At 70.9% G+C, this 57671-nt stretch carries 42 protein-coding genes and 1 pseudogene (1 of these 43 running past the window's edge); 20 read left to right on the top strand and 23 right to left on the bottom strand.

What is annotated here, in order from left to right; all coding sequences use genetic code 11:
• The 4 genes from H1D24_RS33280 to H1D24_RS33265 all read left to right on the top strand — a co-directional run.
• Window positions 1–1443, top strand: the 3' portion of a protein-coding gene (locus tag H1D24_RS33280; RefSeq protein WP_374064458.1) for an amidohydrolase. Its footprint begins 444 nt before the window's first position; 1443 of the gene's 1887 nt are visible here — the last part of the coding sequence; its start codon lies off the left edge, out of view; its stop codon occupies window positions 1441–1443.
• Between the two features lie 133 nt (window positions 1444–1576).
• Window positions 1577–2239 carry a hydrolase gene (locus tag H1D24_RS33275; protein ID WP_181661457.1) on the top strand — a complete coding sequence of 221 codons (663 nt, stop codon included), beginning with the start codon at window positions 1577–1579 and terminating at the stop codon, window positions 2237–2239.
• 49 nt (window positions 2240–2288) lie between these two features.
• A complete protein-coding gene (locus tag H1D24_RS33270; protein WP_181661456.1) occupies window positions 2289–2813 on the top strand; it encodes a DoxX family protein in 525 nt (174 codons plus the stop codon).
• On the top strand, window positions 2794–3531 hold the full coding sequence (locus H1D24_RS33265; protein WP_181661455.1) for a YoaK family protein: 738 nt from the start codon (window positions 2794–2796) through the stop codon (window positions 3529–3531). Before H1D24_RS33270 ends, H1D24_RS33265 begins: the two co-directional genes overlap by 20 nt.
• A 157-nt stretch (window positions 3532–3688) precedes the next feature.
• Here H1D24_RS33265 and H1D24_RS33260 read toward each other — a convergent pair whose 3' ends face one another.
• The 9 genes and pseudogenes from H1D24_RS33260 to H1D24_RS43775 all read right to left on the bottom strand — a co-directional run bounded on the left by H1D24_RS33260 (window position 3689) and on the right by H1D24_RS43775 (window position 13866).
• Window positions 3689–4834 carry a helix-turn-helix transcriptional regulator gene (locus H1D24_RS33260; protein ID WP_181661454.1) on the bottom strand — a complete coding sequence of 382 codons (1146 nt, stop codon included), beginning with the start codon at window positions 4832–4834 and terminating at the stop codon, window positions 3689–3691.
• Between the two features lie 664 nt (window positions 4835–5498).
• Window positions 5499–5702 (bottom strand): annotated as a pseudogene (locus H1D24_RS44200) (hypothetical protein); the annotation flags it as partial.
• 12 nt (window positions 5703–5714) lie between these two features.
• Window positions 5715–5993, bottom strand: a complete 279-nt coding sequence (locus H1D24_RS33250) for a hypothetical protein (RefSeq protein WP_258564503.1) — start codon at window positions 5991–5993, stop codon at window positions 5715–5717.
• A gap of 132 nt (window positions 5994–6125) precedes the next feature.
• Window positions 6126–6521, bottom strand: coding sequence for an SsgA family sporulation/cell division regulator (locus tag H1D24_RS33245; RefSeq protein ID WP_258564502.1), 396 nt, complete (start codon window positions 6519–6521; stop codon window positions 6126–6128).
• 152 nt (window positions 6522–6673) lie between these two features.
• Window positions 6674–7699, bottom strand: a complete 1026-nt coding sequence (locus H1D24_RS33240) for an AraC-like ligand-binding domain-containing protein (protein WP_181661452.1) — start codon at window positions 7697–7699, stop codon at window positions 6674–6676.
• Window positions 7700–7964: 265 nt separating this feature from the next.
• Window positions 7965–9176, bottom strand: coding sequence for a sugar ABC transporter substrate-binding protein (locus H1D24_RS33235; RefSeq protein WP_258564501.1), 1212 nt, complete (start codon window positions 9174–9176; stop codon window positions 7965–7967).
• Between the two features lie 278 nt (window positions 9177–9454).
• Window positions 9455–10222 (bottom strand): alpha/beta hydrolase, encoded by a 768-nt coding sequence (locus H1D24_RS33230; RefSeq protein ID WP_220137526.1) that lies wholly within the window; start codon window positions 10220–10222, stop codon window positions 9455–9457.
• 105 nt (window positions 10223–10327) lie between these two features.
• Complete coding sequence (locus tag H1D24_RS33225) at window positions 10328–13075, bottom strand: helix-turn-helix transcriptional regulator (protein ID WP_181661450.1); 2748 nt, start codon at window positions 13073–13075, stop codon at window positions 10328–10330.
• A gap of 278 nt (window positions 13076–13353) precedes the next feature.
• Window positions 13354–13866 (bottom strand): helix-turn-helix domain-containing protein, encoded by a 513-nt coding sequence (locus H1D24_RS43775; protein ID WP_309484529.1) that lies wholly within the window; start codon window positions 13864–13866, stop codon window positions 13354–13356.
• Window positions 13867–13924: 58 nt separating this feature from the next.
• Here H1D24_RS43775 and H1D24_RS33215 point away from each other — a divergent pair, with 58 nt between their 5' ends.
• From H1D24_RS33215 to H1D24_RS33205, 3 genes are all read left to right on the top strand, one after another.
• Window positions 13925–14227, top strand: a complete 303-nt coding sequence (locus tag H1D24_RS33215) for a LuxR C-terminal-related transcriptional regulator (RefSeq protein ID WP_181661449.1) — start codon at window positions 13925–13927, stop codon at window positions 14225–14227.
• Window positions 14228–14411: 184 nt separating this feature from the next.
• Window positions 14412–15392 (top strand): pirin family protein, encoded by a 981-nt coding sequence (locus H1D24_RS33210; protein WP_181661448.1) that lies wholly within the window; start codon window positions 14412–14414, stop codon window positions 15390–15392.
• A 10-nt stretch (window positions 15393–15402) separates the two neighbouring features.
• Entirely contained in the window at window positions 15403–15744 is a 342-nt protein-coding gene (locus tag H1D24_RS33205; RefSeq protein ID WP_181661447.1) for a GNAT family N-acetyltransferase, read from the top strand.
• A 138-nt stretch (window positions 15745–15882) separates the two neighbouring features.
• Here H1D24_RS33205 and H1D24_RS33200 read toward each other — a convergent pair whose 3' ends face one another.
• From H1D24_RS33200 to H1D24_RS33180, 5 genes are all read right to left on the bottom strand, one after another.
• Window positions 15883–16878 (bottom strand): alpha/beta hydrolase, encoded by a 996-nt coding sequence (locus tag H1D24_RS33200; RefSeq protein WP_309484528.1) that lies wholly within the window; start codon window positions 16876–16878, stop codon window positions 15883–15885.
• Window positions 16879–17133: 255 nt separating this feature from the next.
• A complete protein-coding gene (locus H1D24_RS33195; RefSeq protein WP_181661445.1) occupies window positions 17134–18156 on the bottom strand; it encodes an AraC-like ligand-binding domain-containing protein in 1023 nt (340 codons plus the stop codon).
• 526 nt (window positions 18157–18682) lie between these two features.
• Window positions 18683–19132 carry a DUF4232 domain-containing protein gene (locus H1D24_RS33190; protein WP_258564506.1) on the bottom strand — a complete coding sequence of 150 codons (450 nt, stop codon included), beginning with the start codon at window positions 19130–19132 and terminating at the stop codon, window positions 18683–18685.
• A 335-nt stretch (window positions 19133–19467) separates the two neighbouring features.
• A complete protein-coding gene (locus H1D24_RS33185) occupies window positions 19468–20340 on the bottom strand; it encodes an alpha/beta fold hydrolase (RefSeq protein ID WP_181661443.1) in 873 nt (290 codons plus the stop codon).
• 305 nt (window positions 20341–20645) lie between these two features.
• Entirely contained in the window at window positions 20646–21371 is a 726-nt protein-coding gene (locus tag H1D24_RS33180) for an alpha/beta fold hydrolase (protein ID WP_181661442.1), read from the bottom strand.
• 618 nt (window positions 21372–21989) lie between these two features.
• On the opposite strand from H1D24_RS33180, the gene H1D24_RS33175 reads away from it, so the two are divergent.
• Window positions 21990–22826: an alpha/beta fold hydrolase gene (locus H1D24_RS33175; protein ID WP_181661441.1), complete on the top strand. Its 837-nt coding sequence runs from the start codon at window positions 21990–21992 to the stop codon at window positions 22824–22826.
• Between the two features lie 396 nt (window positions 22827–23222).
• Complete coding sequence (locus H1D24_RS33170) at window positions 23223–25610, top strand: helix-turn-helix domain-containing protein (RefSeq protein WP_309484527.1); 2388 nt, start codon at window positions 23223–23225, stop codon at window positions 25608–25610.
• Between the two features lie 473 nt (window positions 25611–26083).
• On the opposite strand, the gene H1D24_RS33165 is transcribed toward H1D24_RS33170, so the two are convergent.
• The gene (locus tag H1D24_RS33165) at window positions 26084–27079 is read right to left on the bottom strand and encodes an alpha/beta hydrolase (protein ID WP_309484526.1); all 996 of its coding nucleotides are present in this window, start codon (window positions 27077–27079) and stop codon (window positions 26084–26086) included.
• Window positions 27080–27236: 157 nt separating this feature from the next.
• Window positions 27237–28307 carry an AraC-like ligand-binding domain-containing protein gene (locus H1D24_RS33160; protein ID WP_181661438.1) on the bottom strand — a complete coding sequence of 357 codons (1071 nt, stop codon included), beginning with the start codon at window positions 28305–28307 and terminating at the stop codon, window positions 27237–27239.
• An 802-nt stretch (window positions 28308–29109) separates the two neighbouring features.
• Between H1D24_RS33160 and H1D24_RS33155 the strand changes: the two genes are divergently transcribed.
• The 3 genes from H1D24_RS33155 (at window position 29110) to H1D24_RS33145 (ending at window position 33450) form a co-directional block, all read left to right on the top strand.
• Window positions 29110–29829: a GPR1/FUN34/YaaH family transporter gene (locus tag H1D24_RS33155; RefSeq protein ID WP_181661437.1), complete on the top strand. Its 720-nt coding sequence runs from the start codon at window positions 29110–29112 to the stop codon at window positions 29827–29829.
• 439 nt (window positions 29830–30268) lie between these two features.
• A complete protein-coding gene (gene rsgA / locus H1D24_RS33150) occupies window positions 30269–31357 on the top strand; it encodes a ribosome small subunit-dependent GTPase A (protein ID WP_220137525.1) in 1089 nt (362 codons plus the stop codon).
• Between the two features lie 302 nt (window positions 31358–31659).
• Window positions 31660–33450: an AlkA N-terminal domain-containing protein gene (locus H1D24_RS33145; protein ID WP_181661435.1), complete on the top strand. Its 1791-nt coding sequence runs from the start codon at window positions 31660–31662 to the stop codon at window positions 33448–33450.
• Window positions 33451–33577: 127 nt separating this feature from the next.
• Here the strand turns inward: H1D24_RS33145 and H1D24_RS33140 are convergent, their stop codons facing one another.
• From H1D24_RS33140 to H1D24_RS33130, 3 genes are all read right to left on the bottom strand, one after another.
• A complete protein-coding gene (locus H1D24_RS33140) occupies window positions 33578–35974 on the bottom strand; it encodes a glycosyl hydrolase family 95 catalytic domain-containing protein (protein WP_374064459.1) in 2397 nt (798 codons plus the stop codon).
• Window positions 35975–36239: 265 nt separating this feature from the next.
• The gene (locus tag H1D24_RS33135) at window positions 36240–36722 is read right to left on the bottom strand and encodes a DUF456 domain-containing protein (protein ID WP_181661433.1); all 483 of its coding nucleotides are present in this window, start codon (window positions 36720–36722) and stop codon (window positions 36240–36242) included.
• Between the two features lie 271 nt (window positions 36723–36993).
• Entirely contained in the window at window positions 36994–37995 is a 1002-nt protein-coding gene (locus H1D24_RS33130) for a helix-turn-helix transcriptional regulator (RefSeq protein ID WP_181661432.1), read from the bottom strand.
• A 200-nt stretch (window positions 37996–38195) separates the two neighbouring features.
• Here H1D24_RS33130 and H1D24_RS33125 point away from each other — a divergent pair, with 200 nt between their 5' ends.
• The 4 genes from H1D24_RS33125 (at window position 38196) to H1D24_RS33110 (ending at window position 46583) form a co-directional block, all read left to right on the top strand.
• Window positions 38196–41963: a S8 family peptidase gene (locus tag H1D24_RS33125; RefSeq protein WP_181661431.1), complete on the top strand. Its 3768-nt coding sequence runs from the start codon at window positions 38196–38198 to the stop codon at window positions 41961–41963.
• A gap of 135 nt (window positions 41964–42098) precedes the next feature.
• On the top strand, window positions 42099–44111 hold the full coding sequence (locus tag H1D24_RS41835; protein ID WP_220137524.1) for a protein phosphatase 2C domain-containing protein: 2013 nt from the start codon (window positions 42099–42101) through the stop codon (window positions 44109–44111).
• A 72-nt stretch (window positions 44112–44183) separates the two neighbouring features.
• The gene (locus H1D24_RS33115; protein ID WP_181661430.1) at window positions 44184–45926 is read left to right on the top strand and encodes a pyruvate dehydrogenase; all 1743 of its coding nucleotides are present in this window, start codon (window positions 44184–44186) and stop codon (window positions 45924–45926) included.
• 228 nt (window positions 45927–46154) lie between these two features.
• Window positions 46155–46583, top strand: a complete 429-nt coding sequence (locus H1D24_RS33110) for an ATP-binding protein (protein WP_258564500.1) — start codon at window positions 46155–46157, stop codon at window positions 46581–46583.
• Between the two features lie 26 nt (window positions 46584–46609).
• Here the strand turns inward: H1D24_RS33110 and H1D24_RS33105 are convergent, their stop codons facing one another.
• On the bottom strand, window positions 46610–47683 hold the full coding sequence (locus H1D24_RS33105) for a DUF2637 domain-containing protein (RefSeq protein WP_181661428.1): 1074 nt from the start codon (window positions 47681–47683) through the stop codon (window positions 46610–46612).
• A gap of 234 nt (window positions 47684–47917) precedes the next feature.
• Entirely contained in the window at window positions 47918–48802 is an 885-nt protein-coding gene (locus tag H1D24_RS33100) for a (2Fe-2S)-binding protein (RefSeq protein ID WP_181661427.1), read from the bottom strand.
• Window positions 48803–49241: 439 nt separating this feature from the next.
• On the opposite strand from H1D24_RS33100, the gene H1D24_RS33095 reads away from it, so the two are divergent.
• Window positions 49242–50024 (top strand): GntR family transcriptional regulator, encoded by a 783-nt coding sequence (locus H1D24_RS33095; RefSeq protein ID WP_181661482.1) that lies wholly within the window; start codon window positions 49242–49244, stop codon window positions 50022–50024.
• A gap of 307 nt (window positions 50025–50331) precedes the next feature.
• On the opposite strand, the gene H1D24_RS33090 is transcribed toward H1D24_RS33095, so the two are convergent.
• Entirely contained in the window at window positions 50332–51114 is a 783-nt protein-coding gene (locus H1D24_RS33090) for a hypothetical protein (RefSeq protein ID WP_181661426.1), read from the bottom strand.
• A gap of 241 nt (window positions 51115–51355) precedes the next feature.
• Complete coding sequence (locus tag H1D24_RS33085) at window positions 51356–53086, bottom strand: PucR family transcriptional regulator (RefSeq protein WP_181661425.1); 1731 nt, start codon at window positions 53084–53086, stop codon at window positions 51356–51358.
• Between the two features lie 246 nt (window positions 53087–53332).
• On the opposite strand from H1D24_RS33085, the gene H1D24_RS33080 reads away from it, so the two are divergent.
• From H1D24_RS33080 to pucD, 3 genes are read left to right on the top strand one after another with little or no spacing between them, the layout of a single operon-like run.
• Window positions 53333–54223, top strand: a complete 891-nt coding sequence (locus H1D24_RS33080; protein ID WP_181661424.1) for an FAD binding domain-containing protein — start codon at window positions 53333–53335, stop codon at window positions 54221–54223.
• On the top strand, window positions 54223–54840 hold the full coding sequence (locus H1D24_RS33075) for a (2Fe-2S)-binding protein (protein WP_181661423.1): 618 nt from the start codon (window positions 54223–54225) through the stop codon (window positions 54838–54840). Before H1D24_RS33080 ends, H1D24_RS33075 begins: the two co-directional genes overlap by 1 nt.
• A 2-nt stretch (window positions 54841–54842) precedes the next feature.
• Window positions 54843–57227, top strand: a complete 2385-nt coding sequence (pucD, locus tag H1D24_RS33070) for a xanthine dehydrogenase subunit D (protein WP_181661422.1) — start codon at window positions 54843–54845, stop codon at window positions 57225–57227.
• The last annotated feature ends 444 nt before the right edge of the window (window positions 57228–57671 follow it).

Here is a 57671-nt window from a genome sequence, read left to right as displayed (position 1 = left end):
GCCGCGCCGGACACCCCGGTGTTCGTCCTGCATCTGTACCAGTCGGCGGTCCTGAACCGGGCGGCGCTCAAGGCCGCCGGATACACCAAGGACACCCCCGACCCCAAGGGCGGCCAGATAGTACAAGGCAGGGACGGCGAGCCCACGGGCATGCTGCTGGCCGCCCCCAGCGCCCTGATCCTCTACTCGACGCTGGCCAAGGCCCCGATGCTGGAGGGCGAGGACAAGAAGACCTCCACCCGTCATTTCCTGCGGGAACTGAACAGGTTCGGCCTTACGTCGGCGATCGACGCTGCCGGGGGATTCCAGAACTTCCCCGACAACTACAGCACGGTCGTCGAACTGGCCAAGGCCGGCCAACTGTCGCTGCGTATCGCCTATCACCTCTTCCCGCAGACCGCCGGCCAGGAAATCGACGACCTCGCCCGCTGGATCGAAATGGCCCGCCCCGAGGACGGGGACGAATGGCTGCGCCTCAACGGGGCGGGCGAGAACCTCACCTGGGCCGCGGCCGACTTTGAGAACTTTGCTGAACCGCGCCCGGCACTCGCCGAATATGAGTCAGAATTCGAGAAGGCCGTACGGCTCCTCATGGAGAACGGCTGGGGATTCCGGCTGCACGCCACGTATGACGAGACCATCCGCCGGGACCTCGCGGTCTTCGAGAAACTCGCCGCGGAAGGACTGTTCCCGGCCGGGAACCGGTGGCTGTTCGACCACGCCGAGACAGTGTCGGCCGACAGCCTGGACCGTATCGCCGCGCTCGGCGGCGCCATGTCCGTGCAGAACCGGCTGTCCTTCCAGGGCGAGGCGTTCGTACGCCGTTACGGCCCCGGCGCGGCCGCGGACGCCCCGCCGATACGGGCCATGCTGGAGCGCGGTCTGACCGTCGGCGCCGGCACCGACGCTACCCGGGTCTCCACCTACAACCCGTGGATCGCCCTGCACTGGCTGGTCTCCGGCCGGACCGTCGGCGACCTGGTCGTCCGCCCGCCGCACAACCGCGTCGACCGGCAGACGGCGCTGGCGATGTTCACCGAGGCCGGTGCCGCGCTGACCGGCGAGGCCGAGGTCAAGGGCGTGCTCAAGCCGGGCTGTTACGGCGATCTGACGGTGCTGTCCGAGGACTACTTCGCGGTGCCTGAGCCGAACATCGCGCACATCGAGTCCCTGCTGACGGTCGTCGGCGGCAGGATCGTCTACGCCGCCGCCGAGTACCAGGGCCTCGACGAGGAGCTGCCGCCGGTCAGCCCGGCCTGGAGCCCGGTCGCGCACTTCGGCGGCTACCAGGCCACGCCTCGTACCGGCCTGTCGGGCGCCCGCCAGGCCGAGTTGCTCGGCCAGGCCGTCGCCGAGTCGGACCAGCACCGCCAGTGGCGGGCCCGACGCGGCCTCGCCCCGGAAACCGAGAGCACGGTCTTCGACCCCTGCTTCTCGCTCTGATCTCCCGGGAGGGGCCCGGTCACGAGCCGCCCCTCCCGGGACACCACCCCCCACCTCGCGCCGTCGAACGGACGGTTGCTCTCAGCCGCGGACGCCCGTCCGCGATCACATCACTCAATGAAAAGGCTCTCTCATGGTCAACATCTCCGACGTCACCGCGGCCCCCAGCCCCGACCTGCTGACCCCCGACAACTGCGCGGTGCTGTTCGTGGACCACCAGCCGCAGATGTTCTTCGGCACCGGCAGCGGCGACCGCACGGCGATCATCAACTCGACCGTGGGCCTGGCGAAGGCCGCCAAGGTCTTCGACGTGCCGGTCGTGCTGAGCACCGTGGCCGCCGAGTCCTTCTCGGGCCCGATCATGCCCCAGCTCGCCGATGTCTTCCCCGACCAGAAGATCATCGACCGCACCACGATGAACGCCTGGGAGGACATCGACTTCGTCGAGGCCGTCAAGGCCACCGGCCGCAAGAAGCTCGTCATCGCCGGTCTGTGGACCGAGGTCTGCGTCGTCCTGCCCACGCTGTCCGCCATCTCCCAGGGCTACGAGGTCTACGTGGTCACCGACGCGTCCGGCGGTGTCAGCCCGCAGGCGCACGAGCACGCCGTCCAGCGCATGGTCCAGGGCGGTGCGATTCCGGTGACCTGGGTTCAGGTGCTCCTTGAGCTCCAGCGTGACTGGGCGCGGGGAGAGACGTACGTCCCCGTCACGGAGGTGGTGAAGGAGCACGGCGGCGCCTACGGCCTCGGGCTCGTCTACGCGCAGGCGGTCATCGGCGCCCACGCGGCCGGCTGACCTCTTCAAACGGTCATCAACGGAACGTCAGGAACAGGCAGGGAACTCAATGGACACCGGACTGTTGGTCCTTCGGCTGGTGGCGGGTCTCCTCATCGCCGGGCACGGAGTGCAGAAGGTCAGTTTCCGGCTCGGGGGCCACGGACTGGCGGGCGGCACCGAGGAGTTCCGCCACGACGGCTTCCGCGGCGGCCGGCTCACCGCGCTCGCCGCGGGCGGCAGCCAGATCGGCGCCGGTCTGTTCCTGGCGGTCGGACTGCTCACTCCCATGGCGGCCATGGCCGCCATGGGAGTGATGACGGTCGCCGGCACCGTCAAGTGGCGCAACGGGCTCTGGGTGCAGAACGACGGCTACGAGTACCCGATGGTCCTCGTCGTCGTGTCCGCGGCCCTGGCCCTCACCGGCCCCGGCGGGTGGTCGGCCGACCACGCCCTCGGGCTGACACCCTGGCCCCTGTGGATCTGCCTCGCGGCCATCGTGATCGGACCGGCCAGCGGACTGCTCACCCGAGTGGTACTGCACCGTCCGCCCGCTCCCGGCAAGGGGACTGCGCATGTACAAGCTGCTGACTGACGCGGCCCGCACGTTGGCCCCGCGGAGGGGGGACCGGCACGGCCCGCTGCCGCCGTTGATGTTGACGCTGACCGTGGTGACCGGCCTGGTCGACGCCGTGAGTTACCTGTCGCTCGGGCACGTCTTCGTCGCCAACATGACCGGCAACGTCGTCTTCCTCGGCTTCGCGCTGGCAGGCGCCGAGGGCCTGTCCGCGCTCGCCTCCGTGGTCTCGATGGCAGCATTCCTCGCCGGCGCGTGGGCGGGAGGCCGGTTCGGCACCCGGTTCGCGGCACACCGCGGGCGGCTGCTGACCACCACCACGGCACTGGAGGCCGTGCTGGTCGCAGCGGCCGTCATCACGGCCGCGGCCTCGCACGGCGAGGTGAACACCACGGTCCAGTACACCCTGATCGTGCTCCTCGGCCTCGCCATGGGGCTGCAGAACGCGGTCGCCCGGCGCCTCGGGGTCCCCGACCTCACCACGACCGTGCTGACCCTGACCCTGACGGGACTGGCCGCGGACTCCACCCCGGCCGGCGGGGCGGCACCCCGGCCAGGGCGGCGGATCCTGTCCGTGCTCGCCATGTTCCTGGGAGCCCTCGCCGGTGCCGCGCTCCTGCTGCACGCCGAACTCGCCCTCACTCTGGGCCTTGCGCTGGTGTTGATCGCGGTGACCTCCGTGACCACCCATCGCCTCTCGGCCTCCGACGCCGCCTGGATCAGGCCGCAGTCGTGAACGCGGCGTCGGCCCCTCATCCGAATCGCGGGTGAGGGGCCGACGCCTTCCACCGTCCGCGAGGCCGCGCACCCCGGCCGTGTCCCGGCTGACGGAGTCCTCCTGGGGGCACCCTCCGACAGCGAGGCGCGCTTGCGGACAACCGAGCCTCCGGGCCTCAGCCACCTGACCGGTGCTCAGGCCCCAGCCACCCCCGTTCAGCCGCCCGCAGCGCGATCTGGAAGCGGGTCTTCGCGCCCAGCGCGTTGCCCGCGTCGGTGACGTGCTTCTGCACAGTGCGACGGCTCACCTTCAGCACCCGGGCGATGGAGTCGTCCTTCAGGCCGGTGGCCATCAGCCGGAGGATCTCACGTGTCCGCTCGTCGACCCGGGGCACGTCCGGACCGTCCGGACCGTCCGGGCCGCTCGGGCCGCTCGGGCCGCTCGGGCCGCTCGGGCCGCTCGGGCCGTTCGGGTCGCTCGGGTCGCTCGGGTCGTCCGAACCATCCGCGCCACCGGGGCGATTCGCCCCGCCGGGCACCGGCCAGTCGTCCCGGCTCTCCAACGAGACCGGCGTAGCCCCCGCCCACACGCTCTCGAACAGCGCCGCCAGCGCCTCCACCAGCGCGGGGGAGTGGACCACCAGCGACCCCGCCTCCGGCCGGTCGCTGCGCACCGGCAGCAGCGCCGCCGTCCGGTCGAAGACCACCAGCTTCACCGGCAGCCGCGAGGCCAGGCGCAGTTCCCCGCCCTCCGCCGTACCCCGCAGCGCCGTCTCCAGCGAGACCGCGTCGGTGAACCCGTCCGTCTCGTACACCGAACGCAGCCGCACCCCCGCCACCACGTCCAGTTCGCCCGAGGACACCTCGGCGCCCGTCACGTACGGCGGCTTCGCCAGGTGCAGCACCTCCACCGAACTCTGCTTCAGGAGCTGGGTGTAGCGCGCGGACACCTCCTCCTCGTGCTCCAGCACCTCCATCAGGTGCGCCGCCGGAGGGCCCGACATCGCCTCGTACGCCTCCTGGAGCCGCTCCAGGATCCCCTCGGCTGCGGCCAGTCCGGCCCGGCGGCGGGCCAGCATCGCGCCGAGCGACGAGCGCGGCGGACTCGCGGCCCAGCGCACCGGCCGCCCGTCGAGCCGTATCACCAGCAGGGCGCCCTCCAGCCGCCGCAGCGCCTCCTCGGCCTCGAGCGGCGAGATCCCGGCGGCTTCCGCGACCGTGGCCGCGTCCGCCGACGGCGCGCTCACCAGGTGCTCAAGCACCCGCCCGCTGATCGCGTCCAGACCGGCTGCCGCCCATGGGCTGTCCGGGATGACGTCCATACGGCCTGACACTCCTGTGCGCGGGGCCGGGGCGAGGCCGGTCCGAACCGATGCTGAAGCTCAACGGGTTCCGCTGGTAAGTCCGTTGGGACGACTCAGCACATGTGGGCAATTGCGCGAACGCGCGCGCCGGCGGTCTTGTTCCGGCCACTACGTCCCGCGAGATTGATCACGCAACCTGCACGCCACCCGCACGCCCCACCAGTCCCGAAGACGAGGCTGGGCCTCCCCGCGTTCTTCTTCCCGCGAGGGCCAACTTCGAGTCGACCTCCCGCCGAGGGCTCCACCTCGACCCCGAGACCCGCACGGTGTACCTCGTCAGTCCGTGGGCGAACGGGTTGCAGCGGCTGAGGTACTGACAGCACAGCACGACACCGTACAAGCACGGACGGCGCCGCACCCCTTGTAAGGGTGCGGCGCCGTCTTGCGCCCGGGCGCGGGATCGGCACACGGGCGCGGATCAGGGGGTCGAGGATCAGCCGTCCGCTCTCAGCCTGACGTTCTCCGTGATCACCCGGTCGGCCCGCGCCACGACTCCGCGGGTGACCGTGTCGTACCCGGATGCGCCGACGGTCAGGGTGTGCCGGCCCGGGTCGGCCAGGAAGAGCGTGTAGAACCCGTCACCGACGGCCGGGTCGGTGGCGTATTCCGGTTTCCGGAGGGTTCAGCCCTTGTGGGTCTTGATCTCCTCGGTGAGCCGCGGGACGACGTCGAAGAGGTCGCCGACCACGCCGTAGTCGACCAGGTCGAAGATCGGGGCCTCGAGGTCCTTGTTCACGGTCACGATGGGCCTTCGGTCGTATGTCGTCGGGTCGAATGCCGGCAGGTCGAATCGGGCCGGGCCGGGCCTGTGCCGGACCCAGCCCGACGGGTGCGGCGGTCAGACCCCCGCCGTGGCACATGCGCTCGTGCCGGTGGTGGCCTCGTCGCGCCGCCGATCCCTCGGCACCTTCAGGAAGGCCGGCATCACGGCGCACACCACGAGGCAGGCGATCGGGAAGTACAGGCCGACGGTCACGCGTCGTCGGTGGCGTTCTACCCCGATGATGTACGGGCTGAAGAAACCGCCCAGCGCGGCAATGGAGTTGATGTCGGCCAGGCCCACCGCGGTCTGCTCGCGCGGCAGCGCCTGGGCGGCCAGTGCCCAGTACGGCGCCATGTACGTCGGGGTGTCGACACTCGCTGGAGGACCGGCCGGGGACGGGATCGACGGCGTCCGACGACGCCAAGGCCTGCCCCGCCGGGTGACAAGCCGTAGGGTTGCCCGGCATTCCGCCCGGTCGAGTGCGTCTCAGTCCCGCCTGCCTGTGAGCTCGGCGAGGGCACGGTCCATGTAGACGTGAAGGCTCTCCGCTCCCGGGGGCACGAGCGAGTCCGTCCGCCGCAGGAACGCGGCGACCGCGGACGCCGCGATGTCGACCAGCGCCGCGCCGGCGGCGGACCTCAGGACGATGCGCACCGAGTTCGGACGGCAGCGGTGCCGGGGAATCACCAGTACGTCCCCGGTACCGGTGGGCCGGTGCAGGCCCTCCATGAGCAGCGATCGGGCGAACACCCAGTCCACGGGTCTGGCCGCGGGTGCGCCGATGGAAAGCCGGACGGCGTAGGGGTCGGTCATGTCGTAGTGCAGCTCCGCGGGCAGCGGGGCCGGCAGCTCGTCCGGGACGCTGACGTGCACTGTCACCATGCACATGACCGAGGGAAGAGGCTGGATCATTTCATCCCTCAACAATGGCTGCAAGAGCGGACTTTCTCTCAAATGACCCTAGAACCCCGCTGTGGCTGCACTTTGTCGAGGAACGCATGGAATGTGTGCCGAGAACGAACTGAGCACCGGTTTCAGGCATCGACGAGCTTAGTTGCTGACGGGGTGTACGACGTCAAGTCTTGGGTGTTGCGCCATTCACGGGGGGACATACCGTAGGCGGTCCGGAACACCCGGCTGAAATGCGCGGCACTGGTGAAACCGCATCGGTGCGCCACCGCGGCGATCGTGGGGCCATTCGCGCGCGCGAGTTCGCGCCGGCACTTCTCCAGGCGACGCCGCTGGATCCACCGGCCGACAGTGGCGTCTTCGCTCTCGAACAGTTGGTGGAGATAGCGCAGGGATATGTGGTGGGCACGGGCGATCGCCTGCGGTGTCAGGCCGGGGTCCGCGAGGTGACGGTCGATGAACGCCTGGATCCGCAGCAGCAGCGCCCGGTTCCCGCCGGGCGTGTCCGCGCTCGTCCGGCCGAGCCGCTCGTCGGTCATCACGCCGAGCAGGTCCACGACGTTCCGGGCCATCAGCTCGCTGGTGCGTGGCGGGTAGGTTCCCGCGTTGTCCACGAGCCCGGCAAGGAAGGGCGACAGCAGCCCACCCACGGGTGTGTCGCGGCCGAGCGGGGAGGCCGTGACGTGAACCACGTCGGACTCGCTCAGGCCCAGAACATCTCTCGGCACGCGGAGGGACTTCGTCCGAAACGACTGGGAAAGGTTCAGCCGGACGGGGCGCGCCAAGTCGTAGATGAAGATGTCCCCCGGCCCAAGGAGCGCTTCGCGGCCGTCCTGCTCCAGCCGGGCGGCTCCTCTGTCCAACAGTTTGACGACCACGTACTCGTCTGCGTTGCTCTGTGCGACGAGTCGACGAGTTCGCAGGGCGGAAAGACAGTCGCCCTCCACGGTGACGGCCTGGAGCCGGCCGAGCGGCGTCGTACGGATCGTGCCCGAGTACACCTCTTCGGGCACAGTCATGTTCACGGCACCGAACGTCCGGGACAGTGCTTCGCGCCAGTGCGCCCGTCTGTGGTGGACGGGCAGCGATTCGGTGGTGTAGAGGGTGCCCGGGAGCTGTCCGGGCTCCGGCCTCGAGGAATCCGGGGACATGTTCTCCGCCCTTCACTCGGTGTGCTTTCCGAACACCGTGCCAGCGGTCCTGGGTCAACACATCGCGTGAATCCGCTAGATCGGGGTGCAGGACTGAGATGGGGAACGTGTCGAGCTGGAAGAACAGATCCCACGACAGGGACCTTTGAGTACTCGCGGAGCCCACGAACGGCGCGGCACCGGTGTTGAACGTCGTGTCGTGTACTGCTGGAAGCTCATCGTGCCGTCTTCCTGCCCGATGCTGATCCGGCGGGCCGGGGACAGGTCAAGGGCTGGTCGCGATCTCCTGCGCGCGCTTGAGTGCTTCCTCCGGTGTCTGCTCGCCCGTGAGCGCGGACTGGATCGCGGTGTATATCCCGGTTGCTGCTTTGGGCCACTTGACGCCGAGTTCGCCGGTACGGGCCCGGGCCGCTTCAACGCTCTTGACGAAGGCAGCCATCGATGGGACCTGCTCGGCGTACTGGGAGGCCACCGTTGAGCGGGAGGGCACGGTGAAGCGCTGCTTGGCCAGGGTGAGCATGTTGGTGGAGTCGTTCAGGCAGGCGAGCACCTGGGCGGCCTTGTCCTGCCTGGCCTTGGAAGCGCTCTGCGGGACCGTCCACACCTCGCCGCCGAGCGGCGTGACAGGGGTCTGTCCCCTCTGTGGGACGGGGATGGGGGCGACTCCCCAATGCAGGTTCTCGGCTTTGTTCATGGCGGGTATCCGCCAGGGGCCGTTGATCATCATGGCTGTCCTGCCGGCGACGAACTGATCGTGTACGTCGGCCTGCGTCCAGTTCAGCACCGACTTCGACATGGATCCGCTCTTCACCAGGTCGACCCACAGCTGGAGTGCCTGCGCGGCCTGCGGGGTGTCCAACTGCTTCTCGTTCCCGCCGTTGGACCACAGGAAGGGCAGGAACTGCCAGGTGCCCTCAAAAGTGGGGTTTGCGTCGACGGCCATGCCGTAGCGCCCCTGGCGGGTCAGCTTGGCCGCCGCGGCCTTCAGCTCGTCCCAGGTCCTCGGCACGGCGACACCGGCCTCGGAGAGCATGTCCTTGTTGTAGAAGAGGGCGATCGTGCTGACATTCGGCGCCAGTCCGTACACCTCTCCCTTGTAGGTGCCCGCCGACAGGATGCCCTTGGCGAAGCCGCTGGAGTCGATGCCGTACTGGTCCAGCGGAGTCAGCGCGCCGGACTGTGCGATCTGCTGCATGTCGGGGTTGTCCAGCATCAACAGATCGGGAAGGGTCCGCGACGACGCTCGCCGAAGGACCGTGGGCATGAGTGACGCCCCCGGAACGCTTGTGTGCTTGACCGTTACGCCGGCCTTCTTGCCGCAGGCGGTGAGCAGTTCGCCCCATTGGGTGTGTTCAGGTTCGTCGGTGTAGTAGTCGAGTGCGGTGATGGAGCTGACCTTGCCTTCGGCTCGTCCAGCGCCGGTTTCGCCACCGCACCCGGTGGCAGCCAGTACCAGGGCGACGGTCCCGGTCCTCAAGAAGGTGGCTGTCCGCCGCGCGGGCGGTCTGGCTGGTGAGATCATGATGATGCCTTTACCGAGTGACGTCTGTGTCCGGAGCGTCGGCGTGGGAAGGTGAAGTCGGAATCCAAGACCTTCCGTGGCGACTTGATCATGGTAAGGCTGCGGGCGAAAGGGCCGGGCGTCCCGGAGGGCGCCAATGAGGCAGCCATACCGGCGTCTTCCAATTCAGAACGGATGCAATCGGACCTGGTAGCCACTGGTGTTGAGCATTCGGAGAACCGGCCGTCACCTGCTCAGAAGGTGCGCCGAAGCCCGTTGCCGTCGCCGCGGCCAGTGCGCTGTTCGGCGGCTTCCCGGATCATCGCCACCACGGCCCCCGGCTGTGACAGCACGACGGCGTGTGAACCGTCCAGCAAGTATTCGGTGGCCGCCATGCGCTGTGCCATGAAGCGCTGAGCGGTGGGGTTGAGCACATGGTCGGCGGTCGCGATGGCGTACCAGGACGGCTTGGACGCCCATGCCGGCGGGCCCGATCTCCCGGTCAGCGCTCTCCGGGCGATCGGGCGTTGCGAGACGGACAGCACATCGCCGGTGCGGGGCGGCAGGTCGGCGGCGTACACCTGCTGGAAGCGTTCCTTGCGGATGTACAGCTCGGTTCCCGGGCCGCCGGGTAACTGGGCGGGGAGGTCGGCGGTACGGGTCGCATCGGCGAACGGCATCGGGGCGAAGCGGCTTGTGATGTCCAGGACGCATTCGCAGGTGTCGAGGCCGAACGCCGCGACGTAGCACAGCGCCATGACGTTGGCGGCGTCGGTGGCGGCGTGGGTGATCACCGCGCCACCGTAGCCGTGGCCGACCAGCACAACGGGGGCATCGATGTCGCACACCACGCTCCTGATGTAGGCGGCGTCCTGCGCCAGGCCGCGCAGCGGGTTCGCGGGGGCGCGCACGTTCAATCCGGCGGCCTGAAGGAGGCTGATGACCCTCGCCCAGGATGAGGCATCGGTGAACGCCCCGTGCACAAGCACGATGGTCGGCGGCACGGCGGTGGGTTCATGCATGTCGGTGACCTCCGGCTGATCTTGGGTTCCTCAGCCAAGCGCGTTCGGATGTGGCGGGGCATCGCGTGAACGTACTAATAGGCGCGAACGCGCCCATAGGTCCGCTCAGTTGTCGGACAAGGCCATGACCAGGTTCGCCAGCTGAACCCTGGAGTTGACCGACAGCTTGCGGAAGGCGGAGGTCAGGTGAGTGTTGACCGTGTGCGGGGAGACGATGAGCAGGTCGGCGGCCGACCGGTTGGTGTGGCCCGCGGCGATGAGGCGCGCGACTTTCTTCTCCGAGGCCGTGAGGGCCCCCCATCCCTGGACGGGGCGCTGCATGGCTGCCGCCCTGCGGCTGCCGGCCCCCGCACCGTCCAGATCGTTCTGTACGCGTGCCGCTGCGGCGTGGGCCCCTGTCTCGGCGAACGTGCCATGGGCGCGACTCAGGGCGGCCACCGCCTCAGGTTCCCGGCCTGCTGCCCGGAGCGCCCGTCCGAGATCGGCGTAGGCGGCGGCCCGCACCAGCGGGCGAGGACTTGCCTTGAGCAGTGCCACGGAACGTTCCAGCATGGCGAGATCGTTGTTCACCAGCCCGAGGGCCTGCGCCGCGATGCCCGTGGCGGTGGGCACGGCCGGATTGCGTTCGGCGTGGGCTTCGGCCTGTGCGGCCAGGTCCTCGGCGAGCTCATGGTCCGCACCTTGCAGAGCCATGCGTATCGCGGAATCGACCCAGTTGCGCAACAGCCGCCAGCGCATGAAGCGGCCTGCCTTCTGCACCTGCCGAATCTTGTCGATGGCAAGCCCGAAGTCCCCGTCGGCCGCTGCCTGGACCGCTTCCAGGAAGCGCACCGCGGCCGTGTTGCCCGGGTTCGGTTTGACCGCCAGTCTTTCCTGCGCTGCGGCCAGGTGCTGCCGCGCCGCTTCCCGGTCGCCGCGCAGAAGGGCGATCCGGGAGCGGATCACGCGAGCGTTCACCTGCTGGACGGGTACCTGTACGTCGTCCTCCAGGCGCTCCATCGTCACGAAGTCGGCGTCGGCGTCGTCGAGTCGGCCGAGCCCTAGATCGTGCTGGCCCTGTGCCCACAGCATCATTGCCTGACGCGTCGGTCCGGCATTGTCCGCCGCCTGCAGGAGCAGTCGTTCGCCGGACTCGAAATCGTCCACGTGCAGGTGCGCCACGATCTCTTCGGGAAGGAAAGCAGAGTCGACGGCGCTGAGCGCGGCGAAGCGCTCCAGTGCGACGGCGTTCTCACCCGCGTTGAGCGCGATCTCGCCGAGCCCGGACAAGGCCAGGACGTGCGCCTCGCGGTCACCGATCTCGGTGGCGGCACGCAGCGCGGTCTCGCCGGCCTCACGCGCCGCGACAAGATCATGGTCCCGGGACAAGGCCAGCGCGCGCAGGGCGGACAGCCTCGCCGCGACCTCCGGGGCGGCACCCCCGACTGCGAGGGCCGATTCGGCCCGGCGGCGCAACTCGTCGGCGAGATCCATGTTCCACAGCGTCCCGCCGAGGGCAGCCTGCAGCCGGCTGAACACCTCCAGTGGTGGTCGGCGGGTCAGTAGCAGGTCGCCGGTCGACAGTGCCTCTCGATTCCTGCCGGCGCGTGTCAGGCAGACGATCGCCTGCTCACCCACTGCGAACCTCAACGGCCGCGCGGATGGCACCATGTCCAGGGCGCGCGTCATCAGGTCGGCCGCGAGGCCGGGTGTGACCGGCAGTACGTCGTCAGCGGCTTGCTGCAGCAGCGCCACCGCTTCCCCGTCTCCGGGCAGGGCTCCCTTGAGGATGTGGGGCACCGCGTCGATCGGCTGGTGGCCCGCGGAGACAAGGTGGCCCGCAGCCTGTCGGTGCAGAGCCTTCCGGGCTGACGGCGGGATGTCGACGTAGACCGCCTGGCGCAGCAGATCATGCCGGAAGACCAGATGATCGCCGTTGTCGTCCAGGAGTCCGGCGCGCACCGCCTCCTCGAGCGCCGCGATCAACGTGGCGGACGGTTGGCCGTAGAGCGCGGCGGCGGCGTCGAAGCCGAACGTCCGTCCAAACACCGCTCCCATCTGAAGGAAGCGTAGGGTGCTCGGCTGCAGGGACCCGAGTCTGCCGCGCACACCCACCACCAGCCCTGGGGGCACAAGCTCATCCGAGGCCTCGCCGGGCCGCAGTCCCGCGAGCATCTCGACTGCCAGGAACGGGTTCCCGCCGGCTCCGTCGAGCAAGTCCCGGACCCGCTCGTCTACGGCGGCACCCAGTGTGTCGCCGGCCAGTTGACCGATGGCCGCGCCGGACAGGGGCCCCAGCGGCACAGTAACCGTCGGGAGTCTGCCCGTCGCGGCTGCGACGACCTCTTCCGCTGGACCAGCGGGCTCCAGCCGCCCGGTCAGCAACCACAGAACCGGCGAGGTCCGCAAGCGTGCCGGAAGCTGCTTCAGGGCGAACCGACTCAGCGGGTCGGCCCACTGCACGTCGTCCAGGGCGATCAGCACCGGCCCACTGCCGGCTCTGGCTTCGATCGCCTCCGCCAGGCGCTCCACCAGCCAGATCCGCTGATCGTGACTGCGCGCAAGATCGACGAAGGCGTCGCCGGACAGCAGCGGCTGATCGCCGTGCAGGACGCAGGCCGCCAACGACGAGAGCGGCACGATGTGATGCAGCTCATCGGCCTTTCCGAGGCCGACCGAGAATCCCTGGGCCCCGGCCCGGGTGACGGCCTCGGCGAGCAGCGTGGTTTTGCCGATGCCCGGTTCCCCCCGGATCAGGGCCAAGCCGCCGCTTCCGGTCCGGCCCACAGAGACGATCAGCGCCTGCAGCTCTTGGAGCTCGACCTCGCGGCCGCGCAGACCGCTACGGGACAGCGATTCGTCTGCTCCCGTCACTCACGCCCCTCCCTGTCCGCCCTCGTCGCCCGAAGCCGGGCCCAGACCATGCCGACTGGTGGCTCCGCCCCTCGGCGTCGCCTGCCTCTGCCGGACGGTCTCATCGTCGGAAGGACCGACGAGCATGTCGGGCAGCAGATCGATCGGGGGCTCAAGTTCTACGTCGGTGTGGCAACGCACGCGGGCGTGCGTGAAGATCAGCAGGTGGCGGCTCTCCGCGGGCACGCCGCGCGTGACCGCCTCGCGGCAGATCAAGCCCGCTGTCTGTGAGTGCTTCGTCACGACGGGTGCGCAGTCGCGTTCTTTGTGTCTACGTGGAGCATGACGGAGATCGTCTTCCTCGGCGTCGGGTAGGAGGCGGACGTGATGCGTGGTCCGCTCTCCCCCTGGTGATCGTGATGGCGCTGCTCGCCACGGCCCTTGCGAGCTTCCTGCTGCACCTGTTCCGGCACGATGCAGTCGTTCTCCGCTGACGTCGGGGAAGGCCGGTTGGTCAAGCCCCAACGCCGGGCCACGTCGGAGACCGTCCTCTCGCTGCTGTCGCCCTGGGCGAGATCCCTGGCACACTCCTGCAGCCGACGGCGCTGAATCAGGCGGCTGACCGTGATTCCTTCCCCTTCGAAGAACTTGTGGAGCGAGCGGACGGACATATGGTGAACAGCCGCGATGGTGTCCGGGCCGAGCCCCGGATCCCGAGGTGTCGGTCCACGTGGGCGCGCAGGCTTGAGTGTATCGGGCACCGACCGTGCGCTCCACGTCATCGGCGGCCCGCTGGTGTTGAGACTGGCCACCAGGTCCGGGCTCCCCGGTGTTCGCCCGAGATTCCTTCACGGCCGTCGGTACGGAGCCATGGTGCGAACGCGCCCGCCAGGAACTCCGCTCGGCGAGGGCAGCAAGACTGAAAGCCATACCGACTGGGACCCTCAAGAGCTGCAGATTGCCCAGCTCCCAGGGGAAGGCCTCTCCAACAAGGGCATAGGCCAGCAACTGCATCTGTCACCGCGAATGATCGGTGCGCACCTGTACCGCATCTTTCCCGAATCCAGGGATAACCGCTCGCGGCCGGCTGAGGAACAAGCGCAGCGCGAGCGGAGCACGACCTTCCTGTCCGCGCGCGCACGCTTGTTGTCCCTCACCGCACAGTTGGAGTGATACGCAAACAAACCCCTGTGTCCGCACCCGACTCAGGCCTAGCCTGCCGCCGTGAGTCCGTCGGAGATGCGCACGGAACGCTCCCGGTCCTTCGCTCGCTCTGCCGTGCGTACCGACAGGTGCATCGGCCTGATATGAGGAAAATATTGAATGCGAAACCATTCTCGGGTGAGAGGGGCGTGCGATGAGCAACGTCGAGAGGGATCCAACGGAACTGCGCTGCGGGGCGTCGGACCATGGTGAGCGGTTGCCGGTCGTCGACGTCCTCTCCGCGCGGGACGTCCCGTTGGGTGGTCCGAGGGCGATGACGGTACGGCGCACGCTGCCGCAGCGGGCCCGGACGCTGATCGGGGCCTGGTGCTTCGCGGACCATTACGGCCCGGACGACGTCGCCGACACGGGCGGCATGGACGTCGCACCTCATCCGCACACCGGTCTGCAGACGGTGAGCTGGCTGTTCAGCGGGGAGATCGAGCACCGCGACAGCCTCGGCAGCCACGCCTTCGTACGGCCCGGCGAGTTGAACCTGATGACGGGCGGATACGGCATCAGCCACTCGGAGGTCTCCACCACGCGCACCACGATCCTGCACGGCGTCCAGCTGTGGGTGGCGCTTCCCGAGGAACACCGGCACACCGCACGGGACTTCCAGCACTACGTCCCGAGCCCGGTGCGGGTGGACGGAGCCGAAATCAGCGTGTTCCTGGGATCCCTCGCCGGTGACATCTCCCCGGTGCGGACCTTCATGCCGTTGCTCGGCGCCGAACTCGTCCTCGAGCCGCACTCGACGACCACGCTCGCCATCGACCCCGACTTCGAGCACGGCCTTCTCGTCGACCAGGGCGATGTCCGCATGGCCGGAACACTCGTGCACGCGGCCGAGCTGGGCTACCTCGGCACGGGGAACGGAACGCTGACGCTGACGAACGAGACGGACACGGTCGCTCGGGCGGTCCTGCTCGGCGGGACGCCGTTCGACGAGCAGATCGTCATGTGGTGGAATTTCATCGGTCGGAGCCACGAAGACATCGTCGAGGCCAGGGAAGCGTGGCAGAACGCATCCGAGCGCTTCGGCAAGGTCGATGGTTACGACGGCGACCGCCTTCCCGCGCCCGCCCTTCCCAACGCCACCATCGCACCGCGCAAGAACCCGACGCGCCACTGAAAGGCTCACCATGACGCAGCCCGCCGCCGCTCCGACCGTCCAGCGAGTGGACGCCAAGCACCGGTACGAAATCCAGGTCGACGGAAAGACCGCAGGCCTCACCGCCTACCGCGACCGCGACGACCAGCGCGTGTTCTACCACACCGAAATCGACGACGCCTTCGCCGGACAGGGCCTGGCCTCGATACTCGTACAGCAGGCGCTGACCGACGTACGTGACTCAGGGAAGCGCATCGTGCCGGTCTGCCCCTACGTGGCGAAGTTCCTGCAGAAACATGACGAGTTCGTCGACATCACCGACCCGGTCACAGACGAGATCCTGCAGTGGCTGGACGCCGTGCAGCAGCACTGACCGTCCGAGCCGGGCCGCGCGAGCGCGACGAGGCTCGGCGGCCTCGACGGCAACGGAGGGGGACAACAGTCGTCTGCGAGGGAGCCAGCACCTACCGGGTGCGCGTTCTTGGCGTGGCCGAGTGATGGAAGGGTGGGCTCAGCCGCTGTAGCGGTGCAGGGCGACGTGCACGGTGTCGAGGGCCTGGACGAGGGCGGTGTGGGCGGCGTCGGTGTCGCGCAGTGGATCGAGCACCATGAAGCCGTGGATCGTCCCGTGGTAGCGCATGGAGACCACCGCCACGCCGGCCGCACGGAGCTTCGCCGCGTAGGCCTCACCCTCGTCGCGTACCACGTCGGCCTCGCTGGTGACCACCAGTGCCGGGGGGAGTCCGGTGAGCTGCTCCAGGGAGGCCTGCAGCGGTGATGCGGTGGCCTCGCTGCGCTGCCGTGCGTCGGGGAGGTACTGGTCCCAGAACCAGCGCATGGTTTCGCGGCCGAGGAAGTAGCCCTTGGCGAACTCCTGGTATGAGGGGGTGTCGAAGTCGGCGTCGGTGACCGGGCAGAGCAGCACCTGCTGCAGCAGCTGCACCCCTCCGCGCTCCTTGGCGAGCAGGGTCAGCGCTGCCACCAGGTTGCCGCCCGCCGAGTCGCCCACGGCGGCCATCCGGCTTCCGTCGAGGCCGATTTCGCCGCCTTGTTCGGAGATCCACTTCGCGACCGCGTAGCACTGCTCGACGGCGACCGGGTACTGCGCCTCGGGGGCACGCTCATAATCCACGAAGACCACGGCCGCGTCCGTGCCGAGGGCGAACTCGCGTACGAGACGCTCGTGCGTGGTGGCGTCTCCCAGTGCCCAGCCGAGCCCGTGCAGGAACAGCACTACGGGGATCTCGCCGCCGCTGCCGGCGGGCTTGACCACCTGCACCCGCACATGCCCGGTCGGCCCGCCCGGGAGCGCGAACCACTCCGCGGACGTGACCCCGTCGTCGTGAACGCGGTCTTCGCCCTGCAGTCGGGCCAGGGCCAGTCGCGCCTGCTCCAGGTCCGGGCTCGGGTCCTCCGCTGCGGGCGGACAGGTGTGCCTGGCCACGAAGGCATGGGAGGGACGGTCCAGGACCGGCTGCTGACCCGACGACGGGACGGTGTCCGTCACACGGCCTCCTGCTGAGATGGCCATGACGGCCTGAGATGAGTGGGGGGTTCGTCCGGTGCATCGCGTACCGCGGCCGGCAGCGGTCCCGTCGGTACCGCGGCCGCTGGGCCGGGGCACCGCCGCCTCGGGCGCATGACCGGCCTCAGACCGTTCCGAGCGGGCACCTTACCCGCTGAACAGCGCGCGGTCAGCCCGCGGCCGGGTACGGCCACAGCGATCCGCCGTGGCCGTTTGAGCAGGGCCGGCCGCGGGCGGCTACTCGTGTTGGGTGGCGGGGACAGCGACCACCGGCGGGACGTCCGGCTTCGGCGCGTCGGCGCCTTCGACGGAGGTGCGCAGGCTGCGCCATTCGCGAGGGGAGAGGCCGTAGGCGCTACGGAAGGCCCGGCTGAAGTGTGCGGGGTTGACGAAGCCCCATCGCTGGGCCACGGCCGACACGGTGGGGCTCGTCCTGCCGCGGCGGGACAGTTCACGTGCGCACTCCTCCAGGCGGCGCTGCTGGATGAGCCGGCCGATAGTGATCCCCTCGCCCTCGAAGAGCCGGTGCAGGTAGCGGACGGAGATGTGGTGCGCCTTCGCGATGGCCTCCGGTGACAGAGCCGGGTCGCCCAGGTTCCGGTCGATGTGGCTGCGGATGCGCAACACGAGGTGGCTTCGGGCCGTATCTGCATCCGCGGGTACCTGCCGGGTCCCCTCGGCCACCAGGGTGGCGAAGAGGTCGATGACACTGTTGGCCAGTTTGCCTCCGACGGCGGGTGAGTACGAGTGCGCCGAGGTGGCCAGTGTGCTCAGGAAGGGCTGCAGCACTGCTCCGAAGCCGTCCGCGGGGCCGATGACGGTGCCGGAGGCCTGACGGATGTCGGCGTCCGAAACGCCCAGTGCACGATGGGGCAGTTGGAAGACGTGGGTGGAGAACCGCTCCGGGTAGTCGAAGGAGTAGGGCCGCGCCGTGTCGTACACCACGAGGTCGCCCTCGCCCACCTCGGCTCGTCGGCCGTCCTGGATCAGGGTCGCCGTGCCCGACACCTGGATGCCGACCGCAACGAGCGCCTCGGACGAGCGCGCGATGAGTTCCGGCGTACGGCTGACCCGTTTCGCGTCGGCCTCCATAGTGGACACCCGCAGGCACCCGAGGCGGTCGGTCGTGATCCGGCCGTCGAACGGACCGTCGCCCCGCGGGGCGACCGTCATCGGCACCAGCGTCCTGCTCACCGCGTCACGCCAGTAGGCGACCTTGTCCCGGTCGGGAACCGAAGCGGTCGTCAATACCACACTCAACTGGTTCTCCCCTCCACCCATGCAGTGCCGGCGGAGCCCTCGGGCCCGCGTACAGCACGGGCTGGAGTAGACAGCCGACACCTCCTGGGAACTGATGGCCAGTGCTCATCACGGCGCGGACGTCCCGTCGCGCGGGCAAGGGCCCTCTGCTACCGGAGCCGGACCGCTCGGCGCGGCCGGATCCCCCTCCATGAGCAGCCAAGCAGCCGGCCGTTGCGGGTTCCAGGCAGAAACACAGGCAGAAAGACCGGCGAGGCGGGTGCAGCCCGGCGCCGCGACCTCCTCGGCCGATGCCCCGGCGCCGTCCACCCCAGTCGGAACCGATCAGGTCAGCGGTGTGCCGCGCCGTGGAGCGTCGGGTGCCGCGGCGCTACCCGCCGCGGGTGCGCTCGGCGTCACGTGACCAGCGGCTCCGCCGGCAGCAGCATCCGGCGGCCTCGACATCGAACAGCGCCGCGGCAGTCCACGCAGAGGAAATGCCACCAGGGACGAATACGTACGGGCCCCAGGCTGGGCGGTGCGCGAATCAGCCGCCGTCGCCCGGCCTGAAGGGACTCACTTGGGGAACCGACGCCTTGCCCGTGTTGGAGACCTTTCCGCCGGTCCAGCGGACTCTGATCGACGTGGTCTCGTCGGGCGGGGTGACGAGCACGGCCGCCGGGATCACGGTGGTGACCCCGGTGAGCGCCGGATTGGTGAAGGCCAGCGCTGACCACGCGCTTGCTCCCGGCGCAAGCGTCACGATCCGTTTCTCCTGCCCACTGGTCCGCTCGGGGTCCGGTGTGACGGCTTCGCCGGTGCTGTTCACGAACGCCACGCCCGGGAAGCCGTACACCGTGCAGGTGCGGTGGGAGCCATTGGTCAAGATGATGGCAAAGTTCTTCTGCCCCGCTCCCGGGTGGTCCGGACCGATGGATGCCCGCAGCTCGGAGCTATGGCATCGGCTTGTCGCCGGAACCTGTGTGGCGGATGGCATCGCCGACCCGGCGCCTGCAGACGGGGGCGTCATCGGTCTGCCGGACGACCTGGCAGGGGCACCGCCGGGTTCCCCTGCGCGGGTGGCCGACGGGTTCCCGGAGTTGTTCGGAGCCCGGCTGCTGCCTGTGTCAGGGTTCGTACAACCGGTCAGCGCGCTTGCCAGCGCGGTGCAGCAGACGAGTGCGGCCAGCATGACTCTACGACGCGTCATGTTCCACCTTCCTTGGGGTGCCGAAGGGGTCGTCATGGGCGTCCCCCGATGACGGGCCGCATGGCCGTCACCGGGGGACGAGGGTGGCGTATCAGGTCATCGCCGTCACTTGGCGATGCGACTCAGCGATCGGAGCGGACGGAATGGGTGGAACGGATGGAATGGAGGGCGTGCAGGATCAGGTCGGTGACGGGGCCGGGGTCGCTCACGGCGACCGCGTGCGGTGCGCGGACCGTGGTGGTGCGGGCGCCGGCCCGTTCGGCCATCCACTGCTCGGCGGCCGGTGGGATGTTGCGGTCCTCGGTGGCCACGAGGTACCAGCTGGGGATCTTCTTCCATGCGGCCGCGGTGGCCTTCTCCTGGAGGGCGGCCAGGGTGATCGGACGCTGACCCGCGGCCATCACCTGGGCGGTCGGGACGGGGACGCCGGCGGCGAACTGTTCGCGGAACAGGTCCTTGTTGATGATTAGTTCGTCGCCGGTGCCGCCGCCGGGCAGCGGGTAGGACTGGGTGGTCGTGGCCTGCGCCAGCGTGCTGCCCGGGTACCTGTTCGTCAACTCCAGTGCGCTTTCGCCGACCTCGGGGACGAAGGCCGCTATGTAGACAAGTGCCTTGACCCTCGGGAACTCGGCCGCGGCCTGGCTGATGACCGATCCGCCGTAGGAGTGACCCACGAGCACGATCGGTCCCCCGACGCTGTCCAGGACGCTGCGGATGTAGGACGCATCGCTCGCCAGCCCGCGCAACGGCAGTGCCGGTGCCAGTACGCGGTGGCCCTGCCGCTGGAGGCGCTCGACGACAGCGCTCCAGCTGGAGGCGTCGGCGAACGCACCGTGGATCAGGACGATGGTGGGCTTGGCCGGTTGCTGGTGCGAGTCCTCCGATCGGCCGGCCGCCGGTGACGTGGCCGAGAACGCGGCACCGGGGGTTGCCAGGACGGCGGCGCCGGCGAGGAGGGAGGCAGTGACGGTGCGGCGGGATATCGGTGAGTTCATCGTTCACTTCCTACGGGGCGGTGAAGGGGATGTGTCCATGGACGGATGGACGGATGGATGGACGGACGGACGGATGGATGGACGGACGGGTGCGCGTGCGCGTGAGCAGGGCGCGTGAGCCTTCCGCGACAGCCCGTACCGGTCGTGTCCGCAGACGATCGCCCGGTCGGGCAGCGGAAAACGCCGCCCGACAAAGCCGCCCACGCGGGTGGCGGGAGCCATGCGTTTCCGCGTCGCGGAGAATCGGCTGCCGGCCTGAGGCCGAGGGCCGGCGGCAGCCGGCCGAGGGGCAGGCGGCTTCAGCTTCAGTCGGCGGTGGCGCGGACGGCCTCCTCGATCAGCTTGATGACGCGCTCGGGGTGGGCGAGCATCACCAGGTGCGAGGAGTCGACCTCGACGGTGGTCATGCCGGCCCGTTGGTAGCCGTAGCGCTGCACATCGGGGTTGATGGTGTGGTCGGCTGCGGCGACCAGGCCCCAGGAGGGCTTGGTCTTCCACGCCGCCGTCGGCGCCTTCTCGGCGAAGGCCTGCGCGGCCAGCGGCCGCTGGGAGACGGCGAGGACGGAGGTGAGGTCCGGGTCGACGCCGGCGGCGAAGATGGACGGGAACTTGTCGATCTGGACCGACACGTCGGTGCCGGGAGTGGTGGATCCGTCGATCGGGAAGGGCGTGTAGACGAGCGCGGTGGCGAGATCGGAGTCGGGGAAGCCGCCCTGCAGTTCGCCCAGGCTTTCGCCCTCCTCCAGGGCGTAGCCGGCCAGGTAGACCAGCGCTCTGACGTTCTCCTCCACGCCGGCGACGGTGATGACGGCACCGCCGTAGGAGTGTCCGACCAGGATGACCGGTCCGGGTGTCTGACGGACGATCGAGGCGATGTAGGCGGCGTCGCCGAGCAGGCTGCGGTTGGGCACCGCAGGCGCCACCACGTTGAGGCCGCGGGCGGTCAGTTCGGGGATGATGCGGGCGAAGCTGGACGCGTCGGCGAAGGCACCGTGGACCAGGACGACGGTCGGGCTGTCGGAACGGGACATGGCACAACTCCCTGTTGACGTTGTGGTGATCGGCCGATGGACGGCCGGGTGGTCGGGGTCGGATTCGCTGCCTCTGTCCGGAGCGAGCGGCGCCCGGAGCCACAGACCGGCTGCCTTGGGGCGGCTCGTGCTCAGTGCATTGCGCGGGGCGCGCGGGTGCACACTGTCCGGGCGGCAGTTGCCTGGGTCGAGGTGCTTCGCCGGGCCGGACCGGCGCGAGCAGTGTCCGAGCCGGGCGATGAGCCGCAGGCACGCACAGGACATTAGGGGCGGCGGGTGAAGGCACCTTGCCTGTCGGTGCACCACGTTTGGCCTTTCCGCGCTTTCCGGGGGCGCGGGCGACGACGCCTTTGAAGGCCTTGCGCGGCAGTGTGCCGGGCACGTCGGTTTCCCGGCACTTCCAGGCAATGAGCGGTGCGCTCCAGGACAACAGGCGGCGTGACGTTCGCCCTAGCGTGATGACATCTCGTGCCGCGCATGCCGCGCATGCCGCGAACGCCGCGGCGTCGGCCGCCGATGGGTCGATGCCGTCCGTTCGGCGCCCGCCCTCATCGAGGCGGAGTGCGGCCCTGCGCGCGCCGGTCACTTGCCAGTCACTTCGGACGAAGGAATGAGCCCTTGCCGTACATCAATGTGGGTCAGGAGAACTCCACCACCATCGACCTCTATTACGAGGATCACGGAACCGGGCAGCCGGTCGTCCTCATTCACGGCTTCCCGCTCGACGGCCACTCCTGGGAGCGGCAGAGCGCCGTGCTGCTCGACGCGGGCTACCGAGTGATCACCTACGACCGGCGCGGTTTCGGGCAGTCCAGCCAGCCGACGACCGGCTACGACTACGACACCTTCGCGGCCGACCTGAACACCGTGCTGGAGACCCTCGACCTGCGGGACGCCGTCCTGGTCGGGTTCTCGATGGGCACCGGCGAGGTCGCCCGGTACGTGTCCGCCTACGGCTCCGCCCGGGTGGCCAAGGTCGCTTTCCTGGCCTCGCTGGAGCCCTGCCTGCTCAAGACCGACGACAACCCGGACGGGGTCGCCCCGAAGGAGTTCTTCGACGGCGTGGTCGCGGCCGTCAAGGCAGACCGATACGCGTACTACAGCGACTTCTTCAAGGACTTCTACAACCTCGACGAGAACCTGGGCACCAGGATCAGCGAGGAGGCGGTCCGCAACAGCTGGAACGTCGCGGCGGGCGGCGGCTTCTTCGCCGCCGCCGCCGCGCCGTCGACCTGGTACACCGACTTCCGGTCCGACATCCCGGCCATCGACGTGCCGGCCCTGATCCTGCACGGCACGGCCGACCGGATCCTGCCCGCCGAGGGAACCGCGCGGCCGTTCCACCGGGCGCTCCCATCGGCCGACTACGTGGAGGTCGAGGGCGCCCCGCACGGCCTGTTGTGGACCCACGCGGAGGAGGTCAACGCAGCACTCCTCGCCTTCCTGGAGAAGTGACCTCGTACGACGGTGTGTTCCCGGGTAAGGCCTCGTGCGCTGACGGACGCGTTGGCGCACGGGGCACCGCCCTACGGCCGACGCGCGGCCGCTCCTGTATCGGACAGGCGAGCCGACAGCGGAGGAGGGCGACGGGCGTGAGAGAGCAGACGGACGTGGTCGTGGTCGGCCCGGGGCCGGGCGGAAGTACGTCGCGGGCCCCTTGGTCGAGGCCCGGGCTGAACGTGGTCGCGGTGGAGGCGGGACTCGTCGGGGGCGAGTGCCCGTACCGGCCTGCGTGCCCGCCAACTGGCGCCCTCTCCCCGGCGCCGGGGTCTGGCCACCGGGATCCAGTCGGCGCTGCCGGCGGCCGTGGTCACCGCGTGGGGCGGCGGGCGGGGTGCGGTCGGTTGAGCAATGTCGGCATTTCAGTGGGTGTGTCGGGAGCGGAGAGGCGTTCCGGGGGCTGCTATTGCCGCCCTGAGGCTATGGCCTGCAAAAACACGCCGTACTCTTCCGTCTGTCGGGGGAGGACGGGGAGGGTCTGTGGGCGGGGAGAAATCGTTCGGGGTTGCTCTGCGTGGTCTGCGGCAGCGGGGCCGTTTGACGATGGAGGAGTTGGCTGAGGCGTCGGGTGTGAGTGTCCGGGCGATCGGCGATATGGAGCGGGGGCGTAGTCGGGTTCCGCAGCGGCGTACGGTGGTGGCGCTGGCGGAGGGGCTGGGGCTGGCGGATGCGGAGCGGGAGGCGCTGCTGGCCGCAGCGCGGGCGGCGCGTCCGACGCGTGCGGTGGCCGTGGCGGGGACGGCTGTGCCGCCGCGATCGGTGGGGGACTTCACGGGTCGCGGTCTGGAACTCGCCCGACTGAGGGAGGCTGCGGAGCGGGCCCGCGTCGGCGTGGGAATGTCGGTGGCGGTCGTCTCGGGTCCTCCGGGGTGTGGGAAGACGACGCTGGCGCTGAAGGCGGCGGCGGATCTGGCGGAGGAGTTCCCTGACGGGTGTTTTGTGGTGGACCTGCACGGGGTGGAGGGCCCTGTGGACCCGGGCGAGGCGCTGTTGAAGTTGCTGAAGGCCCTGGGGGTGTCGGACCGCCGGTTGTCGCAGGAGGATGCGCAGGGTCGTGCGGGGCTGTTGCGGGCGCTGTTGGGTGAGCGCCGGTGTCTGGTGGTGTTGGACAACGCCCGTGATGAGGGGCAGGTGCGTCCGTTGCTGCCTGCGGGCGGGCGGAGTCTGGTGCTGGTCACCAGCCGGCGCCCGTTGACTGGCCTGGAGGATGTCGACCGCCTGGCGCTGTCGGAGATGGCGCAGGCGGAGGCGGTGGAGTTGCTACGTCGGATCCTGGGCGCGGAGCGGGCGGACGCGGAAGCTGAGGCTGTGGCGCGGGTGGCGGAGCTGTGCGGGCGTCTGCCGTTGGCTTTGCGGGTGGCGGGGAACTGGCTTACGGTCCGGTCGGGGTGGAGTGTTGACCACCTGGTCGGTCGTCTGGCCGACGAGGAGCGTCGCCTGGGTGCGCTCGCTGCCGGCGATGTGCGCGTGGAAGCGGCATTCGAACTGTCCTACCGGCAGCTGACCGCCCAGGCCGCGCGGATGCTGCGGCTGCTGAGCCTGGTTCCGGGGCCGGACATGACCGCCGCCTACGGCGCAGCCCTGACCGCGACCGGGATCTTCGAGGCCGAGGACGTGATGGAGGAGTTGGTCGAGGCCGGGCTGCTCCAGGCCACCTTCACCGGCCGCTACCAACTGCACGACTTGCTACGGCTGTTCGCCCGTGCCCGGCTGTCCCGGGAGGAGGAACCCGGAGAGCAGGAAGTGGCCGAGGACCGGCTGCGGACCTGGCTGCTGGACACCGCCGCAGTAGCCGGCCGCTGGTACAAGCCCGGGTACGGGGCGCCGCCGTCCTCCTGGCAGGGCCTGGTCCCGCTGGAGACCGTCGAACAGGCCCGGGCCTGGCTGGAGAGCGAGGCCTTTGCCTGGCTCGCCGCGCTGCGCAGCGCCGCCCGTCGGGGTGAGCACACCCGGGTTGTGGAGACCGCCGATGCCATGGAGTGGTATTACCACGTATCGCTCTATTGGGGGCACTGGCCTGAGGTCTTCCGCCTGTCGAGCGAAGCCGCTGCCGCACTCGACGACCCCTACCTGCAGGCCGTCCACCTGAACTACTACTCCGTTGTTCTGGGCCGCTGCGAGCACAGGTACCGCGAAGGCATCGAACGGGCCGACGAGGCGCTGGAATGCGCCCGCCGCGCCCAGGACGCCTCTCAGCAGGGCTGGGCACTGGTCTATGCGGTATGGCCTCACCGGCAGCTCGGCGAGGTCCAGGAGGGCTTCGACAAGGCCCGCGCCGCCGCCGACCTGTTCGAAGCCGTCGCTGAGTACGAGGGCTGGATCGACGCTATGGGCATGTCCGGAGGCATCCTGCGCGACCTCGGCCGTGGCGAGGAAGCCCTGGCCCGGCACGAGCGCGTCATCGCCTTCCTCGATGCGCCCAACTGCCCGGTGAGCGGGCATGCCGCCGGCCATTTTCGCGCCACTGCGACCGAGGCTCTCGGTCAAGACTGCGCCGCCCTGGGGCGGTGGCGCGAGGCCGCCGACCACTATCGCAATGCCCAGGTCCAGTTCAACCGCATCGGCGTTCCCCACAGGGAGGCCGAAGCGCTACTGGCTCTGGGAGAGGCCCTGATCGAACTGGGGGAAGCCGAGGAAGCCCGCTCCTGCCTCCGTCAGGCCCTCGCCTTCGGCGACGCGGCCGACGGCACCGAGCTGAAGACCGTGCAGAAGCTTCTGGACTCGCTCCCCTCCGAGTGAGGAACGTCTGCCGCCGCGATGTGCCCTGGGTTCGGCATCCCGTGGGGCTGTCGCCGGCCCTGGCGATCATCGCGGAGGCCGACGTGACGTGGGACGACGGAGCAGTGTCGATCAGCTGCGCTGCGTCGCGGCCTGTTTCCCGACCTGGTCCATGACTTCGTGTCACTGACGGCTTTGCGCGATCGTCCGCCGACGCGGGCGGCCGTCCGGCAAGCGGTGCTTTCCTGCGCAGAGCGGACCGGCCGCTGCGCTGAAGCGGTGCCGGGGCGGTCGGATATGCGCCGGTGTCGGCAGGGTGCGCTCCGGCTACGGCTTGGGATGCCGCCGCTGACGGAATGTCAGCGCGATGGTGTCACCGGCAGAAGGATCAGCCGCACCTCAAGCCGACCCGGTACGGGCGGCGGCACCTGCCTGCTCGCACGGGGGATGTGCCCTGGGCGCACCTCCATGCACCTGTCCCGGAGCGGAAGGAGTCAGCTGCGGTGCCGGTGCAGGGCGACGTGCACGGTGTCGAGGGCCTGGACGAGGGCGGCGTGGGCGGCGTCGGTGTCGCGCAGTGGATCGAGCACCATGAAGCCGTGGATCGTCCCGTGGTAGCGCATGGAGACCACCGCCACGCCGGCCGCACGGAGCTTCGCCGCGTAGGCCTCACCCTCGTCGCGTACCACGTCGGCCTCGCTGGTGACCACCAGTGCCGGGGGGAGTCCGGTGAGCTGCTCCAGGGAGGCCTGCAGCGGTGATGCGGTGGCCTCGCTGCGCTGCCGTACGTCGGGGAGGTACTGGTCCCAGAACCAGCGCATGGTCTCGCGGCCCAGGAAGTAGCCCTTGGCGAACTCCTGGTACGAGGGGGTGTCGAAGTCGGCGTCGGTGACCGGGCAGAGCAGCACCTGCTGCAGCAGCTGCACCCCTCCGCGCTCCTTGGCGAGCAGGGTCAGCGCTGCCACCAGGTTGCCGCCCGCCGAGTCGCCCACGGCGGCCATCCGGCTTCCGTCGAGGCCGATTTCGCCGCCTTGTTCGGAGATCCACTTCGCGACCGCGTAGCACTGCTCGACGGCGACCGGGTAGCGCGCCTCGGGGGCGCGCTCGTAGTCGACGAAGACCACGGCCGCGTCCGTGCCGAGGGCGAACGCGCGTACCAGGCGCTCGTACGTGGTGGCGTCTCCCAGTACCCAGCCGAACCCGTGCAGGAACAGCACTACGGGAATCTCGCCGACGCTGCCGGTGGGCTTGACCACCTGCACCCGCACATGCCCGGTCGGTCCGCCCGGCAGTGCGAACCACTCCGTGGAGGTGGCCTCCTCGTCGAGAGGCTCGGGGTCGTCCTTCCCGTGGAGACGCGCAAAGTCCAGCCGGGCCTCTTCCACGTCCGGGTCGTGCGCCGACGGTGGGCAAGTGTGCCGGGTCACGAATGCTCGGGTGGGGCGGTCCAGGACCGGGTGCCGAACGGAAATAGGGACGAAGTCGGTCACACGGTCTCCTGCTGAGAGGGCCGAGGGGGCCTGAAGCGAAAGGGTTGTTCGGTGCACCGGGTGCCTGGTCGAGCGGCGGAACGCGATGCTGCGGCTGCCGGGCCGGGGCACTGCCGCCGCAGGCACAGGACGGCCCGCACGGCTCTGAGCGGGGACCTTACCCGCTGGACGACGGGAGGTCAGCCACCGGCCGGTCGGCACCGTGGACATCGGCCGCGGCCTTTGGGACGGTCCCGGGCGCCGCGGTGACAGCCGGGGACCGCCCGCCGTCTTCCTGGGCGGTGCGCAGGGTGCGCCATTCACGGGGGGAGACGCCGTAGGCGGCGCGGAAGGCCCGGCTGAAGTGGGCGGGGTTGACGAAGCCCCACCGCTGGGCCACGGCGGACACGGTGGGGGCTGTCCTGCCGCGGCGGGCCAGTTCACGGCTGCACTCCTCCAGGCGCCGTTGCTGGATGAGCCGGCTGACGGTGGTCCCCTCGCCTTCGAACAGCCGGTGCAGGTACCGGACGGAGATCCGGTGCGTCTGGGCGATAGTCTCCGGCGACAGGTCCGGGTCGCCCAGGTTCCGGTTGATGTGGTCGCGGACGCGCAGCAGCAGGTGGCTGCGGGCGGTGTCCGGGTCCGTACCGCCCGGGTGGGCTCGCTCGGCGATCAGGGTGGCGAACAGGTCGACGACATTGCCGGCCAGCCGGTTCGCGACGGCCGGCGGGTAGCCGTCGGCCGAGGAGGCCAGGGTCGCCAGGAACGGGAGCAGCATCGCGCCGAAGCCGTCCCCGGTGCCGATGGCGTTGCCCGTGACCTGCCGGATGTCGCTGTCCGGCACACCCAGCGTGCGGCGGGGCAGTTGGAAGACGTGCGTGGCGAACCGCTGCGGATAGTCGAAGGAGTACGGCCGGGTCGTGTCGTACACCACCAGGTCTCCCTCGCCCACCTCGGACCGCCGGCCGTCCTGGATGAAGGTGGCCGTGCCAGATATCTGGACACCGACCGCCACCAGCGCCTCGCACGATCGGGCGATCAGCGCCGGGGTGCGGCTGACCCGCTCCGCGTCGGCCTCCATGGTGGAGACCTGGAGATACCCGAAGCGGTCGGTGGCGATCCGGCCGTCGAACGGGCCGTCGCCCCGCGGGGCGACCGTCATCGGCACCAGCGTCCTGCTCACCGCATCGTTCCAGTACGAGACCTTGTCCCGGTCCGGCACGGAGGCGGTCGTCAACACCAAGCTCAAGTTGCTCTCCCCTCAGGGGAAGTGACTCCGGGGCTGCAACGGACGGGAACGGGACGGACGGCTGCACCTCCCCGGAAGGCGGCGGCCGGTGTCCGGCAGGGCCGGACGGCTCGTCGTACGGGCAGCGACCTCGCTGGACCGCAACCGGACCGCTTCAGTGAGGCCCGGGTTCCCGCCCGCACTGAACAGCCAAGCAGCGGACCGCTTCGGTCTCCAGGCAGAAACACAGGCAGAAATGCCGGGAGCAGAAGGGCACGTCCGTTGCTGTGCAGTACCGGAACCGCACAGGGCGCCGTGAGGCAAGAAGCGACCGGCCCGCCGGACCAGCGTCGTTGATGTGGCTCGAGGATGTCGACCCAGGCTCCGGGTCGGGCGGCGACTTTCAGGTGATGTGGTGCAGTCGTGTGGTTGAGGTGGAGTGCTCCCACGGTCAACGCATTGTGCGCTGCTGACAAAACGGGTACTGCCGCACGCGCTTACGGTGCATTCGTACCGAGGGAAGCAGGGGCGCGTCTCGGGCCCGACGATTCCACCGAAGGTGAGCCACATGACCAGCATGCCGATCGCGGGCATGGCGCAGACGCAAGGTGCCGTCGGGCCCGCAACTGCGCTGGGGACGGCGTCCCCCCGCTAAGGCAGGCACTGGCAACGCTGAAGGAGCAGGCCGGACGCACCCCAAGGGTCAGTGAATCCCGGGCATCGGCGGCCGGGCAGCGAAACGGTTTGCCGAGCGCCGTATACCCACGGTCGCGTTGAACATATCCCGCACCCTGAAAGCACGGCACACAGGAGAGAGGTAACCATGAGCAGCACTACTACCGATTCATCCCCGGAGCGGGCCAAGCCGCCAGGTCGGCATTTCGAACCGGACCTGCGTCCGATGACCCGTATCAACCTCCATCCCATCGCATCCCCGATGCCGGTCGGATTCTTCGCGGTGGCGATCGCATCCGTCATCGTCGGCGGCATGCAACTGGGCGTCTTCGGTGACGACGCCCACAGGGCGGTCGCCCTGACGATCCTGCCGGCTTTCGTCCTCCAACTGATCGTGAGCATCCTGGCTTTCGGGGCGAGGGACGTGCTCGCGGCGTCTCTCATGGCGTGTTTCTCCGGGACCTGGTTGGCGAGTTCGCTGGTGCTGGCCCTCGAACCGCCGTCCGGCACCGAGGTGCTCGGGGTGCTCAACCTGGTGTTCGCCGTTTTTGCCCTGCTGATGGCGACCGTCGCGCACCGCAAGCGCGCGATGTGGTTCGTGCTGTGCGTGGCCGTGCCACGTTTCGCAGTGGCGTCGCTGTTCAACCTCACCGGTGCCACATGGGTCGGCTATGTGTCCGGGGCTCTCGGTCTGCTCCTCGGGGGCGTGGCCATGTATGCCGCGTTCGCGCTCATGCTGGAGGACATGCGGGGCGAGGAGGTCCTGCCCGTCGGACGTCGGGGCCCGGCGCACGAGGCGGTGGAAGGGGATCTGGCCGTGCAGCTGCGCAATCTCGAACGCCAGGCGGGCGTGCGCCGAACGCTGTGAGCCGCTGAGCGGGTCGAGCGAGAGAGGGACGTCAGTGAAATGGCAGAACCACTCGGCGGCGAGGCAGGCTCTGGCCCAGCCGTGGCAGATTGAATGCGACGTGCGTGCGGAGTGAGACAGCAGGAATGTGTGCGGTGGTTCCGCGCGTCGCCTGTCCGGGTGCGCAGTTCGGCGGTACGAGGCGTCGGAGGGCCGAAAAAAACCGATGGCGCTCGAGCACGCCATCTCTCTAGGGTAGGCCGAGCAATCGTGGCCGTTGGCCGTTGGCCGCTGTCGTCGGCTCGAGTGAAGAACGGGAGGTGTGACTGATGGCTGTCGTTGCGATGGGCGCTGCCCGCATCCGGAAGTTCATCCATTCCACCTCCGTGGTCTCCGGCTGACCTCTTTCCTCTCCCACGCCTGTGCGCGTGTGCCGGGGCCACCCTTCGAAGGGTTCCCCTTGAAGAAGACCGTTTTCTCAACTCTCGTCCGCTACGGCTGGGATGCCGACTGGGCGGCCGAATTCGCCCCATACGGCGAGCAGGGCCTGCTGCCCGGCCGTGTCGTGCGCGTGGACCGAGGGCAGTGCGACGTGGCCACGGCCGAGGGGGTCGTCCGGGCCGACACGGCGTTGGTGACGCCGCGCGACCCCATGCGGGTCATCTGTACGGGCGACTGGGCGGCCGTGGACGCGGCCGGCGACCCCCGCTTCGTACAGGCGTATCTGCCGCGCCGTACCGCCTTCGTGCGGTCCACCTCGTCCGAGCGCTCCGAGGGACAGATCCTCGCGGCCAACGTCGACCACGCGATCATCGCCGTGTCGCTCGCGGCCGAGCTCGACCTCGGACGCGTCGAACGGTTCCTGGCCCTGGCCTGGGAGTCCGGCGCCCAGCCCCTCGTCGTCCTCACCAAGGCCGACCTCGTGCCGGACCCGGTGACGCTCTCCCATCTCGCCCAGGACGTGGAGACCACCGCGCCGGGTGTGCAGGTGCTGCCGGTCAGCTCCACGACCGGCGACGGCATCGACGTGCTGGCCGCCGTGGTCGCGGGCGGCACGAGTGTGCTGCTCGGGCAGTCCGGTGCGGGCAAGTCCACGCTCGCCAACGCGCTGCTCGGCGACGACGTGATGGAGGTGCAGGCCATCCGCGACGCCGACGGCAAGGGCCGGCACACCACCACCACCCGCAATCTGCTGGTGCTGCCGGGCGGCGGTGTCCTCATCGATACGCCCGGGCTGCGCGGCGTGGGTCTGTGGGACGCCGAGGCCGGGGTCGGGCAGGTGTTCTCGGAGATCGAGGAACTCGCCGGGAACTGCCGCTTCCACGACTGCGCGCACACGGCCGAACCCGGCTGCGCGGTACTCGCGGCCCTCGAAGACGGCACGCTGTCCGAACGCCGCCTCGACAGCTACCGCAAGCTGCTGCGTGAGAACCAGCGCATCGCCGCCAGGACGGATGCGCGGCTGCGCGCCGAGATGCGCCGCGACTGGAAACGGAGGGGCGCGGAGGGCCGCGAGGCGATGGAGGCAAAGCGGGGGCGCCTGCGCTGAGCGCCCCCGCTGTAGGCAGTCGTTCCTCCTCAGCTGACGCTGGGAGGAGCCCCCAGGGCATGGGGGTGGTGCCCCCATGCCCTGGGGGCAATGGGGGCGCAGCGGGACCCCGCGGCGTCCGGCACGCTGGCCCACCCGCGCGCGCCCACGAGGACGGGCCCACGAGGACGGGCCCACGGGGGACCGCGCTCAAGCCGACCGGGCTTGAGCGCGGTCCGGGGCCCCGGGGGCCCGTCAGGGCCCCGAACGCCACGTCCGATTCCCGCGAGCCCCGTCGCAGGCGACCCCGCACACTGGATGACGTGGTCGATGAAGAAACCAGGTATGAGGCGGTGCGCAGCCGCGACGCCCGCTTCGACGGGGAGTTCTTCTTCGCCGTCGAGACGACGGGCATCTACTGCCGCCCGAGCTGCCCCGCGGTCACCCCGAAGCGGCAGAACGTCCGCTTCTACGCCACCGCGGCCGCTGCCCAGGGCTCCGGGTTCCGGGCCTGCCGGCGCTGCCGTCCGGACGCGGTGCCCGGCTCCGCCGAGTGGAACGTGCGTGCCGATGTGGTCGGCCGCGCCATGCGGCTGATCTCCGACGGGGTCGTCGACCGCGAGGGCGTCGGCGGCCTCGCCGAGCGCCTCGGCTACAGCGCCCGCCAGGTACAGCGGCAACTCACCGCCGAGGTCGGCGTCGGCCCCGTCGCGCTCGCCCGCGCGCAGCGGGCGCACACGGCGCGGGTCCTGCTCCAGACCACCGGTCTGCCGGTCACCGAGATCGCCTTCGCGGCGGGCTTCGCCAGCGTCCGGCAGTTCAACGACACGATCCGTGGCGTGTACGCCGCCACGCCGACCGAGCTGCGTGCCGAGGGCCGCCGACGCGGCAAAGCCGTACCGCGGGACGTCACGCCCTCGGCCGGCGTCCCGCTGCGGCTCGCCTACCGCGGCCCGTACCAGGCGGGAGCCGTGTTCGACACGCTCGCACGCGAGGCAGTCCCCGGCGTGGAGGAGGTCGCCGGGCACCGCGGTACGCGGGTCTACCGGCGCACCCTGCGGCTGCCGTACGGCACGGGCATCGTGGCCGTCGAGGAGAAGACCGCAGGCCCGCGTGCCGCAGCCCGTGGTCCTGCGGCTCCGGCGGGCGCTGTCGGTCCCGCGACCGCTGCCGGTGCCGACGCTCCTGCCGGTCGCCCCGAGCTTCCCGGTTCCGCGGGTACCGCCGCTCCTGCCGACCCCGCCAACTCTCTCGGCCCCGCCGACGTCGCCCGTGGTCCTGCGGTTCCGGCGGGCGCTGCCGGTCCCGCGACCGCTGCCGGTGCCGACGCTCCTGCCGGTCGCCCCGACGTTGCCGGTGTCGCCGATCGCGCCGGTGCCGCGAACCCTGCCGGTGCCGACGCTCCTGCCGGTCGCCCCGACCTTCCCGTTCCCGCGGGCCCCGCCCACCCTGCCGATCCCGTCATTCCCGCCAACCCTGTCGACGCCTCCACCCCTGGTCCCGCCGGCGCCGCTCGCGGCGGCTGGCTCCAGGCACGCCTGCACCTCACCGACCTCCGCGACCTGACCACCGCCGTGCAGCGGCTGCGGCGGCTCTTCGATCTGGACGCCGATCCGTACGCCGTCGACGAGCGGCTCGGCGCCGATCCCCGGCTCGGCCCTCTGGTCGCAGCGCGGCCGGGGCTGCGCTCGCCCGGCGCCGCGGATCCCGCGGAGTTCGCCGTGCGTGCGCTGGTCGGGCGGAAGGAGGCTGAACGGCTCGTGCAGCAGTACGGCAAGGCCCTGGACACGCCCTCCGGCACGCTCACCCATGTGTTCCCCGAACCCGGCGTACTCGCCGAAGCGGAGGGCGGCACCCTCGGTGCCCTGGCCTCCGCCCTCGCCGACGGCACCGCGCGCCTCGACGCGGGCGCCGACCGGGACGACGCCGCGGCGGCGCTGCTCGCCCTGCCCGGCATGGACCCCCGCACCGTCGCTCTCATCCGGATGCGCGCCCTCGGCGACCCGGACGTGGCCCTGCCCGACGAGCCGGTGCCCGACGCATGGCGTCCCTGGCGCACGTATGCCTGTCAGCACATCTGGTACGGAGGCGAGTTGGCGCAAGGCGGCAGCTGACGCAAAGGCAGCAGCTGACCCAGGGCCCGGGGGCGTGGGCGGCTCCCCGGTCAGTCACCCACCGGCCCCGGCCCCCGCATCGGCGCGCGGCCCTAGCGCCACGGACGTAAGGCAGACAGCCCCCGGCTCACGCAGGCAGCCCCCACCGCGGCGCCGCCGCGATCGGCTGAACCGGCTCGATCCGCAGCTCGGGGCGGTCGCCCTTGGCCGTGATCAGCGCCGACTCGCCCTTCTGCAGGGCGATGTGGATCGTGCCGTCGGCCACGTCCTCGTACCGCAGCCCTCGGCCTCGCCCGTCCCGTACCTCGATGTCGCCCGCGATGCCGTGCCGGACGACGCACGGCGCGCCAGCCTCGCTGGTGAGTCGCACCCAGCGGGTCGCCCCGTCTTCCCGTACCGCGCTGAGCAGGAAGGCGCCCTGCGTCCGGAAGTCGTGCAGGACCAGATCCGCCCAGGCGGCCGGCAGTGCGGGAAAGACCCGGATGATGCCGCCCCAGGACTGGCAGATCATGTCGTGCAGGGACTGTGCCGCCGACAGCGGTGTCTCGATGACCGGGCCCGACTCCTTGTACATCGTGTTGGCCTGGACGAAGCGGGTCATCAGCTGCCCGAGATACGTCAGTGCGTCGTCGCCCTTGCCGAGCAGTGCGGACATCGATGCGGCGCCCGTGAACGTGTAGCCCTGCAGGGCGCCTTCGAAGCCGACCCAGTGGGCGAGGGACTTCTCGATCAGCGCCTTCTCGTCGGGCGTGCGGCCGGTCACCTCGTAGAGCGGGTACACCGCGAGCAGATGCGAGTAGTGGCGGTGGGACTTCGCGAAGGGGATGTCCGCGCCGATCATGTAGCCGTTGGCGTCCACCGGATACGGCGTCAGCTTGGCGAGCACCTCCTGCCAGCGCGGCGCCAACTCGTCGTCCACACCGAGCAGTTCAGTCGTATCGAGTAGGGTGCGGCAGCCCCAGCGCAGCAGCATCAGGTCGTAGTTGCAGTCCCGGCTGTTGCCGCCGTACTCGGGCGAGAAGGTCGCCGGAAGGTGCAGCTTGCCGTCAGCGCCCGGCACGAGGAAGTGCAGGTAGTAGTTGACGGCCTTGCGGAGGAGGGGGAAGAGGACGTCGCGGAGGATCGACTCGTCCATGGTGTGGCGGTAGCTGAGCCATACGTTGTGCAGCGCCCAGGTGAGGTTGCCGACCTCGGGCGTGGGCGGGTCCTGGCCGGGGATGCCGACGCCGTAGCCCTCGGCGTTGCTCGTCGCGCCACCGTTGACCAGATGGATGTCCGTGGTGCGGGGAATGCCGAGCGAGTCCGTGCGGTACGCCGGGGCCATCTCCGCCGTGAGGTTGTCGCGGTACTCGCTCAGCGCCCGTGTGACGGCGTCGAGTTCGAGGTGGTTGGAGCCGTGGATCGGCCAGTACTCCAGCTGCACATTGAGGTTCCACCAGGTCGCGGGCCAGGGTGTGGGCTCCAGCCAGGGGCCGCACGTCGCCATCACGGGGGCGTCGCGCCGGGCGGCGGAGGCCAGCTTGTAGAGCTGTATCCAGTAGAAGCGCTGGATGCGGGCGTCGGGGAGGGACAGGAAGCTCTTGCGGTAGTAGGCGTTCCACCAGGCTCGGTGGGGCGCGGCGAGCAGGTCGTACGGGAGTTCTGACGCGCTGCGGACGGCGCGCAGCGCGCGAGCGCGGGCCGAGGTATCCGGGAAGGAGTGGGCCACGTGCACATACAGCGTCCGGGCCTCGCCCCTGGTGCGCTCCCGCCACGCCGTGACGTGCTGACCGCCCGCGAGCAGCGGCTGTACGGCGGCCGATATGCCGTCGTACTCACCGGTCTCGGCGGGTGGGTTGCTCTCGTACCCGGCCGGGAGCGGACGGAACGCGGCGCGCGGGCTGATCGCCTGGGCCGGGTGGAAGGCCCAGCGGAAACCGCGCTCGCCCTCGCTCGGGACCACCTGGACGGCGAGCACGGAGCGCGAGTTGTGCACGAGCGCGCGGAGTTCCAGGGTGCCCTTGTCGGTGGTGAGGGTGCCGGTGAGTTCGGCGTCGCGCAGGCCGAGCCGCCAGTCCAGGCCCGTGACGGTACCCACCGTCTCCAGCGTGAAGTACCCGATCGGCAGCCGGGCGAGCCCGAAGAGCGAGCCGAACTGCGGGCGGTGGTCCTGTACCTCGGAGTGCTGGATGTTGAAGCGGATCGCCTTCGTCTCGGCGCCCGGTTCCGCGTAGATCCCGGAGCCGAGGAAGCCGTTGCCCAGAAACGGGCCCTCGTACCAGGTCTTCGGCATCTGCTGCCAGACCAGGTCGGCGTCGTCGAGCACCGTGCGCCAGGCATCGGCGGGGGCGGTGGGTTCGGTGCCGGCCGGGGCATCGGGGGCCGTCGCGGCCGTGGCCTGGCCCGGCACTCCTCCCGCGAGCAGCGTCCCGCCGAGCGCGGTTCCGCTGGCGAGCACGGATCTTCTGGACGGGCTGGGCGTCCCTGGCTCACTGGGCTCACTCGGGTTCCTCGGGTCCCTGGCGTTCCGCGACGGGCTGGGCATCCTGGGCTGGCTGGGCATCGCGCCTCCTGGCGGCTCGTTCAGCACTTGGCGGTTCAGCACTTGGCGGCTCGTACGCATGGCGGTTCAGCACTTGGCGGCTCGTGCGCATGACTTCGATTGATTCATCGGAGCTCTCCCTCGGCGCAAGGTAGAGATGGCCTGAAGAGGCGTCAATACGCTGGGAGAGATCCGATGTGTCCGGTGCGTACGTGGAGGGTGGAGGCCTCATTGGACGGCGCCCCGACGTGCGCGCAGCCCCCGTGCGTCAGCCCCAGATGACCGCCCCGAGCCAGGCCGCCAGGATCAGCAGGCACGCGAAGAGCTCCGCCAGCACGCTCCTGCCGCCGGACCGCATCGCCGTGCGCGTGGCGGACAGAGCGTCGCCGTGCCGGCCCAGCCGCAGCCGCTCCGACAGATAGATCCCGGACACGAAGCCGGGAATCGCCCCGATCACCGGGACCACGACGAACCCGACGAGCGCTCCCACCCCCGCCCACACCGGGATCCGGCGCGTGCCGCCGCGCCGGATCAGCCGACCGGGCGGCAGTTGCCAGCGGACGGCCTGGGACACCAGCAGCACCACGGTCGTACCCGCGAGCACGGCCCACGCGAGGCCCGTGGGATCCAGCAGCGCCCACCACAGCACCGCGGCCCATACCAGCCACGATCCCGGCACCCCGGGCACCAGCACTCCGCACAGGCCGAGCAGCATCACCACGCCGACCAGCAGGAGCTCCCACACTCCCATCTGCCCAGCGTGCCCGAGACCGGAGGGGCCCGCAGGTCAGATGCGTCGTGTCGCGCCCCGAGGCCCCACGCGGCCGCGTCCAGTCGGCCGCTGTCGGTCAGTGCCGGTCGCTGCCGGTCAGCCTCGGTCAGTGTCCGTCGGTGCCGGTCGGTCTCTGGGCCGCCGTCAGTGTCCGTCGGTGCCGGTCGGTCTCTCGGCCGCCGTAAGTGTCCGCCGGTGCCGGTCGGCCTCTCGTCCTCCCTCAGTGTCCGTCGGTGTCGGTCAGGGCCAGTCAGTCCTGGGGCACCCGCGCATGCCGCGCCACCCACCCCCGCTCGTACGCATGCCAGCCCAGCTGCAGACGGGTCGTCACGCCCGCCAGTTCCATCAGCCGCTTCACTCGGCGCTGCACCGTGCGCAGGCCCAGGTCCAGCTGCTTGGCGACGCTCGCGTCCGTCAGTCCGGCCAGCAGCAGCGAGAGGATCTCCAGGTCGGTGCCGTCGGGCGCCTCCGGCTCCTCCTCGGTGGCCTCGCCGTCCTCGCCCAGGCGCAGCGGCAGCGCCTCGCGCCACACCGCCTCGAACAGGCCGGTCAGCGACTCCAGCAGCCCGCTCGCGTGGACGACGACCGCGGCGGGCTCGGCGGCCCGTGAGGTGAGGGGCACCATGGCGGTCGCCCGGTCCGCGACGACCAGCTTCGTCGGTACCCGGTCCACGACCCGTACCTGCTCGTTGCGGCCCAGCGCGGCCGACAGCTCCGTGAGCCCGGTGGGCAGGGACAGCACCTCGCGCTCGATCACCACCCGGTAGGCGACACCCCGATTCGCCGCCTGCTCCTCCGCGTCGTTGTCCATGCCGGAGACCGCGACGGGTTTGCCGGTCACCAGCGCGCAGACCTCGTCGGTCGCGCCGAGCTGCAACTGGAGGAAGCGCTGCGAGACGGCGGCCGCGCCGGTGACCACCTCCACCAGATCGTGCACCGCGGGCTCGGCGGCCTGGGAGCGGTACTCCTCGGCGAGCAGCGCGGCCGCCAGCTCCGCCTTCTCGAGTTCGTGCCGCTGCTGCGTGAGGAGCGCGCCGAGCGCGACGCCGGGCGGCGCCGCGACCCAGCGTCCCGGCCGGGCCGACGACTGCGCGGCCAGACCGTGGCGCTCCAGGCGGCGCAGTGCACGCTCCGTGTCGTACTCGCCCAGCGTCAGCCGCCGTGCGAGATCGGGCACTTCGGCGGCCCCCACCGATACGAGCGCTCGGTACGCCGATTCGTGCGTCTCGTCCAGACCTATCGCAGCCAGCATGCGGCGACGTCCCTCCCCAGGTGTCGGTTCCAGGCGGGGCGCTGTGGCGGGAAACAGCCACGGCGCAAACCCGCCCCCGGACATCATCGCCGCACCACCTGTCTCTCTGCCAAGGTGGCGCCACCGCAGTACCAATTGCCGCCTTCTGTGGCGGCTTTGGCCTGCCTGACCTGGGCGGATTCGGAAGATTTGGGAGTGCGATGCGCGCGACACCGCGTACGGCGGTAACGGCGGCGATCACTGCCGTGCTGGCCGTCACGGCGGTCGCACCGTCAGGGGCACAACCCCGGGACGGCGCGGCCGACGGCACGAGGCCTCTGGTCGGCAGCCCCGCCGCCGCACAGGGCGACGGGACCCGACAGGCCACGGTCACCCTGGTCACCGGCGACCGCGTCGTCGTCCGCACCGACAAGGACGGCCGCAGCACCGCCACGGTGCTGCCGCACGAGGACGGCACCCAGCCCCTCGTACAGACACGCCAGTCGGGCAAGGACCTGTACGTCTACCCCGAGAGCGCCATCCCCGCGATCGCTTCCGGGAAGGCCGACGAGCAGCTCTTCAACGTCACGGGCCTGGTGCGCCAGGGCTATGACGACGCGCACACCGACCAGTTGCCGCTCATCGCGACGTACGACACGTCCGTCGACGTCGCCGAGAGCGCACCCGCCGCCCCGCGCGGCTCCGAGCGCAAGCGGGTCCTGGACGCGGTCGACGGTGTCGCGCTGAAGGCCGACAAGAAGAAGGCCGCCGACTTCTGGGCCGATGTCACCAACTCCCGCTCCCGCGCCGCCGGCGATCTGAAGAAGCTGTGGCTGGACGCCAAGGTGGAGGCGACCCTCGACCGCTCCACCAAGCAGGTGGGCGCCCCCGAGGCCTGGGCCGCCGGGTACGACGGCACCGGCACCACCGTCGCCGTCCTCGACACCGGTGCTGACGCCGACCATCCGGACCTCAAGGACCGTATCGCCGAGTCCAGGAACTTCACCGACTCCGACACCGCCGACGACCGCGACGGCCACGGCACCCACACCATCTCCACGGTGGGCGGCTCCGGCGCGGCGAGCGACGGCAAGAAGAAGGGCGTCGCGCCCGGCACGCGGCTCCTCGCCGGGAAGGTCCTCAACGACTACGGCTACGGCGAGACCTCCTGGATCATCGCCGGCATGCAGTGGGCCGTCGACCAGAAGGCCGACGTCGTCTCGATGAGCCTCGGCAGCCCCGAGCCCACCGACTGCACGGACCCGATGAGCATCGCGGCCGAGGAACTCGCCGGCACCTCGGACACGTTGTTCGTCGTGGCCGCCGGCAACTCCGGACCCGCCCTCAACAGGGTCTCGTCGCCCGGCTGCACCCCCGGCGTGCTGACCGTCGGCGCCGTCGACCGCGACGACTCCACCGCCTCCTTCTCCAGCCCCGGACCCGCGCCGCACACGCACACGCTCAAGCCCGAGATCGCCGCACCCGGCGTCGGCATATCCGCGGCGGCGGCCGGCGGACGCGGCGTGTACGCCTACCAGTCGATGTCCGGTACGTCGATGGCGACCCCGCATGTCGCGGGCGCCGCAGCGATCCTGAAGCAGCGCCACCCCGACTGGAGCCCGCAGGAGCTCAAGGCCGCGCTGGTCTCCTCCGCACACAGCGGCATCCCCGGCGACGTGCGCGAGACGGGCGGCGGACGCCTCGACGTCAAGGCCGCCATCGGCCAGACGGTCCTCGGCTCCCCGGCCGTCCAGGGCGGCACCTTCGACTGGCCGGGGACCAGCAGCGACCGCACCACCGTCGAGGTCCCGTACACCAACACCTCTGACAATCCCGTCACTCTGGACCTCTCCGTGACGGGCGTGACCGGCAACGACGGGACGAAGGTCCACGCCACCGTCGCCAAGCTCGGACAGCGCTCCGTCACGGTCCCGGCCGGCGAGACCGTCAAGGTCCCGCTGACGCTGGACCCGTCCGCGCATCTCGAGCGCAGCCAGTACGGGGACGTCACGGGCCGCGTGATCGCCGAGGCCGACGGCGTCACCGTCTCCACGCCCTTCTCGCTCTACGTCCAGCCGGAGACCGTCACCCTCCGCGTGAAGCTCGTCGACCGGCTCGGCGAGCCCGCCTCCGGCTTGTCGTCCCTCGACGTGATCGGCACGGACGACGCGTCCGGCGAGCGCCGCTTCAACGAAGGCGCTGCCGACCAGACGTACGAACTGCGTCCCGGCAGCTACTTCCTCTCCGCGTTCGTCGCGACCACGGACAACGGTGGCGACCTCGTGAACTCCCTTGCGTACCTTGCCCGTCCGGAGTTCGAGCTCACCAAGGACACCACCGTCGTCCTCGACGCCCGCGTGGCACACCGGCTCACCGTGGAGACCGACCGGCCCACGGAGGACCGCAACACCACCCTCGCCTTCGCCCGTTCCTGGGACGACACCTGGCTGCACGGGGGCTCCATGAGCGGCAACCGGCAGGTCAAGGGCTACTACGCCTCGGTCGAAGGCCGTGCCCACGACGGCGACTTCGAGTTCGGCAGCTACTGGCGCCGCTACGCCCCGCAGATCGAGTCCTTCGGCATCGAGGGCGGCCCGCAGCTGCACCCGGTGACGGCGAGTACCGGCTCCGACAACCTCGACGGCAGCGGCTCGGCCGAGGTCGTCGACGCGGGCAGCGGCACCGCGGCGGAGCTCGCCGCCGCGAACGTCAAGGGCAAGATCGCGCTGATCAAGGTGGCGGACGACGAGACGTACCTGTACCAGCAGGCGCAGGACGCCAAGAACGCCGGAGCCGTAGCCGTCGTCGCCCACCACGCGTCCGCGGACCGCTGGTACCCGTCCGTCGGCTGGACCAACGGCCCCCTGCCGGTCCTCGCGCTTCCGGCAGACGAGGCCGGTGAGCTGCTCGACCGGCTCGCCTCCGGCCCGGTCACCGTGAAGTGGCAGGCGACGGCGGCCAGTCCGTACGTCTACAACCTCGCCTTCCCCGAGGACGCGCCCCTCGCCTCCGACCGCGCCTACAAGGTGGGCGACACCAAGCTCGGCCGCAACGAGACGACGTACCACGCGATGGGTGTGGCCGCGGACTACCTCGACGCGGTCACCGCGTACCGGCCGAACGCCGACGTCTACCTGACCGGACTCTTCGACCTGGTCGCCGCACCCGGCAAGCGCACCGAGTACTACACGGCCGGGGACACCTCGTTCTCCCAGTGGGTGAGCAGCAGCTTCCCTTACGGCGAGTCCATGCTGAACGCACAGCACGCCTACGAGGCGGGGGAGCGCCGCACCGAGAGCTGGTACGGCGGGGTTCTCGCGCCCACCGCGCCGCTCGACGACGCGGGCGAGCAGGAGCTGGCCGCCGAGCGCCAGGGCGATCTGATCGGCATCGCGCCGGCGTTCTGGGGCGACAGCGAGCACGCGGGCCTGCAGGGCAGCTTCGGCGACATCGGGTCGATCCAGCTGCGGATCGACGGCGAAGAGCAGGAGAGCAGCCCCGTCCCGTGGGGCGTCTGGAAGGTCCCCGCCGAGGACGCCGCGTACGAACTGACCCTCACCACCATGAAGTTCGGTATCCCGGGTCGTGTCTGGAAGCGCTCCACCATGACCCAGACCACCTGGGAGTTCCGCTCGAAGCTCGACGAGAGCGTCTACTCGCAGGGCCTGCCGATCCTCTTCCCGCAGTACCGGCTGCCCGAGGACGGCATGAAGACCCTGGCAGCCGAGGACGACCAGAAGCTCACCCTCGGCGTCACGGGCCACGCGGGCTACACCCCCGAAGCCCTCGAGTCGGCGCAGCTGTCGTACTCCTACGACGACGGCCAGACCTGGACCGAGGCCAAGACCGCCGTAGAGGACGGCACCTGGACCGCGACCGTGCATCACGCGGGCGCGTCGGGGAAGCCGGTCACTCTGAAGTCCGAACTGACGGACGCCAACGGCAATTCCGTCACCCAGACCGTGACCCGGGCCTACGACGTGCGCTAGCCCCAGGTCACACCGGCGCCGCCGGGCGGCTCTCCCGTGGGGGGTGGGGCCGTCCGGCGGCTTTGTTCCACCGGGGCGGTGCGGGATTTCCGGATGCCCCGTTTTCGGGCGCCCCGTCCTGTGGACAATAGGGGCATGAGCCATCAGGGGGAGAGGCACACCGGTCATGAGGACGACTGGTGGGGGCAGTTGTACGACGACTCCACCGAGGACACGGGCCCGACGGCCGCGGCCGACACCCTGGAGGACCGCTTCGCCTCCGCGGCGGGCACGGTGGGGTCCGGCCCGTCCCGGGCGTCTGCCGCGCCGGGCGCGATGCCCGACCCACGCGAACCGGCCGACGAGGTCCGGCCACCGGCCGACAGCGTCGGGTGGCCGGACGCGGGTCCCGGGGCCAGGTGGCCGGTCAGTGGCACCGGGGGAGTGGCGGGGTGGCCCGTCGGTGGTACCGGGGGAGGCGCGGGGCGGCCCGTCGGTGGTACCGAGGGAGGCGCGGGGCGGCCCGTCGGTGGTACCGGGGAAGGGGCCGAGCAGCCGGTCAGCGGTACCGGGCGGTGGCGGGCTCCTTGGGAGGTGCCCGCCGGGGACGGGGGGCCCAGGACGTTTCCGCCCGCGTCGAACTCGGCGTCGGCGGGCGCGGCATCGGCGGCCGGCGCGGCCGCCGTAACAGGCGCCAGGGTGCCGGACGATCGCCCCGAGCCGGAACCCGCCCAGCCGTCATCCCCGCACGTGGGTTCCCCCTGGTTACCGCACCAGCCCTCACCCCGCGAAGCCTCGGCGGTACCCCGCGACGCCTCCGCGCCGCACGGCGAAGCCTCGGCGGCACCCACCGAAGCCCCAGTGCCGCCCGCCGAAGCCCCTGTGCCGCCCGCCGAAGCCCCTGTGCCGCCCGGCGAAGCCCCAACGGCGCCCGGCGAAGCCCTCGCGCCGCGCCCCGAAGCCTTTGCGGCGGGCCGCCGTGATGCTTCCGTGGCGGGCCGCGACGTCTCCGCGGCAGGCCGCGACGTCTCCGAGGCAGAACACGAAGTCTCCGCGTCAGGCCGCCGTGACGCCTCCGCAACGCTCCACGAAGCCGCCTCCGCTCCCGGTCCCGGTTCATCCGCCGTCACCCCCGCCGAGCCGCCCCCCACCGTCCTCCACGTGGGCGACGGCCCGCCCACCTACGAGGCCGAGCCCACCGCCCTTCCGCCCGCCGACCCTGACGATCTCGACGACCTCGTCGCCGACACCGTCCTGGACGGCGCCCGGTACGGCTCGTGCACGCTGCGCGCCGCCTCCGTGCGCGGCGACTCCGCGAGGTTCCGGGGCGAGCCGCGCCGCGACTCGCTGCTCACCGCCCGCTTCGGCACCGGCAGCAGCGCACTCGTCCTGGTCGCCATGGCCACCGGCGCCCGTGCGACCCCTGGGGCGCACCGGGCGGCGGCCGAGGCGTGCCACTGGATCGGGCGGGCCGTCGGACGCAGCCACGTCCGCCTCGCCGAGGACATCCGGGCCGCCCGCCGCGGCGACCTCAAGTCGGGGCTGCACCGGCTCACCGACCGCAGCCTCGGCAAACTCCGCGCCAGCGCGGCCGAACTGGGCGTCCAGCCCGAGGAGTACGCGGCGACCCTGCGCTGCCTTCTGCTCCCGGCCGATCCGGAGTGCCGTACCCGCGTCTTCTTCGGCGTCGGCGCCGGGGGCCTGTTCCGGCTGCGCGACGGCGAGTGGCAGGACATCGAGCCGCGCGTCGCGGAGGCGGAGACGACGGGCCCCGCGGTCGTCGGCTGGGGGTCCCCCCGGACGGAGTCTGGGGGAGGCTCGCTGCCCCCGCAGACGTCCGCCGACGCACCGCACGAGACCCCGGACGGCGACCGGCTCACCATGGACCTCGGCATCACCACCCCGCCCACCCCCTACGACACCCCCCCCGAGCCGCCCCGTGAACCGTTCCGGTTCCGCGCCTCCGTAGCCCGACCGGGTGACACGCTGCTGCTGTGCACTGGCGGCCTCGCCGAGCCTCTGCGCGGCGAGCCGGGACTCGTCGAACACCTCAAGGCGCGCTGGGCGGACGGCGACCCGCCAGGGCTGGCGGCGTTCCTCGCCGACACCCAGGTCAGGGTGAAGGGCTACGCCGATGACCGTACGGCTGCCGCCGTGTGGGAGGCGTAACCCCGCACCCTGTGGATTCATGGAGGGGGTGGGCAGTCCGTCCGTGAAGCCACTCCTCAAGGTGCGTGCAGCATGGCCAAGCAGAACGTCGCCGAACAGTTCGTCGACATCCTCGTCCGCGCCGGCGTCAAGCGCCTGTACGGCGTCGTCGGCGACAGCCTCAACCCCATCGTGGACGGGATCCGCCGCAACTCCGCCATCGACTGGGTCCACGTCCGGCACGAGGAGACCGCGGCCTTCGCGGCCGGCGCGGAAGCCCAGATCACCGGCGAGCTCACGGCCTGCGCGGGCTCCTGCGGCCCCGGCAATCTCCACCTCATCAACGGCCTGTACGACGCCCACCGCTCCATGGCCCCCGTGCTGGCCCTCGCCTCGCACATCCCCTCCAGCGAGATCGGCCTCGGCTACTTCCAGGAGACCCACCCCGACCAGCTGTTCCGCGAGTGCAGCCACTACAGCGAGCTGATCTCCAGCCCCAAGCAGATGCCCCGGCTGCTGCAGACCGCCATCCAGAACGCCATCGGCCGCTCCGGAGTCAGCGTCGTCTCGCTCCCGGGCGACATCGCCGACCAACCCGCGCCGGACAAGGCGGTCGAGCACGCGATCGTCACATCGCGCCCCTCCGTGCGCCCCGGCGACGCCGAGATCGACAAGCTCGCCGAGATGATCGACGAGGCCGAACGGGTCACGCTCTTCTGCGGCAGCGGCACGCGGGGCGCGCACGCGGAGGTCATGGAGTTCGCCGAGAAGATCAAGTCCCCTGTCGGGCACGCGCTGCGCGGCAAGGAATGGATCCAGTACGACAACCCGTACGACGTCGGCATGAGCGGCTTGCTCGGCTACGGCGCCGCCTACGAGGCCACCCACGAGTGCGACCTGCTGATCCTGCTCGGCACCGACTTCCCGTACAACGCCTTCCTGCCCGACGACGTCAAGATCGCGCAGGTGGACGTACGCCCCGAGCATCTCGGCCGCCGCTCGAAGCTGGACCTGGCCGTGTGGGGTGACGTCAGGGAGACGCTGCGGTGTCTGACGCCGCGGGTGGCGCTCAAGACGAACCGCCGGTTCCTCGACAAGATGCTGAAGAAGCACGCCGACGCCCTCGAGGGCGTGGTGAAGGCGTACACCCGCAAGGTCGAGAAGCACGTGCCGATCCACCCCGAGTACGTGGCGTCCGTCCTGGACGAACTCGCCGCCGATGACGCCGTGTTCACCGTCGACACGGGCATGTGCAACGTCTGGGCCGCCCGCTATCTCACACCGAACGGCAGGCGCCGCATCATCGGCTCCTTCTCGCACGGCTCCATGGCCAACGCGCTGCCGCAGGCGATCGGCGCCCAGTTCACCGACCGCAGCCGCCAGGTCGTCTCGATGTCGGGCGACGGCGGATTCTCCATGCTGATGGGCGACCTCCTCACCCTCGTCCAGCACGACCTGCCCGTGAAGATCGTCCTGTTCAACAACTCCTCGCTGAGCATGGTCGAGCTGGAGATGCTCGTCGCCGGGCTGCCGTCGTACGGAACGGCGAACCACAACCCCGACTTCGCGGCCGTGGCGCGCGCCTGCGGGGTGTACGGCACGCGCGTGGAGAAGCCCAAGCAGCTCGCGGGCGCGCTGAAGGACGCCTTCAACCACAAGGGGCCCGCGCTCGTCGACATCGTCACCGATCCCAACGCGCTCTCCATTCCACCCAGGATCAGCGCCGAGATGGTGACCGGCTTCGCGCTCTCCGCCTCCAAGATCGTGCTGGACGGCGGCGTGGGCCGCATGGTGCAGATGGCCCGCTCCAACCTGCGTAACGTGCCCCGGCCCTGATACGACCGCCGGGCTGTTTCGCTGGCGGGCCGCGCCGACCACCGCGTCCTGCCCAGTCGTTGACGAATGGACATGCGTGTCGCCCTGCCCGTGGGGCATGCATCCCCGTGTACGCGTTCGATCAGGAGGGAACCGACAACTGCGGTCGTACAGGCGGGGGTTATGGCGAGGCAGGTACGAGAGGGCGGTCCCGGCGCGGCAGGGGCTTCCCCGACGAGCACAGCCGAGATGTCGACCGACGGGGAAACGGGGGATACGACGACGCGACCGAACGAGCAGACACTGCTCCGGCGCACCATCGGACGGTCCGACCTGCGAGCGGTACCCGAGGCGCGGCGCGCACTGAGGGAGCTGCTGCGGCAATGGGGGAGCCCGGGAAGATCGGAGACCGCGGAACTGCTCACCACCGAACTCGTCACCAACGCGCTGGTGCACACCGACCATGACGCGGTGCTCACCGCCACCGTCGGCCGCCGCCTCCGGGTGGAGGTCAGGGACTTCGTGGGCCGCATACCCCAGCTGCGGGTACCGGAGACCGGTGACGGTACGCATGGCAGAGGACTGGTACTGGTGCAGTCTCTCGCGGACGCGTGGGGTGTGCACAGGCACGGCGTGGGGAAGGCGGTGTGGTTCGAACTGGACGGCGGCGCGGTGTGATGCCGTGACACCGCCGTCCCAGACGGTCAGCCGAATTGCTGCTCGAGATCCTTGAGTTTCCGCTCGAGGGAGTCGAGCCGCGGCAGGGTCATGGTGTCGTCCTCGGCGGTGAGGTCGACGGTGACCGGTTCAGTGCCACTCCTGACGGGCTGCAGGGAGGGCCGCGAGGGGGCGGGCAAAGGCCGCTGCTCCGGCGGGGGTATGGCAGGTTCCGCGCCGACCTGTGCCGACGCCGCGCCCTGGGTCCCGGCCCCCAGCTCGACATGGCGTCCCGACTGCAGCTCCACCTGGCGTCCGGCGCGCACGGACCAGCCCAGGGGCCCCCGGCTGAGCGCCCGGAACCTCGCGCGGTCCAGCTTCTCCTGATCGCGCCGCCGCGCCCGCTCCTGCTGCTTCTGCCGCCGGTCCTCGCGCACCTCGTCGACGGCCTCGTCCAGGGTGCGTACGCCTTCCAGCAGCATCAACGACCATGCGGCGAAGGTCTCACGGGGAGCCCGCAGCCACCGTACGACGCGGATCTGCGGCAGGGGGCGCGGCACCAGGCCCTGCTCGCGCAGCGCCGCACGGCGGGTCTGCTTCAGGGCGCGGTCGAACAGGACCGCCGCCGACAGCGACATTCCGGCGAAGAAATGCGGCGCACCCGCGTGGTCCAGGCCGCGCGGGGCGTGCACCCAGTTGAACCAGGCGGCCGCGCCCGCGAACGTCCACACGAGCAGCCGCGAACCGAGCGCGGCGTCGCCGTGGCTGGCCTCGCGCACCGCGAGAACGGAGCAGAACATCGCCGCACCGTCGAGACCGAACGGGACCAGGTACTCCCAGCCGCCGGTCAGATTGAGGTTCTGCCTGCCGAAACCGACCAGGCCGTGGAAGGAGAGGGCGGCGGCGACTGCGGCACAGCAGAACAGCAGCAGGTAGGAGGCGGTGCCGTAGACCGCCTCCTTGCGCCTTCGGCGCTCCTCGCTGCGTTCCCAGGAGTCGTCGGCGGACGCGTTCTCCCCGGCGCGCTTGTTGCGCGCGAGCACCGCCACCGCCGCCAGCATGCCCAGGAGCAGTACGGCGCCCGGAAGCAGCCAGTCGAGCGATATGTCGGTCAGTCTCATCTGGGGTCCCTTGCATCGCGTTACGGCGTTTCGCGCGCCATAGTGGCTCAATCCCGATGACCCTCAGGGGGTTTCGGGGCAAGAGAACGCCATTGGTGGGAGAGGGACCGCGGAGAGCCGCCTTCTGCTCGAACTGCCGGTTGAGTTACGACGGTTGTGTTCGATTCAGGTGCGCCGGAAAGAGTGGTTCGCGGGGAACGGGTTGCGGTAAGGGGTGGACCTGTGCGGGGAGAGTCAGCCGGTCGCGGCGCTCAGCTTGGTGATGCGGTCCGCGTCGCAGGTGCGCGGGCATGTGACGCAGGTGTCCTCGGGGCGCAGCGTGTAGAAGAGGCAGCAGCTGGCGCGGTCCCGGGTGGGCAGTGCCTCGCCGTTCGGACCGGTCAGCTCCCGGAACGCGGCCGAGCCTACGTACGGCTGGGTGGCGCCCGGCAGCAGCTGCTCCAGCTCGGTCATGGCGCGCTGCTCCTCACCGAGCAGATGCGCGATGTACCAGAGGCCTTCGACGACCTCGTCCGTCGCCATGCCCCACAGCGCGCGGCTCCGGCGGCGCATACGCGGTCCGAAGCCCGCCAGTACCGGTTCCAGATGCTCGGCGACCGCCGCGCGCACCTCGGCGCGCAGGGCCTCCTCGTCCGGGACGACGCGGGCGCCGGGGAGTGCGGCCGCCGGGTCGCCCGGCAGGCATGCGAAGTCGCCGGTCCGGACGGCCATCCGGCCGCGGGCGCGCTGGAAGGCGACGTGCTCGACGGGGTAGCGGGGCACGCGCCGGTGCAGGAACCACGGCACGGTGATGAGCAGGCAGGCGGGCCAGGCGTAACGGTGCAGTCCGAAGCTGGCGACGACGTCCGGGCGGGCCTGCTGTCCGTAGTCCCGCAGCACCTGGGCGTTGTCCCAGGCGAGGAAGGCGTCGAGAGCCGCGCCGCCCTCCGCGAGCCGGGTGGCGGCCACCCAGCCGCCGTCCCGCGGGGTCGGGTCGTCCGGCCCCAGTTCCCTGATCTCCAGCCCCGGAAAGACCTCGGTCAGCCGGGCATACGCGTCGGCGACGGCCGAACGGGCCGGGCGCACGGCGCCGTGGCGAGAGGTGCTTTCGGCCTGTGCGGGCGGGGCGACAAGGGACATGCGGGGCACCACCACATCACGATCGTTAACAGGTAAGCCTTACCTTACCCAATGTGATCCAGGTTTGAACCAGGGCCTGCTCGCCCTATCGTGCGTGGGGTCACCTTTTCTTCCGCCTCGGGGTGACCACCAGCATCAGCAGGATCAGAGCAGGATCAGAGCAGGATCAGAGCAGGATCAGAGCAGGATCAGAACAGTCAGCCGGACAGGACAGGAGGACCTCGTGGAGCAGGCCGGCGCGCATGACACGCAGGGCCCCACGGGGCTGTCCGACGACTCCGCCGAGCCCGCGTCCGAACCGTTCGTGGCGCGTCCCGGCGAGCCCGAGTCCGAACCGTTCGTGGCGCGTCCCCGGCCGGCTGCGCCGACGGCGTCGTCGACGGCGCCCGCAGCCGGTACGGCTGTGCCGAGGTCCCGACCGGGCACGCCGTCGCAGTACCTGCCCCCCGCCCAGCAGCAGCGGCCCCCCGCACCGCCGGGGCCGTCCGGGGGCGGCGACACGGCCCGCGGCGAGCACACCCACAGCGAACCGCCGCTGCCCCTGCCGCGCAGGGCCCCGGACGGCTTGGCGGAGTCAGGTGCACTTGCGCCGCGGCGGCCGGTTCAGCGGTCCTCCGTACGGGGGCAGGTTCTCGATGCCTTGCGTACCGCCCTCGTGGAGGGCGAGCTCGCCCCGGGCGAGGTCTACTCGGCGCCGGTCCTCGGCGAGCGCTTCGGGGTCTCCGCGACGCCGGTGCGCGAGGCGATGCAGCAGCTCGCCCTCGAGGGCGCCGTGGAGGTCGTACCGAACCGGGGGTTCCGTGTCATCCGGCGCACCGCCGAGGAGCTGGCCGAACTCGCGGAGATACGGGCCCTGATCGAGGTGCCCGTGATGCTGCGGCTCGCCCGGACCGTGCCCGCGGCCCGCTGGGCCGAGCTGCGTCCGCAGGCCGAGGCGACGGTCGCGGCGGCGGTCGGCGGCGACTTCGCGAGCTACGCGGAGTCGGACCGCGCCTTCCACCGGGCCGTCCTCGCGCTGTCCGGCAATCGCCAACTGGTGCAGATCGCCGAGGACCTGCACCGCCGCGCCCAGTGGCCGTTGGCCGACGGCCAGGCGCCACGTGGCCGCGCCGGCCTCGTTGCCGACGCGGCGGAGCACACGGCTCTGCTGGACGCGCTGATCGCCCAGGATCTGGCCGTGGTCCAGTCGCTGGTACGGGAGCATTTCACGGGCTCCGCCTGAGGGCGTTGCCCGCGGTCACGGCGGCGCCGTCCCTGGGCCGTGTGCCCGCGGCCGTCTCCTGGGCGTGTGCCCGCGGCCGCGCCGTCGGTCCCAGCGCACCGGCGCCTGCTGCGCGCGTTGCCGCGGGCTTGCGCGGCCGGTCCCGGTAACCGGGGTCTCGAAACCATGGACCCGCCCCCTGGACCACGGTCCTCAGACGCCGGACGGGCTGAATCGCGGGCCGCCAGCTCTACGCCGGCCTGCAGGCCGATCCGCGGGCCCGGACACAGACGGCACCAGGCACACCCCGCCGCAGGCCAGGCGCGCGTCAGACCGCGGTAGCCGGCGGTGTGAGCCCGTTCGCCAGCCAGGTCGGCACGCCGCCGAGCAGCCGGAAGAGGCGCCCCGCCTCCGCGCGCAGTCGGGAGGCCTCCGGTTCCGTCTCCGCGTCGGCCAGAGACGCCAGCGCGGGAGCCGTGCCGACCAGGTAGCCGAGCTCCTCGCGGATGCGGAGGGACTCGGCGAAGCCGTGGCGGGCCTCGGCCAGTTCGCCCTCGCGGAGGGCCAGTCCGGCCAGATGGCGCCAGGTGAAGGAGAGCAGCAGCGTGTCGCCGTGCGCGGTGGCCCCGGCATGGGCGCGGCGGTAGGCGGCGCGGGCGGCCTGCGGCGAACCCGCGAGGTTCTCGGCGATCAGCCCGCGCCGGAAGTCGAGGAGCGCCCGCGCCGGTGCGCCCGGGGCGATGAGCGCCGCGGCCCGCCCCAGCGCGGCCCGCGCCTCGTCGGCCCGGTCCCGTACTCCGAGCAGCGTCGCGGCGTACGCGAGGTGCCCGCGCTCGCACGCGGCCGCCCCCCGCTCGTCGTCGTCATGGGCCAGCGCCTCCGCCGTACGCAGTGCGTCCTCGGCCTCGGCCCACCCCTGCTCGGTGTACAGGCACTGCTCCACCAGGAGCGCGACCCGCTGCAGCGCGGCTTCGGCGTCGTCGCCGGCGCGCGGTTCGAGCAGGGCGGCCGCATCGGTCCAGCAGGCGCGTGAGCGCAGCCGCCATACCGCGGTCTGGAGTGGATCGTCCCCTGCAGTCGTTCCGATACCAGACATGGCGGGATGCGCCACGTTGCCCTCCCCGAGCACACCATTGAGCTGTTGAGTCGTGGCGGAATCTCAGCATGAATCCGAGCGCCCGGCCAAGGGGGTGGGTGAAGGATTTCACAAAGTGTGGGAGCCGGTCGTGGACCGACGGGGACTGATTCAGGCGGTGTACCCGTCAACTCGTCAGGCGCCCCGGATGACCCTGCCGCGCCCGCCGACCCGGCAATCGGCGGTGTCACGCACCGTGCGCGTCAGCGCGGGCGCCTCAGCTCATGCGAAGGGCGAGGAAGAAGTCCAACTTGTCCTCGAGGCGCGACAGATCACGGCTCGTCAACTGCTCGATTCGCCCTATCCGATAACGCAACGTGTTGACGTGCAGGTGCAGACGGGTGGCGCAACGGGTCCAGGAGCCGTCGCAGTCGAGGAACGCCTCCAGCGTGGGGATGAGCTCCGCCCGGTGGCGCCGGTCGTAGTCGCGCAGCGGGTCGAGCAGGCGGGCCGTGAACGCGCGGCGCACATCGTCCGGCACGAACGGCAGCAGCAGGACATGGGACGCCAGCTCCTGGTGACCGGCGGCGCACACCCGGCCGGGACGGGCGGCCGCGACACGGCGGGCGTGCCGGGCCTCCTCCAGGGCGCCGCGCAGGCCCTCCGCCGAGTGGACGGCGGCACTGACGCCGAGCGTAAGCCGCCCGTCATCGGCGAGGCCCGCCGACAGCGGGTCCCGTACGGCCTCCAGCACGCCCTCCGCGGACAGCCCCGACTCCTCCCCCATTGCCTTGAGGGCATGGGAGGCACCCCCATCGTCGCGCTGAGCGGACACCGACGACAGCGGCACCAGCGCGATCGCCTCCGTACCCGTGTGGGCGACGGCGATACGGTCGGACGGCTCGGGCCCGGACGACCGGGGGTCGACGAGGATCTCCTCCAGCAGCGCCTGGGCCACAGGTCCGCCCTCGACGTCACCGCCCTCCCACTCGACGCCCGCCACGACGACCTGCCAGTGCGGCGCCACGCCGAGCCCGGGCAGCAGCACGGGCGCGGCCACCCGCAGCCGCGCCGCGATCTCGGCCGGGGCAGCCCCGGCCTGCACCAGCTCCAGGACCTCCTGGGCGAGCCGGCGCCGCACCGTGCGCGCCGCGTCCCGCCGGTCCCGTTCGACCGCGATCAGCTGGGTGACGCCGTGCAGCAGGTCGAGGCGCTCCTCGGGCCAGTCCCCGGCGTCGGCCTCGACGGCGAGCAGCCAGTCGGACAGCACGGTCTCGCGTACGTCGCGCGAGCCCGCCGCGCCCGGGCCCGTAGCCGTGGTCGGACGGTGCCCCGAGCTGCGGACGGGGAACAGCGAGTACGTCGTGGTGCCCACCGTCACCCGGTAGGGGCCGCGCCGCCCGGTGCGGACCGCCGCCAGATGCTCGGCCGCGAGCCTGGCGCGCACGTCCGGCGCCGAAGCGGGCCCCCCGTTGGTCGAGCCCGCGATGGCCCGCCCGGTGGGCGAGAGCACCCACGCGCGCAGGTCCAGGTCGGAGCGGAGCAGGTCGAGCACCGCGTCGGGGCCGCCGCCGCCCGGGCCCGGCGTCATCAGACGGCGGTGCCGGTCCACCACGGCCGCCAGGTCGCCCGCGCGCTCGCCGGACACCTGACGTACGACATGCTCGGTGATCGTGGCGAAGGCCACGGACTCGTCGACCGAGAACAGCGGCAGGCGGTGGCGCGCGCAGGCCTCGACGAGATCGTCGGGGACGGCGCCGAGCTCGGCCTCACCGGCCGCCAGCGCCGACACCCCGGCGGCGGTCAGGATCCGTACGAACGGCTCGGAGTCCGCGGCGCCGCGCCACCAGGCCAGGCCGGTGAGCACCAGCTCACCGCCGGAGAGATAGCGGCTGGGGTCCCGCAGGTCCGTCGTCATCACACCGCGTACGGTGCGGTCCAGCTCGCTCTCGCCGCCCAGCAGCCGCAGCCCCAGCGCGTCGGTGTCCAGCAGTGCGCGCAGGCGCATGGTTCTCGTCGCCGCCGATCTTTCTCGATGGTGCCTGTGGTGCGGATCCGGCGGTCGTCGTTTCCGGGCGAAGACGACGGTGTTACCGGGGATCGCCGTTCATACGAATCTACAAGAGTAGTGCTCTGGTCAGCCAACTCCTTCATGGTTTCCGTGACTGACCCCGGCGGAGTACAGCGCTGTGTACTGACCTTGATCCGCGTGAACACCACATGAACGAGCTGAACTCAGAAGAAGAGAGCCAGCATGGACTTCCTTCGCCCCGCCGGCTGGGAGGAGGCGCTCGCCGCGAAGGCGGCGCACCCCACGGCCGTGCCGATCGCGGGTGGCACCGATGTGATGGTCGAGATCAACTTCGACCACCGGCGGCCCGAGTACCTCCTGGACCTGAACCGCATCGGCGAGCTGGGCGAGTGGGAGGTCGGCGAGGACACCGTCCGCCTCGGCGCCTCCGTCCCGTACACGCGGATCATGGAGCATCTGCGGGCCGAGATGCCGGGCCTGGCCCTGGCCTCGCACACCGTGGCGTCCCCGCAGATCCGCAACCGCGGCGGCGTCGGCGGCAACCTCGGCACCGCCTCGCCCGCCGGGGACGCGCACCCGGCGCTGCTCGCCGCCGGAGCCGAGGTCGAGGTCCAGTCGGTACGCGGCTCCCGGCTCATCCCGATCGACGCGTTCTACACCGGCGTGAAGCGCAACGCACTCGCCCCCGACGAGCTCATCCGGGCGATCCACATCAAGAAGGCCGACGGTCCGCAGCAGTACTCGAAGGTCGGCACACGCAACGCCATGGTCATCGCCGTATGCGCGTTCGGCCTCGCGCTGCACCCCGAGACCCGGACCGTACGCACGGGCATCGGCTCCGCCGCGCCCACGCCGATCCGCGCCAAGGCCGCCGAGGAGTTCCTGAACGCGGCGCTCGACGAGGGCGGCTTCTGGGACAACGGGAAGATCATCACCCCGTCGGTCGCCAAGCATTTCGCCGTCCTGTGCGCGGCTGCCTGCAACCCGATCGACGACGTCCGCGGTACGGCGAGCTACCGCCGCCACGCCGTCGGCGTCATGGCCCGCCGCACCCTGACCTGGACCTGGGAGTCATACCGCGGCACCGCCCGCACCACCGAGGGAGCTGCGTAATGCGAGTGACGTTCCGCGTGAACGGCCGCCGGCAGGAGGCCGACGACGTGTGGGAGGGTGAGAGCCTGCTGTACGTGCTGCGTGAGCGCCTCGGCCTGCCCGGCTCCAAGAACGCCTGTGAGCAGGGCGAATGCGGTTCGTGCACGGTCCGCCTGGACGGGGTGCCGGTGTGTGCGTGCCTGGTCGCTGCCGGGCAGGTGGAGGGCCGGGACGTGGTGACGGTCGAGGGGCTGGCCGACTACGCCAAGCAGCGGTCGGCGGGCGGTGGTTGCGCCACGGCCGCCTGCGGCACATCCGGCCCTGGTACGTCGCTCGACGCGGCCCGGCAGTGGGAATCCCGGCCGACGGACTCCGCGACCGGCGAAGGTACGGCCACCTCCCCGCGTGCGACGCTCTCGCCGATCCAGCAGGCGTTCATCGACGCCGGTGCCGTGCAGTGCGGCTTCTGCACGCCCGGACTGCTGGTCGCCGCCGACGAGATGCTGGAGCGCAACCCGAACCCGTCCGACGCGGACATCCGCGAGGCGCTGTCGGGCAACCTCTGCCGGTGCACCGGCTACGAGAAGATCCTCGACGCGGTCCGCCTCGCGGCCGCCCGGCAGTCCGAGGGGGTCTGACCATGGGAACCACGGGCACGCCCACCAACATCACGCAGGGCTCCCGGACCAGCGGCGGCATCGGCGAGTCCACGCTGCGCCCCGACGGCACCCTGAAGGTCACCGGGGAGTTCGCCTACTCGTCCGATATGTGGCACGAGGACATGTTGTGGGGCCACATTCTGCGCTCCCCGGTCGCGCATGCGGAGATCGTGTCGATCGACACGAGCGAGGCGCTCGCCCAGCCCGGTGTGTACGCCGTCATGACGTACGACGACCTGCCCACGGACGTGCGGAACTACGGCCTGGAGATCCAGGACACCCCCGTACTCGCCAACGGCCGCGTACGCCACCACGGCGAGCCGGTCGCGATCGTCGCCGCCGACCACCCGGAGACCGCGCGCCGCGCCGCCGCCAAGATCAAGGTCGAGTATCGCGAGCTGCCGATCGTGACGGACGAGGCGACCGCGACCGCGCCGGACGCACCGGTCCTCCACCCGGGGCGCACGGATCACCACGCCCCCCACGCCCCGCACCCGAACATCGTCCACCGCCAGCCGATCGTGCGCGGCGACGTGGAGGAGGCCCGGGGGCGTGCCGACGTGATCGTCGAGGGCGAGTACGTCTTCGGCATGCAGGACCAGGCGTTCCTCGGCCCAGAGTCGGGCCTTGCCGTCCCCGCCGAGGACGGCGGCGTCGATCTCTACATCGCCACCCAGTGGCTGCACGCCGACCTCCGCCAGATCGCGCCCGTGCTGGGCCTGCCGGAGGACAAGGTCCGTATGACGCTGGCGGGCGTCGGCGGCGCGTTCGGAGGCCGTGAGGACCTGTCGATGCAGATCCACGCGTGCCTGCTGGCGCTGCGCACGGGCAAGCCGGTGAAGATCGTCTACAACCGCTTCGAGTCCTTCTTCGGACACGTCCACCGCCACCCCGCGAAGCTGTACTACGAGCACGGGGCCACGCGCGACGGCAAGTTGACCCACGTGAAGTGCCGCATCGTTCTGGACGGCGGGGCGTATGCGTCCTCCTCGCCTGCGGTCGTGGGCAACGCCGCCTCGCTCGGCGCCGGCCCGTACGTCATCGACGACGTCGACATCGAGGTCATCGCCCTCTACACCAACAACCCGCCCTGCGGCGCCATGCGCGGGTTCGGCGCGGTCCAGGCGTGCTTCGCATACGAGGCGCAGATGGACAAGCTCGCCGCGAAGCTCGGCATGGATCCGGTGGAGTTCCGGCAGCTGAACGCCATGGAACAGGGGTCTGTCATGCCGACCGGGCAGCGCGTCGACTCACCGGCCCCGGTCGCCGAACTCCTCCGGCGGGTCAAGGCGATGCCTCTCCCGCCGGAGCGCCAGTGGGAGACCACCGAGGGCGCCGACGTGCGCCAGCTGCCCGGTGGCCTGTCCAACACGACGCACGGCGAGGGCGTCGTACGGGGTGTGGGCTACGCGGTCGGCATCAAGAACGTCGGCTTCTCCGAGGGCTTCGACGACTACTCCACCGCGCGGGTGCGTATGGAGGTGGTGGGCGGGGAGCCGGTCGCGGTCGTCCACACCGCCATGGCGGAGGTCGGGCAGGGTGGTGTCACCGTCCACGCGCAGATCGCCCGCACAGAGCTGGGTGTCACTCAGGTGACCATCCAACCGGCGGACACGCAGGTGGGCAGCGCGGGTTCGACGTCCGCGTCCCGTCAGACGTACGTCACGGGCGGCGCCGTCAAATACGCCTGCGAACTCGTCCGCGAGAAGGTCCTGGAGATCGGGCGCCGCAAGTTCGGGTCGTACCACCCGGCCTGGGCCACCGCCGAACTGCTGCTGGAGGGCGGCAAGGTCGTCACCGACGGAGGCGAGGCGCTCGCCGATCTGACGGACCTCCTGGAGGACGAGGTGGTCGAGGTCGAGGAGGTGTGGCGGCACCGGCCCACCGAGCCGTTCGACCTGCGCACCGGGCAGGGCAACGGGCATGTCCAGTACTCGTTCGCCGCGCACCGGGCCGTCGTCGAGGTCGACACGGAGCTGGGGCTGGTCAAGGTCATCGAACTGGCCTGCGCCCAGGACGTCGGCAAGGCTCTCAACCCGCTGTCCGTCGTCGGCCAGATCCAGGGCGGCACCACACAGGGGCTGGGTATGGCGGTGATGGAGGAGATCCTCGTCGACCCGAGGACGGCGAAGGTCAGGAATCCGTCCTTCACGGATTACCTGATCCCCACGATCCTCGATACGCCGACGATTCCCGTCGACGTGCTGGAACTGGCCGACGAGCATGCCCCGTACGGGCTGCGGGGTGTCGGGGAGGCGCCGACGCTGTCTTCGACGCCGGCGGTGCTGGCGGCGATCCGGGCAGCGACGGGCCTGGAACTCGCCCGGACCCCGGTCCGCCCGGAGCACCTGACGGGGATGGCGTAGGCGCGCCGCCGACGGCGGCGGTGCAACGCCGGCGCCGCTGCGGGCCGCGTGGCCTGCCTGCGCCCCCAACGTTGTGGGCAGGCGTTCCGCAGAGCTGGGGGCACCTCCCAGCGGTAGCTGGAGGAGGGTGGGCACAACACACGACGGCGGGTGCCCTTTCGCGTACTGGTCCCCCGTCGGGGGTTACCCGAGGGCGGAGGGGTGATCCGCCGTCGGGTGCCGCTGCGCCCACCCTCCCCCATTGCCTTAAAGGCATGGGAGGTACCCCCATCGCCCCAGCGGCACGATTGCCCGCAGCGGTTGGGGGCACGTTTCCCACAACGATGGGGCCGCTGCCCACAACGGAACGGCGTCGCCAAGGAGACCCACATGCTGGACATCGCTGATGAGCTGGCCCAATGGGTCGCGCAGCGGCGCGGCTTCGCCGTTGCCACCGTCGTGGCC

It is taken from the genome of Streptomyces himalayensis subsp. himalayensis, assembly GCF_013778455.1.
Classification (GTDB): domain Bacteria; phylum Actinomycetota; class Actinomycetes; order Streptomycetales; family Streptomycetaceae; genus Streptomyces; species Streptomyces himalayensis.
The sequence above is the reverse complement of the archived record's forward strand: the minus strand, read 5'-3'. Positions and strand labels throughout refer to the sequence as shown.

Bases quoted from the DNA above. Each gene is read 5' to 3' on its own strand.
- H1D24_RS33275 (WP_181661457.1), top strand. From the start codon at position 1,577: ATGGTCAACATCTCCGACGTCACCGCGGCCCCCAGCCCCGACCTGCTG.
- H1D24_RS33270 (WP_181661456.1), top strand. From the start codon at position 2,289: ATGGACACCGGACTGTTGGTCCTTCGGCTGGTGGCGGGTCTCCTCATC.
- H1D24_RS33265 (WP_181661455.1), top strand. From the start codon at position 2,794: ATGTACAAGCTGCTGACTGACGCGGCCCGCACGTTGGCCCCGCGGAGG.
- H1D24_RS33260 (WP_181661454.1), bottom strand. From the start codon at position 4,834: ATGGACGTCATCCCGGACAGCCCATGGGCGGCAGCCGGTCTGGACGCG.
- H1D24_RS33250 (WP_258564503.1), bottom strand. From the start codon at position 5,993: ATGGCGCCGTACTGGGCACTGGCCGCCCAGGCGCTGCCGCGCGAGCAG.
- H1D24_RS33245 (WP_258564502.1), bottom strand. From the start codon at position 6,521: ATGGTGACAGTGCACGTCAGCGTCCCGGACGAGCTGCCGGCCCCGCTG.
- H1D24_RS33240 (WP_181661452.1), bottom strand. From the start codon at position 7,699: ATGTCCCCGGATTCCTCGAGGCCGGAGCCCGGACAGCTCCCGGGCACC.
- H1D24_RS33230 (WP_220137526.1), bottom strand. From the start codon at position 10,222: ATGCATGAACCCACCGCCGTGCCGCCGACCATCGTGCTTGTGCACGGG.
- H1D24_RS33215 (WP_181661449.1), top strand. From the start codon at position 13,925: ATGGTGCGAACGCGCCCGCCAGGAACTCCGCTCGGCGAGGGCAGCAAG.
- H1D24_RS33210 (WP_181661448.1), top strand. From the start codon at position 14,412: ATGAGCAACGTCGAGAGGGATCCAACGGAACTGCGCTGCGGGGCGTCG.
- H1D24_RS33205 (WP_181661447.1), top strand. From the start codon at position 15,403: ATGACGCAGCCCGCCGCCGCTCCGACCGTCCAGCGAGTGGACGCCAAG.
- H1D24_RS33190 (WP_258564506.1), bottom strand. From the start codon at position 19,132: ATGCCATCCGCCACACAGGTTCCGGCGACAAGCCGATGCCATAGCTCC.
- H1D24_RS33185 (WP_181661443.1), bottom strand. From the start codon at position 20,340: ATGAACTCACCGATATCCCGCCGCACCGTCACTGCCTCCCTCCTCGCC.
- H1D24_RS33180 (WP_181661442.1), bottom strand. From the start codon at position 21,371: ATGTCCCGTTCCGACAGCCCGACCGTCGTCCTGGTCCACGGTGCCTTC.
- H1D24_RS33170 (WP_309484527.1), top strand. From the start codon at position 23,223: ATGTCGGCATTTCAGTGGGTGTGTCGGGAGCGGAGAGGCGTTCCGGGG.
- H1D24_RS33155 (WP_181661437.1), top strand. From the start codon at position 29,110: ATGAGCAGCACTACTACCGATTCATCCCCGGAGCGGGCCAAGCCGCCA.
- H1D24_RS33140 (WP_374064459.1), bottom strand. From the start codon at position 35,974: ATGCCCAGCCCGTCGCGGAACGCCAGGGACCCGAGGAACCCGAGTGAG.
- H1D24_RS33135 (WP_181661433.1), bottom strand. From the start codon at position 36,722: ATGGGAGTGTGGGAGCTCCTGCTGGTCGGCGTGGTGATGCTGCTCGGC.
- H1D24_RS33130 (WP_181661432.1), bottom strand. From the start codon at position 37,995: ATGCTGGCTGCGATAGGTCTGGACGAGACGCACGAATCGGCGTACCGA.
- H1D24_RS33125 (WP_181661431.1), top strand. From the start codon at position 38,196: ATGCGCGCGACACCGCGTACGGCGGTAACGGCGGCGATCACTGCCGTG.
- H1D24_RS41835 (WP_220137524.1), top strand. From the start codon at position 42,099: ATGAGCCATCAGGGGGAGAGGCACACCGGTCATGAGGACGACTGGTGG.
- H1D24_RS33115 (WP_181661430.1), top strand. From the start codon at position 44,184: ATGGCCAAGCAGAACGTCGCCGAACAGTTCGTCGACATCCTCGTCCGC.
- H1D24_RS33110 (WP_258564500.1), top strand. From the start codon at position 46,155: ATGTCGACCGACGGGGAAACGGGGGATACGACGACGCGACCGAACGAG.
- H1D24_RS33105 (WP_181661428.1), bottom strand. From the start codon at position 47,683: ATGAGACTGACCGACATATCGCTCGACTGGCTGCTTCCGGGCGCCGTA.
- H1D24_RS33100 (WP_181661427.1), bottom strand. From the start codon at position 48,802: ATGTCCCTTGTCGCCCCGCCCGCACAGGCCGAAAGCACCTCTCGCCAC.
- H1D24_RS33085 (WP_181661425.1), bottom strand. From the start codon at position 53,086: ATGCGCCTGCGCGCACTGCTGGACACCGACGCGCTGGGGCTGCGGCTG.
- H1D24_RS33080 (WP_181661424.1), top strand. From the start codon at position 53,333: ATGGACTTCCTTCGCCCCGCCGGCTGGGAGGAGGCGCTCGCCGCGAAG.
- H1D24_RS33075 (WP_181661423.1), top strand. From the start codon at position 54,223: ATGCGAGTGACGTTCCGCGTGAACGGCCGCCGGCAGGAGGCCGACGAC.
- pucD (WP_181661422.1), top strand. From the start codon at position 54,843: ATGGGAACCACGGGCACGCCCACCAACATCACGCAGGGCTCCCGGACC.